This is a genomic window from Snodgrassella alvi wkB2, assembly GCF_000600005.1.
In the GTDB taxonomy this organism is placed as follows: domain Bacteria; phylum Pseudomonadota; class Gammaproteobacteria; order Burkholderiales; family Neisseriaceae; genus Snodgrassella; species Snodgrassella alvi.
This window is the reverse complement of sequence record NZ_CP007446.1, coordinates 1035653-1092514: the sequence shown is the minus strand read 5'-3', so window position 1 is coordinate 1092514 and position 56862 is coordinate 1035653. Positions and strand designations below refer to the sequence as shown.

The 56862-nt window shown below is 39.9% G+C and carries 64 protein-coding genes, 1 tRNA gene and 1 other RNA gene (1 of these 66 running past the window's edge); 21 read left to right on the top strand and 45 right to left on the bottom strand.

What is annotated here, in order from left to right; all coding sequences use genetic code 11:
• The 5 genes in view from SALWKB2_RS05015 to glyQ are tightly spaced (at most 51 nt apart) and all read right to left on the bottom strand, a layout consistent with a single transcriptional unit that may run on beyond the window.
• Nucleotides 1-528: the 5' portion of a lysophospholipid acyltransferase family protein gene (locus tag SALWKB2_RS05015; RefSeq protein ID WP_025330588.1), read on the bottom strand. Its footprint begins 234 nt before the window's first position; only the first 528 of its 762 coding nucleotides appear in the window; it begins with the start codon at nucleotides 526-528; its stop codon lies beyond the left edge, outside the window.
• Between the two features lie 6 nt (nucleotides 529-534).
• Nucleotides 535-1110 carry a D-glycero-beta-D-manno-heptose 1,7-bisphosphate 7-phosphatase gene (gene gmhB, locus SALWKB2_RS05010; RefSeq protein ID WP_025330587.1) on the bottom strand — a complete coding sequence of 192 codons (576 nt, stop codon included), beginning with the start codon at nucleotides 1108-1110 and terminating at the stop codon, nucleotides 535-537.
• 8 nt (nucleotides 1111-1118) lie between these two features.
• Entirely contained in the window at nucleotides 1119-1568 is a 450-nt protein-coding gene (locus SALWKB2_RS05005) for a DUF7832 domain-containing protein (protein ID WP_180214728.1), read from the bottom strand.
• A 51-nt stretch (nucleotides 1569-1619) separates the two neighbouring features.
• Nucleotides 1620-3683 carry a glycine--tRNA ligase subunit beta gene (gene glyS, locus SALWKB2_RS05000; protein WP_025330585.1) on the bottom strand — a complete coding sequence of 688 codons (2064 nt, stop codon included), beginning with the start codon at nucleotides 3681-3683 and terminating at the stop codon, nucleotides 1620-1622.
• A 23-nt stretch (nucleotides 3684-3706) separates the two neighbouring features.
• Complete coding sequence (glyQ, locus tag SALWKB2_RS04995; RefSeq protein ID WP_025330584.1) at nucleotides 3707-4624, bottom strand: glycine--tRNA ligase subunit alpha; 918 nt, start codon at nucleotides 4622-4624, stop codon at nucleotides 3707-3709.
• Between the two features lie 179 nt (nucleotides 4625-4803).
• On the opposite strand from glyQ, the gene trhA reads away from it, so the two are divergent.
• The 5 genes from trhA (at nucleotide 4804) to SALWKB2_RS04970 (ending at nucleotide 7788) form a co-directional block, all read left to right on the top strand.
• Entirely contained in the window at nucleotides 4804-5427 is a 624-nt protein-coding gene (trhA, locus tag SALWKB2_RS04990; RefSeq protein WP_025330583.1) for a PAQR family membrane homeostasis protein TrhA, read from the top strand.
• 74 nt (nucleotides 5428-5501) lie between these two features.
• Entirely contained in the window at nucleotides 5502-6374 is an 873-nt protein-coding gene (locus SALWKB2_RS04985) for a MetQ/NlpA family ABC transporter substrate-binding protein (RefSeq protein WP_051506550.1), read from the top strand.
• A gap of 34 nt (nucleotides 6375-6408) precedes the next feature.
• Complete coding sequence (locus SALWKB2_RS04980) at nucleotides 6409-6789, top strand: DUF2288 domain-containing protein (RefSeq protein ID WP_025330581.1); 381 nt, start codon at nucleotides 6409-6411, stop codon at nucleotides 6787-6789.
• 30 nt (nucleotides 6790-6819) lie between these two features.
• A complete protein-coding gene (locus SALWKB2_RS04975; protein WP_025330580.1) occupies nucleotides 6820-7254 on the top strand; it encodes a type IV pilin protein in 435 nt (144 codons plus the stop codon).
• Nucleotides 7255-7359: 105 nt separating this feature from the next.
• Nucleotides 7360-7788: a hypothetical protein gene (locus SALWKB2_RS04970; RefSeq protein WP_025330579.1), complete on the top strand. Its 429-nt coding sequence runs from the start codon at nucleotides 7360-7362 to the stop codon at nucleotides 7786-7788.
• Nucleotides 7789-7887: 99 nt separating this feature from the next.
• On the opposite strand, the gene SALWKB2_RS04965 is transcribed toward SALWKB2_RS04970, so the two are convergent.
• Nucleotides 7888-8706: an META and DUF4377 domain-containing protein gene (locus SALWKB2_RS04965; protein ID WP_025330578.1), complete on the bottom strand. Its 819-nt coding sequence runs from the start codon at nucleotides 8704-8706 to the stop codon at nucleotides 7888-7890.
• A gap of 134 nt (nucleotides 8707-8840) precedes the next feature.
• On the opposite strand from SALWKB2_RS04965, the gene SALWKB2_RS04960 reads away from it, so the two are divergent.
• Together SALWKB2_RS04960 and serC are read left to right on the top strand one after the other, a co-directional pair.
• Nucleotides 8841-9656, top strand: coding sequence for a competence/damage-inducible protein A (locus SALWKB2_RS04960; RefSeq protein WP_025330577.1), 816 nt, complete (start codon nucleotides 8841-8843; stop codon nucleotides 9654-9656).
• Nucleotides 9657-9971: 315 nt separating this feature from the next.
• Nucleotides 9972-11075 carry a 3-phosphoserine/phosphohydroxythreonine transaminase gene (serC, locus tag SALWKB2_RS04955; protein ID WP_025330576.1) on the top strand — a complete coding sequence of 368 codons (1104 nt, stop codon included), beginning with the start codon at nucleotides 9972-9974 and terminating at the stop codon, nucleotides 11073-11075.
• A gap of 108 nt (nucleotides 11076-11183) precedes the next feature.
• Here the strand turns inward: serC and SALWKB2_RS04950 are convergent, their stop codons facing one another.
• The 3 genes from SALWKB2_RS04950 to SALWKB2_RS04940 form a co-directional block, all read right to left on the bottom strand.
• Nucleotides 11184-12545, bottom strand: a complete 1362-nt coding sequence (locus SALWKB2_RS04950; protein WP_198431235.1) for an FAD-binding oxidoreductase — start codon at nucleotides 12543-12545, stop codon at nucleotides 11184-11186.
• Between the two features lie 128 nt (nucleotides 12546-12673).
• Nucleotides 12674-13546, bottom strand: a complete 873-nt coding sequence (gene nadC, locus SALWKB2_RS04945) for a carboxylating nicotinate-nucleotide diphosphorylase (RefSeq protein WP_025330575.1) — start codon at nucleotides 13544-13546, stop codon at nucleotides 12674-12676.
• Between the two features lie 215 nt (nucleotides 13547-13761).
• Nucleotides 13762-14721 carry an NUDIX hydrolase gene (locus tag SALWKB2_RS04940; RefSeq protein WP_051506430.1) on the bottom strand — a complete coding sequence of 320 codons (960 nt, stop codon included), beginning with the start codon at nucleotides 14719-14721 and terminating at the stop codon, nucleotides 13762-13764.
• Between the two features lie 217 nt (nucleotides 14722-14938).
• Here SALWKB2_RS04940 and nadA point away from each other — a divergent pair, with 217 nt between their 5' ends.
• Nucleotides 14939-16162, top strand: coding sequence for a quinolinate synthase NadA (gene nadA / locus SALWKB2_RS04935; protein ID WP_080690446.1), 1224 nt, complete (start codon nucleotides 14939-14941; stop codon nucleotides 16160-16162).
• Complete coding sequence (gene nadB, locus SALWKB2_RS04930; RefSeq protein WP_025330572.1) at nucleotides 16134-17672, top strand: L-aspartate oxidase; 1539 nt, start codon at nucleotides 16134-16136, stop codon at nucleotides 17670-17672. The genes nadA and nadB overlap by 29 nt, the downstream gene beginning before the upstream one ends.
• Here the strand turns inward: nadB and SALWKB2_RS04925 are convergent.
• Nucleotides 17667-18185 carry a TlpA disulfide reductase family protein gene (locus SALWKB2_RS04925; protein WP_051506428.1) on the bottom strand — a complete coding sequence of 173 codons (519 nt, stop codon included), beginning with the start codon at nucleotides 18183-18185 and terminating at the stop codon, nucleotides 17667-17669. The genes nadB and SALWKB2_RS04925 overlap by 6 nt on opposite strands.
• Before the next feature lie 268 nt (nucleotides 18186-18453).
• Between SALWKB2_RS04925 and arsC the strand changes: the two genes are divergently transcribed.
• The 6 genes from arsC (at nucleotide 18454) to SALWKB2_RS04895 (ending at nucleotide 24013) form a co-directional block, all read left to right on the top strand.
• On the top strand, nucleotides 18454-18810 hold the full coding sequence (arsC, locus tag SALWKB2_RS12130) for an arsenate reductase (glutaredoxin) (RefSeq protein WP_025330570.1): 357 nt from the start codon (nucleotides 18454-18456) through the stop codon (nucleotides 18808-18810).
• A complete protein-coding gene (locus SALWKB2_RS12125; protein WP_025330569.1) occupies nucleotides 18811-19470 on the top strand; it encodes a YdcF family protein in 660 nt (219 codons plus the stop codon). It abuts the gene before it with no gap.
• A 400-nt stretch (nucleotides 19471-19870) separates the two neighbouring features.
• Nucleotides 19871-21160: a glutamate-1-semialdehyde 2,1-aminomutase gene (gene hemL / locus SALWKB2_RS04910; protein WP_025330568.1), complete on the top strand. Its 1290-nt coding sequence runs from the start codon at nucleotides 19871-19873 to the stop codon at nucleotides 21158-21160.
• A gap of 434 nt (nucleotides 21161-21594) precedes the next feature.
• Nucleotides 21595-21852, top strand: a complete 258-nt coding sequence (locus SALWKB2_RS11650; RefSeq protein WP_025330567.1) for a hypothetical protein — start codon at nucleotides 21595-21597, stop codon at nucleotides 21850-21852.
• 128 nt (nucleotides 21853-21980) lie between these two features.
• Nucleotides 21981-22643, top strand: coding sequence for a response regulator (locus SALWKB2_RS04900; RefSeq protein WP_025330566.1), 663 nt, complete (start codon nucleotides 21981-21983; stop codon nucleotides 22641-22643).
• Nucleotides 22619-24013, top strand: a complete 1395-nt coding sequence (locus SALWKB2_RS04895; RefSeq protein ID WP_025330565.1) for an ATP-binding protein — start codon at nucleotides 22619-22621, stop codon at nucleotides 24011-24013. Before SALWKB2_RS04900 ends, SALWKB2_RS04895 begins: the two co-directional genes overlap by 25 nt.
• Before the next feature lie 281 nt (nucleotides 24014-24294).
• On the opposite strand, the gene upp is transcribed toward SALWKB2_RS04895, so the two are convergent.
• The 6 genes from upp to murI form a co-directional block, all read right to left on the bottom strand.
• Nucleotides 24295-24927, bottom strand: coding sequence for a uracil phosphoribosyltransferase (gene upp / locus SALWKB2_RS04890; RefSeq protein ID WP_025330564.1), 633 nt, complete (start codon nucleotides 24925-24927; stop codon nucleotides 24295-24297).
• A gap of 75 nt (nucleotides 24928-25002) precedes the next feature.
• Nucleotides 25003-25314, bottom strand: a complete 312-nt coding sequence (gene grxD, locus SALWKB2_RS04885; RefSeq protein WP_025330563.1) for a Grx4 family monothiol glutaredoxin — start codon at nucleotides 25312-25314, stop codon at nucleotides 25003-25005.
• Nucleotides 25315-25336: 22 nt separating this feature from the next.
• Nucleotides 25337-26599 (bottom strand): RsmB/NOP family class I SAM-dependent RNA methyltransferase, encoded by a 1263-nt coding sequence (locus SALWKB2_RS04880; protein WP_025330562.1) that lies wholly within the window; start codon nucleotides 26597-26599, stop codon nucleotides 25337-25339.
• Nucleotides 26600-26608: 9 nt separating this feature from the next.
• Nucleotides 26609-27283 carry a hypothetical protein gene (locus tag SALWKB2_RS04875; protein WP_025330561.1) on the bottom strand — a complete coding sequence of 225 codons (675 nt, stop codon included), beginning with the start codon at nucleotides 27281-27283 and terminating at the stop codon, nucleotides 26609-26611.
• 17 nt (nucleotides 27284-27300) lie between these two features.
• The gene (purN, locus tag SALWKB2_RS04870; RefSeq protein ID WP_025330560.1) at nucleotides 27301-27942 is read right to left on the bottom strand and encodes a phosphoribosylglycinamide formyltransferase; all 642 of its coding nucleotides are present in this window, start codon (nucleotides 27940-27942) and stop codon (nucleotides 27301-27303) included.
• A gap of 23 nt (nucleotides 27943-27965) precedes the next feature.
• Entirely contained in the window at nucleotides 27966-28772 is an 807-nt protein-coding gene (murI, locus tag SALWKB2_RS04865; protein WP_038648809.1) for a glutamate racemase, read from the bottom strand.
• Between the two features lie 235 nt (nucleotides 28773-29007).
• On the opposite strand from murI, the gene tsaE reads away from it, so the two are divergent.
• Nucleotides 29008-29478 carry a tRNA (adenosine(37)-N6)-threonylcarbamoyltransferase complex ATPase subunit type 1 TsaE gene (gene tsaE, locus SALWKB2_RS04860; protein ID WP_025330558.1) on the top strand — a complete coding sequence of 157 codons (471 nt, stop codon included), beginning with the start codon at nucleotides 29008-29010 and terminating at the stop codon, nucleotides 29476-29478.
• A 3-nt stretch (nucleotides 29479-29481) separates the two neighbouring features.
• The gene (locus SALWKB2_RS04855; RefSeq protein WP_025330557.1) at nucleotides 29482-30804 is read left to right on the top strand and encodes an N-acetylmuramoyl-L-alanine amidase; all 1323 of its coding nucleotides are present in this window, start codon (nucleotides 29482-29484) and stop codon (nucleotides 30802-30804) included.
• A gap of 428 nt (nucleotides 30805-31232) precedes the next feature.
• On the opposite strand, the gene SALWKB2_RS12635 is transcribed toward SALWKB2_RS04855, so the two are convergent.
• The 24 genes from SALWKB2_RS12635 to SALWKB2_RS04750 all read right to left on the bottom strand — a co-directional run bounded on the left by SALWKB2_RS12635 (nucleotide 31233) and on the right by SALWKB2_RS04750 (nucleotide 48622).
• The gene (locus SALWKB2_RS12635; protein ID WP_255517923.1) at nucleotides 31233-31358 is read right to left on the bottom strand and encodes a hypothetical protein; all 126 of its coding nucleotides are present in this window, start codon (nucleotides 31356-31358) and stop codon (nucleotides 31233-31235) included.
• A gap of 381 nt (nucleotides 31359-31739) precedes the next feature.
• The gene (locus SALWKB2_RS04850) at nucleotides 31740-32183 is read right to left on the bottom strand and encodes a hypothetical protein (protein ID WP_025330556.1); all 444 of its coding nucleotides are present in this window, start codon (nucleotides 32181-32183) and stop codon (nucleotides 31740-31742) included.
• Nucleotide 32184: 1 nt separating this feature from the next.
• Complete coding sequence (locus SALWKB2_RS12120) at nucleotides 32185-33390, bottom strand: hypothetical protein (RefSeq protein ID WP_025330555.1); 1206 nt, start codon at nucleotides 33388-33390, stop codon at nucleotides 32185-32187.
• Nucleotides 33390-33968: a phage tail protein gene (locus SALWKB2_RS04840; RefSeq protein ID WP_025330554.1), complete on the bottom strand. Its 579-nt coding sequence runs from the start codon at nucleotides 33966-33968 to the stop codon at nucleotides 33390-33392. Before SALWKB2_RS04840 ends, SALWKB2_RS12120 begins: the two co-directional genes overlap by 1 nt.
• Nucleotides 33961-35106, bottom strand: coding sequence for a baseplate assembly protein (locus SALWKB2_RS04835; RefSeq protein WP_025330553.1), 1146 nt, complete (start codon nucleotides 35104-35106; stop codon nucleotides 33961-33963). The genes SALWKB2_RS04840 and SALWKB2_RS04835 overlap by 8 nt, the downstream gene beginning before the upstream one ends.
• Nucleotides 35103-35474, bottom strand: coding sequence for a GPW/gp25 family protein (locus SALWKB2_RS04830; RefSeq protein ID WP_025330552.1), 372 nt, complete (start codon nucleotides 35472-35474; stop codon nucleotides 35103-35105). The genes SALWKB2_RS04835 and SALWKB2_RS04830 overlap by 4 nt, the downstream gene beginning before the upstream one ends.
• A gap of 83 nt (nucleotides 35475-35557) precedes the next feature.
• On the bottom strand, nucleotides 35558-36187 hold the full coding sequence (locus SALWKB2_RS04825; RefSeq protein ID WP_025330551.1) for a phage baseplate assembly protein V: 630 nt from the start codon (nucleotides 36185-36187) through the stop codon (nucleotides 35558-35560).
• Nucleotides 36171-37268 (bottom strand): phage late control D family protein, encoded by a 1098-nt coding sequence (locus SALWKB2_RS04820; protein ID WP_025330550.1) that lies wholly within the window; start codon nucleotides 37266-37268, stop codon nucleotides 36171-36173. The genes SALWKB2_RS04825 and SALWKB2_RS04820 overlap by 17 nt, the downstream gene beginning before the upstream one ends.
• Nucleotides 37256-37477, bottom strand: coding sequence for a tail protein X (locus SALWKB2_RS04815; RefSeq protein WP_025330549.1), 222 nt, complete (start codon nucleotides 37475-37477; stop codon nucleotides 37256-37258). The genes SALWKB2_RS04820 and SALWKB2_RS04815 overlap by 13 nt, the downstream gene beginning before the upstream one ends.
• A 2-nt stretch (nucleotides 37478-37479) precedes the next feature.
• Nucleotides 37480-38376 carry a phage tail protein gene (locus tag SALWKB2_RS04810; RefSeq protein WP_025330548.1) on the bottom strand — a complete coding sequence of 299 codons (897 nt, stop codon included), beginning with the start codon at nucleotides 38374-38376 and terminating at the stop codon, nucleotides 37480-37482.
• A complete protein-coding gene (locus SALWKB2_RS04805) occupies nucleotides 38376-40901 on the bottom strand; it encodes a phage tail tape measure protein (protein WP_025330547.1) in 2526 nt (841 codons plus the stop codon). The genes SALWKB2_RS04810 and SALWKB2_RS04805 overlap by 1 nt, the downstream gene beginning before the upstream one ends.
• 166 nt (nucleotides 40902-41067) lie before the next feature.
• On the bottom strand, nucleotides 41068-41274 hold the full coding sequence (locus SALWKB2_RS12630) for a GpE family phage tail protein (protein WP_080690445.1): 207 nt from the start codon (nucleotides 41272-41274) through the stop codon (nucleotides 41068-41070).
• Complete coding sequence (locus SALWKB2_RS04800) at nucleotides 41216-41500, bottom strand: phage tail assembly protein (RefSeq protein WP_025330546.1); 285 nt, start codon at nucleotides 41498-41500, stop codon at nucleotides 41216-41218. The genes SALWKB2_RS12630 and SALWKB2_RS04800 overlap by 59 nt, the downstream gene beginning before the upstream one ends.
• Before the next feature lie 121 nt (nucleotides 41501-41621).
• On the bottom strand, nucleotides 41622-42137 hold the full coding sequence (locus SALWKB2_RS04795; RefSeq protein ID WP_025330545.1) for a phage major tail tube protein: 516 nt from the start codon (nucleotides 42135-42137) through the stop codon (nucleotides 41622-41624).
• Between the two features lie 9 nt (nucleotides 42138-42146).
• Nucleotides 42147-43550 (bottom strand): phage tail sheath family protein, encoded by a 1404-nt coding sequence (locus tag SALWKB2_RS04790; protein ID WP_025330544.1) that lies wholly within the window; start codon nucleotides 43548-43550, stop codon nucleotides 42147-42149.
• A gap of 8 nt (nucleotides 43551-43558) precedes the next feature.
• Nucleotides 43559-44065, bottom strand: a complete 507-nt coding sequence (locus tag SALWKB2_RS04785) for a Gp37 family protein (RefSeq protein ID WP_025330543.1) — start codon at nucleotides 44063-44065, stop codon at nucleotides 43559-43561.
• Between the two features lie 262 nt (nucleotides 44066-44327).
• Nucleotides 44328-44418: transfer RNA gene (locus SALWKB2_RS04780), tRNA-Ser, on the bottom strand.
• A gap of 68 nt (nucleotides 44419-44486) precedes the next feature.
• The gene (locus SALWKB2_RS04775; protein WP_025330542.1) at nucleotides 44487-44942 is read right to left on the bottom strand and encodes a DUF441 domain-containing protein; all 456 of its coding nucleotides are present in this window, start codon (nucleotides 44940-44942) and stop codon (nucleotides 44487-44489) included.
• Between the two features lie 111 nt (nucleotides 44943-45053).
• Entirely contained in the window at nucleotides 45054-45551 is a 498-nt protein-coding gene (locus tag SALWKB2_RS04770) for a DUF1841 family protein (RefSeq protein WP_025330541.1), read from the bottom strand.
• A 944-nt stretch (nucleotides 45552-46495) separates the two neighbouring features.
• The gene (locus SALWKB2_RS04765) at nucleotides 46496-46870 is read right to left on the bottom strand and encodes an STY0301 family protein (RefSeq protein WP_038648803.1); all 375 of its coding nucleotides are present in this window, start codon (nucleotides 46868-46870) and stop codon (nucleotides 46496-46498) included.
• A gap of 38 nt (nucleotides 46871-46908) precedes the next feature.
• On the bottom strand, nucleotides 46909-47283 hold the full coding sequence (locus tag SALWKB2_RS11640; RefSeq protein WP_051506422.1) for an STY0301 family protein: 375 nt from the start codon (nucleotides 47281-47283) through the stop codon (nucleotides 46909-46911).
• Between the two features lie 36 nt (nucleotides 47284-47319).
• The gene (locus SALWKB2_RS04760) at nucleotides 47320-47676 is read right to left on the bottom strand and encodes an STY0301 family protein (protein ID WP_025330538.1); all 357 of its coding nucleotides are present in this window, start codon (nucleotides 47674-47676) and stop codon (nucleotides 47320-47322) included.
• Nucleotides 47677-47883: 207 nt separating this feature from the next.
• Nucleotides 47884-48237: an STY0301 family protein gene (locus SALWKB2_RS04755; RefSeq protein ID WP_144353286.1), complete on the bottom strand. Its 354-nt coding sequence runs from the start codon at nucleotides 48235-48237 to the stop codon at nucleotides 47884-47886.
• Nucleotides 48224-48622, bottom strand: a complete 399-nt coding sequence (locus SALWKB2_RS04750; protein ID WP_025330536.1) for a BPSL0067 family protein — start codon at nucleotides 48620-48622, stop codon at nucleotides 48224-48226. Before SALWKB2_RS04750 ends, SALWKB2_RS04755 begins: the two co-directional genes overlap by 14 nt.
• 269 nt (nucleotides 48623-48891) lie before the next feature.
• On the opposite strand from SALWKB2_RS04750, the gene ssrA reads away from it, so the two are divergent.
• Nucleotides 48892-49252, top strand: a transfer-messenger RNA (tmRNA) gene (gene ssrA / locus SALWKB2_RS11855).
• 470 nt (nucleotides 49253-49722) lie between these two features.
• Here ssrA and SALWKB2_RS04745 read toward each other — a convergent pair.
• The 4 genes from SALWKB2_RS04745 to SALWKB2_RS04730 all read right to left on the bottom strand — a co-directional run bounded on the left by SALWKB2_RS04745 (nucleotide 49723) and on the right by SALWKB2_RS04730 (nucleotide 52258).
• A complete protein-coding gene (locus tag SALWKB2_RS04745; RefSeq protein WP_025330535.1) occupies nucleotides 49723-50157 on the bottom strand; it encodes a M15 family metallopeptidase in 435 nt (144 codons plus the stop codon).
• Between the two features lie 59 nt (nucleotides 50158-50216).
• Nucleotides 50217-50558 (bottom strand): hypothetical protein, encoded by a 342-nt coding sequence (locus SALWKB2_RS04740; protein ID WP_025330534.1) that lies wholly within the window; start codon nucleotides 50556-50558, stop codon nucleotides 50217-50219.
• A gap of 3 nt (nucleotides 50559-50561) precedes the next feature.
• A complete protein-coding gene (locus SALWKB2_RS04735) occupies nucleotides 50562-51050 on the bottom strand; it encodes a hypothetical protein (RefSeq protein ID WP_025330533.1) in 489 nt (162 codons plus the stop codon).
• Nucleotides 51051-51355: 305 nt separating this feature from the next.
• Entirely contained in the window at nucleotides 51356-52258 is a 903-nt protein-coding gene (locus tag SALWKB2_RS04730; protein WP_025330532.1) for a phage antirepressor N-terminal domain-containing protein, read from the bottom strand.
• A 362-nt stretch (nucleotides 52259-52620) separates the two neighbouring features.
• Here SALWKB2_RS04730 and SALWKB2_RS11635 point away from each other — a divergent pair, with 362 nt between their 5' ends.
• On the top strand, nucleotides 52621-53211 hold the full coding sequence (locus SALWKB2_RS11635) for a helix-turn-helix domain-containing protein (protein WP_051506419.1): 591 nt from the start codon (nucleotides 52621-52623) through the stop codon (nucleotides 53209-53211).
• 491 nt (nucleotides 53212-53702) lie between these two features.
• Here SALWKB2_RS11635 and SALWKB2_RS04715 read toward each other — a convergent pair whose 3' ends face one another.
• Nucleotides 53703-54131, bottom strand: coding sequence for a hypothetical protein (locus SALWKB2_RS04715; RefSeq protein WP_025330531.1), 429 nt, complete (start codon nucleotides 54129-54131; stop codon nucleotides 53703-53705).
• Nucleotides 54132-54508: 377 nt separating this feature from the next.
• Here SALWKB2_RS04715 and SALWKB2_RS11630 point away from each other — a divergent pair, with 377 nt between their 5' ends.
• Nucleotides 54509-55126, top strand: a complete 618-nt coding sequence (locus SALWKB2_RS11630) for a LexA family protein (protein WP_025330530.1) — start codon at nucleotides 54509-54511, stop codon at nucleotides 55124-55126.
• 645 nt (nucleotides 55127-55771) lie between these two features.
• Nucleotides 55772-56449 carry an XRE family transcriptional regulator gene (locus SALWKB2_RS11625; RefSeq protein ID WP_025330529.1) on the top strand — a complete coding sequence of 226 codons (678 nt, stop codon included), beginning with the start codon at nucleotides 55772-55774 and terminating at the stop codon, nucleotides 56447-56449.
• The last annotated feature ends 413 nt before the right edge of the window (nucleotides 56450-56862 follow it).

Below are 56862 nucleotides of genomic sequence, written 5' to 3'. Positions count from 1 at the left end.
CAGATTCATATGTAGTTCCTGTGCCATTCGGGCAGCACCTTTTTTATAATGGCCACGGAAACCTGGCTTAATTCGTGTACCTTCCGGAAAAATACAAATCCACATCCCCTTTTGCTTGCATATTTTCCCCTGACTGATAATCTGGGCATTTGCCGCTTTAGGGTTTTTACGATCAATACCGATTGTGCCGCGCCATTTCAGTGCCCAGCCAAAAACCGGTATACGAAAAAGTTCGCGTTTAGCCACAAAGGCCAGATCAGGGAAAAATACCAGCATGGCCAGCGTTTCCCAGCCGGATTGGTGTTTACAGCACACAATTCCGGGTTCGCGCGGAATATTTTCCCGGCCGGTTACTTCGTATGTTAATCCGATAATGTGCTCCAGCATCCAGAAAAGAGTTTTTCCCCATACAGTGGTTGTCCATGTAACCCCTTTTGGTACCAGCATGGAAACAATTACTACCACCAGCCAGATTAATGAAAATACACACAAACAAAACCAGTAAATCAAATTACGCAACAACAGCATGTTATATTATTCCTCGGCTGCCTGTTCAGCCAGAGTACGACAATATTTGGCAAAATCCAGCAAATCATCGTACACCTGAGTATCTTCCGGCAATTCTTCCATTTTTAATGTTTCCTTGCCTTTACCGGTTAAAACCAGTACAGGATGACCGCCAATTGCGGCAATTGCCTGCATATCGCGAATACCATCTCCGACAAGCCAGGTATTTTCTGCTTTCATATGCAGACGATCCAGAATATCCAGCAGCAAACCTGGTTCAGGTTTACGACATTTACATTTAGCATTACCGGTATGCGGACAAAACCAAACCCCGCTTAAGCGGCCGCCAGCTTTCTGTATATGAGTATGCATTTTGCTATGTACTTCATTCAACTGCTGCATACTGACCTGATTACGCCCGATACCAGACATATTTTCCGCCACAACAACGGTATAACCACTTTGAGTCAGAAAGGCAACAGCATCCATACTACCCGGTAAGGGAAGCCACTGATCAGGATCGCTGATGGGCTGTGGTTGCATAACATTCAACACACCATCGCGATCCAGTATGATTAATTTGCCTTTTCCATTCAATGCCATAATTAACCTTATTGCACCGGCTTCAAACTTTGCCGCCACTGAATCAAAGCACTATCAAATACGCCATCAAGTAAAGACTGATTTTCATCATTAATTTCTACATGATAAAAACTTTGCAAGGCCGGCGTATTTAATGTTTGTACATAATCTTCCATAAAACGACCATAGCCCTCATCTTCATCTTCATAGTAATAAAGTGAAAACCGTCGTCCTTCATCATTAAAATCACTGTCTTCCAGACAACCGGCCATATTATTCAGAACAAATTCAGCTCCGCTCATAACCTGAGCTTTCAGTGCTGCCATATCTTCTTCTGCAGCTTCATCCCATTGCGGATTATATAAACCCCGGCGTACAGCCCATGACCAGTAATAACCCATATGTGTAGCAGCATTAGCCAGTGACAATGCAGGCGGATAATCTTCTTCTGTATGGAATACTATATTATCAAATATCATAATTTAGCTTTCATCCACTATTTAAGAATGAGCAGAAATGTCTGCTATTATTTACTCACTTAATAAGGCAATATCGGCCACAGCATTCATCTGCTGAGATAAACACAGTAATAAAGCCAGACGGTTATTCTTAATAGCTTCATTTTCATCCATTACCATCACATTAGTAAAGAATGCATCCACTTTTTCTTTAATTCCGGCCAGCTCGGTTAATGCCTGAGCAAAATCCTGCCGTTTCAGCACAGCTTGAATTTTTTCTGCAACCTGCTCAGTTGCCTGATAAAGCTGTTTTTCATCCTGCTGCTGCAAAAGATCCGGATTAACAGCGGATAAAGCAGAAATATCGGCCTTTTTCAGTAAATTATGAACACGTTTATTAGCTGCAATCAGTGCAGTAGCTTCATCCAGCTGTTTAAAGCAGGTTACTGCGGCAAGTCTGGCTTCCAGCTCACCCAGATTTTCTACCTTACCGGCCAGTACTGCAGCCACTACATCCTGCGCAAAGGAATTCTGTAACAGAATTGCCAGTCTGGCCTGCATAAACCCGGCCACTTCACTGACAGTATTTTCAGCCAGTCTGCCTGAAGCAAATGTATCAAATGCTGCCTGTAATAATGGCATCAGTGCCAGATTATGCTGCATCAGCATTCGTAAAATACCCAGTGCACTGCGGCGCAATGCATACGGATCTTTATCCCCGGTCGGAATAAGCCCGATACCCCAGATACCGAGCAAAGTTTCCAGTTTATCTGCCAGAGCAACCACTGTACCAGTTAAATTGTCCGGTAAAGCATCATTAGCAAAACGCGGCCAGTAATGTTGCTCAATTGCTACAGCAACATCAGCATTTTCACCATCATGCAAAGCATAGTATTTACCCATCGTTCCCTGTAGCTCAGGGAACTCCCCTACCATGTCGGTCAGTAAATCAGCTTTAGCCAGCTCAGCAGCACGTACAGCCTTTTCTACATCAGCATTAAGTAACGGTGCAATAGCTTTTGCCAGCTGAGTAATACGCTGAACTCTTTCTGCAACACTACCCAGCTTATTGTGATAAACCACGTTTTGCAGACGAGGCAGACGACTTTCAAGAGTCGTTTTCTGATCCTGACGGTAGAAAAACTCGGCATCTGCCAGACGGGCTCGTAATACACGCTCATTCCCATGAATAATATGTACCGGATTTTCTGTTTGCAGATTAGATACCAGCAGGAAACGATTAATTAGTTTGCCATCATTGTTTAATAGCGGAAAATATTTCTGATTTTGCTGCATGGTTAAAATCAGACATTCCTGCGGCACTTGTAAAAAGCGCTCATCAAAACCTGCCTGTAAAACTACCGGCCATTCAACCAAAGCTGTAACCTCATCCAGCAAGCCTTCTGCATAGGCTACCTGAGCATGAAGTGCATCAGCCGCTACAGTTAAACCCTGCTCAATACGGGCTCGGCGCTCGGCAAAGCTGGCTACTACTTTACCCTGCTCTAATAATACTTTTTCATAATCTGAAGCATGGTTAAAAATAATTCTGTCTTTACTCAGAAAACGGTGACCTAAAGTCCAGTTCTGGCTGTTTAATCCCAAGACACTGCCAGTAACCGTTTCAGTACCATGCATCATCACCAGTCCATGTACAGGCCGGACAAAAGTAAAGGTACTGCTACCCCAGTGCATCACTTTCGGAATAGGCAGTTTTTTGATGGATTGATTCAATATATCGCTTAACAAGGCATTCAGTGGTAAACCGGCCTGAGTATATTCATAGGCAAATACCATTTGTTTGCCATCATTAATCTGGCTAAGCTGACTGATTTCTACCTGATTACTGCGGGCAAATCCCTGCAAAGCCCTGGTAGGCTCACCATCTTTCATACCCGCTGTTACACTGGGACCTTTTTTCACAATTTGCTGGTCTGCCTGCACCGCTTTAACATTTTGCACCAGAACACCCAGCCGTCTGGGTGCAGCAAATACCTGATAATCAGCAACACCGCTAATCAGCTGTGCCTTTTCCAGACCCTCAACTACTCCGGCGGCCAGACTTTCACCCAGATTATTCAGTGCCTTTGGCGGCAATTCTTCAGTACGCAGTTCAATTAATAAAGGAGCATTCATGCAAGTATTACTTTCATTCAGTTTCAGGCAGTCTGATTAGTAGTATTTTTATTCAGTAACGGAAAACCAAGTTTTTCACGGCTTTCTACATATTTTTGTGCAACTGCACGGCTTAAAGCACGAACACGGCCGATATAAGCAGCTCGCTCGGTTACAGAAATAGCACCACGTGCATCAAGCAAATTAAACGTATGTCCTGCCTTAAGTACTAATTCATAGGCTGGTAATGCAAGACTGATATCCTCTACAGCCAGCAGACGTTTAGCTTCGGTTTCATAATAATTAAACTGTGCCAGTAACCATTCTGCATTACTGAATTCAAAATTATAAGTAGACTGCTCGACTTCATTCTGATGATATACATCACCATAGGTGACAATCCGGCCGTCATGAGTTTTAGCCCAAACCAGATCATAGACATTTTCAACACCCTGCAGATACATTGCCAGCCGCTCAATACCATAGGTAATTTCACCCAATACAGGCGAACAGTCCATACCGCCTACCTGCTGGAAATAAGTAAACTGAGTCACTTCCATACCATTGAGCCAGACTTCCCAGCCAAGTCCCCAGGCACCCAGAGTCGGATTTTCCCAGTCATCTTCAACAAAACGGATATCATGCTGACAGGGATCTATACCCAGTTCCTGTAAAGATGCCAGATATAACTCCTGAATATTATCAGGAGCAGGCTTCAGAGCGACCTGAAACTGATAATAATGTTGCAGACGATTTGGATTTTCACCATAACGCCCGTCCTTAGGACGGCGTGACGGCTGCACATAGGCTGCAAACCATGGTTCCGGCCCCAGTGCACGCAAACAGGTTGCCGGATGGCTGGTACCCGCTCCTACCTCCATATCCAATGGCTGTAACACCACGCAGCCCTGTTTAGCCCAATAGTTTTGTAATGTAAAAATAATTTCCTGAAAAGTCAGCATGACGAGAAATTTCTGATAGTCTGCAAAATTATCTATTTTACTGTGCTTGTAAGCAGTTGAACAGCCATAGACCTGCACGCGGATAAATACCGGCACAATAATAAAAATAAAAAACACTTGCACCTTTAGGGCGCTAGTGAAACGATAGTCATCTCACAAATTACCTTAGCAAGCAAAATATGTATCGCGGTGAACGCTTTAATGCGTACTCTCATTTTATCGGTTTTATTCTCGCCATCACAGGCACCGTATTTTTATTAATTAAATCCGCCATGTACGGAGATGCTTACCGTATTGTCAGCTCGGCTATTTATGGTGCCAGTCTGATATTCTTATATGGTATATCTACACTTTATCATTCTATTTATTCTCATCGAGCCAAAGCGGTATTACAAAAATTTGATCATTGTGCGATTTATCTGTTAATTGCAGGCAGTTATACACCATTTACCCTTACCACATTACACGGAGGCTGGGGCTGGTCAATTTTTGGCATATCATGGGGACTGGCAATATTTGGTATTATTCAGGAAGTGACTATCGGACGTAAAAGTGAAACCCGCATTCTGTCATTAGTCCTGTATCTGATTATGGGCTGGCTGATTATTGTTGCTATTTATCCGTTGATTCACCGGATGTCTACACCAGGGTTATTCTGGCTGACTGCCGGCGGGCTGGCATACAGCATCGGCATATACTGGTTTGTCAATGATGAAAAAATCCGTCATGGACATGGTATCTGGCATTTATTTGTTTTGTTAGGCAGCCTGGCCCAGTATATATGTGTTTACGCCTATATCTGACTGTAATAGTAAAGAGAAAACAGTATCAATATAGTCAATATCCGTTTCAATTTTTAAAACATAAAAAAGAAAGAATCATAGTGAAAAGTTATCTGAAATTCCTGTTATTAAGTCTGTGTATCCTTACTCTGGCGTCCTGTAGCGGCGAAAAAACCACTCAATCTGCAGCTTCCACTGAACAAAATAAAAAAGAAATTATTATCGGCACTACTGTAGGCGATTTTGCCGATATGGTCAGAGATCAGGTAAAACCAGAACTGGAAAAGCAGGGATATCGGGTACAATTACTCGAATTTACTGATTATGTGCGCCCTAATCTGGCATTAGCAGATAAATCTATTGACATCAATATTTTCCAGCATAAACCCTATCTGGATGATTTTGCCCAATCACGCCACTTAGATATTATGCCGGCATTTCAGGTTCCTACTGGTCCGCTTGGAATATATGCCGGCCGGATGCATGAACTGAGTGCAGTAAAAGAAGGTTCCAGTGTTTCTGTACCCAATGATCCGTCCAATCTGGCACGTGCTCTCGTTATGCTGGACAAGCTAGGCTGGATTACCCTGAAAACTGATATTAATCCTCTTAAAGCTTCACTTGCCGACATAGCCGGTAATAATAAAAACATCAAACTGGTACCATTGGAAGCTGCTCAATTACCTCGTTCGCGTCATGATGTTGATTTTGCAGTAATCAATGGTAATTTTGCGACCAGTTCTGGCTTAAAATTTACATCTGCCCTGTATCTGGAACCCGGCTATACTTATGTTAACTGGTCAGCAATCCGCACTGCTGATAAAGGCAGCCAATGGGTAAAAGACATAACAGCCGCATATAATTCAGCTGCATTTAAACAATATGCATTCAAGCGCTTTGCCGGCTATAAGTACCCTGAATCATGGGGTATTCAAGCTACTCAACCCGCATCCGCACCGGCAAAATAATTAAATTAATTAATCATGAGCAGGCATTCCGTATATGAATTTAAAACGGAATGCTTTTACAAATAATGTTTATCTACCCATGCATTCGAATAATCTTACTTCAAGCCATCCTCTGCCATTAGAACAGAAACTCAATCTGGAAACTGCCCGTATCAACTGGCATGAACTGCAAACTCACTTTGCACGGGGTGTTTGCATATATGTTGCACCAGAACTGGATTTGGTCAATATAGCCCACATGATAGCTACTGATAACTCCGCTGCCATTGCACTTTTGATTCAAGAAGGTAAAATTGGTAAAGTAAGCGATATAATGGCGCAACAATATTATGATTGTAACCAGCCAATGTGGGCAGTAGTTGTTATGCCATATGTGCTGGTACAGCCTGACAATACTATTGTTGAAAACAATTAATCATAAGCATTTTAAAAGAAAGAGAACGTGATGCGACGCCACACTTATGGTTTTACTATTATTGATTTATTGATTACTTTGGCTATTATTGGCATACTCGCTGCAATTGCCTATCCCACATATCAGAATTATGTGATTAAGGCACGAGAAGAAAATGTCAGAGCCGACATGTCAGAAAATATTAGCTTATTAGAACGTTATTACTCCTTGAATAAAACATTCAATACCTATACTGATGCTCAGCTGACCAAAAAAAGAAGCGAAAAATTCTTTACTATTACGGGAGATTATAAAGAAAGTAGTTATACTTTGACAGCCACACCAACTGCGGCAAATTCAGGAGAAACCAAAAATGTTGTCTATAATTCTGTAGAAGGGTGGTCACTTTGTAAAAAAGATACAAGTAAAGATAAAGATGATACAAGTGAAAGTAAAGATGATAAATATATTTGCGAACCCTTTTAAAATTTCTGTGAAATCGATTATATATTTCCCATTTATTTTCAAAATTAATGAGATATACAAAGATATTAATATTAAATTTTTAAAAATTTAATCAAGGGTGAGTATATGAATATACTGAAATTATTTCTGTTAACTGTAACAATCGGTTTACAGTTTAACCCTGCTCTGGCAGCCAGCCATAAAAACTTCGCTGATAATAATGAATTTGATGATGCAGATAAAATTTTAGCTCAAATGTATCATCAGCAACAGCAAATTGAAAAAGAAATCGACAGATTATCCGCATCAGTTATTCAGGATGATAATCAGGTTAAGCTTTTTAAAAACTGCAAACAGCCAGAGTGCCATCAATATAGTGAAACGACATCTTTCCGCATTGATCCGAATCAGAATTTTACTTATCAGAATCAGATTAGCAAAGATGGAAAAAGCAAATCAGTTACCCGTAAAGGTAAAATTACTCAGCATAATGGCAGAAAAACATTAATACTGAATAATGCCAACAGTCAGCCGGATGTTTATTTACAACAGTAAATTCTCAACTTTTTAGGCTGTATTGAATACAAAATATCCGTTAAATAAAAAGGCAATGATTTTTTTCATTGCCTTTTTAGTTATCTATTATAGAAAACTTTATTTATGTTTATGCTTCGGAGACTTCACTACTGAGCGTTCGATTATCTGATCCAGCTTATAAACATACTGGATATCTGCAGCAGTACCCGTTACATCAGCCGGTTTAACCTCATATACATTTAGACGTAATACCTGATTTTCCTGCGGATTAAACTGCCAGCCATCAATCTTGCCGGCAAAATTACGCCATACACCAGTTTTAACTTTAACTCCCTGATCATTGTAGCTAATTTCTCTGACTTTCAAACACTGAGCTGCCCCCTGTGCAGTTTGGCAGGTTTGCGTTTGCGGGCTTATTTCCCAAAATACCACAGTAGGCTGACCATATTGAGCAACGGCAGCAGGGACACCGCGCCAGAGCAAATGTTCGCCGCGCCGGTTTTCAATCCATAATTCTGGCTGCGCATTCTGGTCATTCTCAGCATTAAGCAGCCCTGCATGTAATTTCTGACCATTCATAAAAGCCACAACTGCAGAGTCCTGCGCCATAATATCAGGCGCACAGGCTTTCATAGTGCTTACCGGAGCCTGAATTTGCATATCCTGATCATTTAACTGATAGTTAGAACTGATATTATTACAGCCACCGGTAACATTTAGCCGCTGACCGGAAAAATTCATTGTCATAGATGAGCCGGCTGCAAAACCGGGTAACGGCCGACCATGCCGGTCAGTAGCTTCAGCCAGCTGCCAGTCATAGGCGCTTAACTGCGGAACAGTGACGGCACGCATACTTACCTTACGGTCAGATGTATGTGCACAGGCCGCAAGACTGCCGGCAATCAGAGCGGAAACTGCTAATTTTTTGATATTCATAAGTACATCCTTGCTAAAATAACACTACACTTGCACATTAAAATAATTCAGCACATAAAACAACATTCATGTTTTATTCGGCAGACAGGTTATAGCTATCATGCAACAACTGCCGCAAATACAGGAGTATTCGTATGCAATTCGGTATCATTATAATTGGTGATGAAATTCTGAATGGTTCGCGTCAGGACAGCCATTTTGTTTTTTTCAAACAATTATTACAACAACACGGTTTATATATGGCCTGGGCGCAATATTTACCAGATGATCAGGCAGTTATTACCAGGCAGCTTATTGAATCATTTAAAGAAAAAATACCTGTTTTTGTTACCGGCGGCATAGGTGCCACACCAGACGACCATACTCGTCAGGCCTGTGCAAAGGCGTTGAACCTGCCGTTAACACCTCATCCGGAAGCACTGAAAGCAATTGAAACCATTTCACTGAAACAGGGAGATACACTTGACAGCCCTGCACATTTGCAACGGACAAAAATGGCTGAGTTTCCACTGGGCTCAGCACTGATTCCTAATCCTTTCAATAACATTGCCGGTTTTTCAATCAATGAGCATTATTTTTTCCCGGGCTTTCCCCAAATGGCACACCCTATGGCCCAGTGGGTACTGAGTCAATATTACCAGCAGAATTTTTTCCGGCAGAAACTGGTGACTAAAGCAGCTCTGGTTGATGGTGTGCCTGAGTCCAAAATTACGCCTTTAATGGAAGCAATTGAACAAAACTGGTCTGGGATTAAAACTTTTAGTTTACCCACCATTCGTGATGATTTACCGGCAGAAGAACAAATACATTATTACCGTCTGGAATTCGGTCTGAAAACACATAGTGAAAATTCTGTTTTTTTGCCAGAAGCCTGGGAATATGTATTACAGGAACTACAAAAACTGGGGGCAACCAATATTATCCCACTGGATAAAAGCAGTGAGGGCTGAATATAAAGTTAAGACTGATGGCTTATCTCAGAATAAATCCGATTATTTATAGAAAAATTACCTGTTCAAACGTAAAAAAAAAGTGGTTTAAACTAAATCCATTATACTAACAGGCAGAAATAACCATACTTTTGCTACTTTACATGCAAAACGGTTTTGTATTTGCTTTTCCATTATCAAGCAACTAGAATTTCACCAGTTCACTGACAGATTGCAACATTAATCTGTAAACAGACTGCCGGTGTATACACAACCATCAAACGCACTGAAATTAATCAACAACAGTACATTTCTGTAACAGGTTTAAATTTATTCATGACAACACTGAACACATATAATTTTTCTGCTGGTCCTGCAATACTGCCAGAGGCCGTATTAGAAACAGCACAGGCTGAAATGCTGGATTATAACGGTACTGGTTGCTCAGTCATGACCATGAGCCATCGATCAGATGCTTTTATCAGTATTCTGCACCATGCCGAGCAGGATCTACGCCAGCTCATGCATATTCCGGACAACTATAAAGTTTTGTTCATGCAGGGCGGTGCCAGTGCCCAGTTCAATATGGTCGTAATGAATCTGGCCAATGGTTTTAAGCAGGTTGATTCAGTAGTCTCCGGTAACTGGAGCCGTATCGCACACAGCCAGATGGGTAAACTTTCCGATGCAGAAATACATCTGGCAGCACATGGTGGTGATTTATATAACTACACAGATGTACCGCCGGTTGAAAGCTGGGATGTGGATCCAAATTCTGCTTTTGTTCATTACTGCATTAATGAAACAGTACATGGCCTGCAATATCGCAATATTCCCAAACCAGATGGTTTGCCCCCTGTCATCTGCGATATGTCGAGCGAAATTTTATCACGACCGGTAAATGTGACAGATTTTGGTGTTATTTATGCCGGTGCACAAAAAAATATCGGACCATCAGGTGCTACTATTGTGATTATTCGGGAAGATCTGCTTGATCGTTGTTCTGAACGAATACCTGATGTGTGGAATTATCAAAGTCATATCAGCCGGCAGGGAATGTACAACACTCCGGCAACTTACCCGATTTATATTTCAGGTCTGGTATTTCGCTGGCTGCAAACTCACGGTGGTGTGGAACAGATGGAAGCCATTAATACCCTTAAAGCTGAAACTTTGTATTCTGCCATTGATAACAGCAATGGATTTTATATCAATAATGTGAAACAGCATGCACGCTCACAGATGAATGTTATTTTCCATACACCTACAAAAGAGCTGGATAAAATATTTGTAATGCAAGCCGGTGCTCATGGTTTAAGCGGATTACAAGGCTATAAATCAATGGGTGGAATGCGGGCGAGTATTTATAATGCCATGCCCATACAGGGGGTTGAAGCTTTAGTGGAGTTCATGCAGGAATTTCAACGCCGCTACGGATAATCAACTGATTTTTTCTGATTACTGGTGTGGCGATAATATACCACACCAGTTTTTCATCTCTATTCTGGAAATATTCAATTCGCTCAAAGCTAAGTTCAAACCCTATGTCTAGTGAGCCGTTGCCGGACGGTACCGCTCCAGAAATAGATTACTGAATTTATTCTCCGGATCTAAGCGCTCTTTAAGCTTAAAAAATTCTGCTGTCCGTGGATATGCGCGCTGAAATTGCTCCTCAGTTGCATGTAATTGATAAGGTAAATAATAAGTACCTCTGTTTGCCAATGCCGCATCTATTAATTCCCGTGTCCATATTCCTACCTGCTTTTTACTCTGTTCATCAGTTCCTTGCTGATAGTAAATCACAAAAGCAAATACCTCAGTTTGAGCCCATGCCAGCAAAGAACCACTATCAGGAATAGCATGACGAATAGAGATATTGATAATATTTGCCTGATGCTTTTTCAGGATGTCTATCATCTGCGGATAAAAATCATCAAACTTTTCTACCGGTATGAAATATTCTTCCAAAGCAAAACTTTTATCTTGCATGGAAATAGGCTCTAAAAGCGCTACTGCTAAGCTGGCTTCATAATTACGCATCATTACTGGCTGTTTTACAAAATAGGCATCATCATATAATTTGCGCAATTTTTTACCAAAATCCGATGCAGCAACAATTTTCAATTGTCTTTGGCGTTTGCGTGTAGGTGCAGAAAGTGGTCTTAAACGGGCAGAAATAGTTAATGGTTCATCAGTCTGCTTAAAAGTCACAGCCCTAACTTTTTTGAAATCAGGAGGATAAATAATGGCATTATGAAATATGGCCGTTCTGTCAGAACGAATCTGCTCAGAGAAATAAGAGGAATACTGACTAATCGGCATCACATCATTAATTCGTTTTACTTTTACATTTTCAGTAAGGCGTAATGTCACTTCTGTGATAACACCCAATGCACCATAGCCACCAATAGCACCATAAAAAATATCCGAATTTTCTTGCGGGCTGGCTAAAACTATTGAACCATCTGCCAGTACTATTTTAATTTGCTCAACAGACAGGATAATAGGACCTGCCCCCATATATCGACCATGTACATTAACACTTAAAGAACCACCAATACTAAAATCAGCCAGACTTTGCATGATTTTCACAGATAATCCATATGGATCAATCAGCTCCTGTACCTGACGCCAGTTTGCACCTGCTTCTATAGTTAAAAGTTTTTGTTCAGGATTAAAAGCAATTACATGATTGAGTTTTTGAGTATCTATTTGTACGCCATTCTGAACTGCAGTTTGCCCGCCCATACTGTATTTACCACCAGCTATACTAATGGGACCGGTTGTGTGCTTAACCAGCTCTGCAACCTCTTCGGTTGATTCCGGCTGTATCACAGCGACCATCTGTACCGGCGTCATACCGGTAACATCATTAACTACCACCGCATACGCAGTTAATGGCAACAACAAACAAAAACAGCTATACCAAATAATTAGTTTTTTCATTATTAAATAATATTTATTCTTATAAAAGATATATTATTGTACTAATTAATGATAATATAATATTTGTTTTAAAACAAAATTTTTGATTATTTTCATTTTTTCAGAATATTCTGATTATCTGCATAATCCAGACCAATATCCAGATAGCGTGCGCTGTGGGTCAGATAGCCCATCGCCAGAAAATCTACGCCTGTTTCTGCAGCAGCTACCACAGTATCAGGCCGCAAATTACCTGAAGCCTCAGTCTGACAACGTCCCTTACACCAGCTCACAGCTGTTCGCATTTCTTCTATTGACATATTATCCAGCAATACCAAACTGACGCCTTCATCCAGAACCTGACGCAATTGCTCCAATGTGTCAACTTCTACTTCCACTGCAATCAAATGGCCAGCATAAGATTTAGCTTGCTTAACAGCAGTAATAATATCTCCCCCGCTAAGCGCTATGTGATTGTCCTTAATCAGTATGGCATCATCCAGACCCATGCGATGATTACGTCCCCCGCCCATTCTTACTGCATATTTCTGGACTATACGCAAATTAGGTATGGTTTTACGTGTACACGTCAGCTGAACTCCGGTATAGGCTATTGATTTCTGAATTTCATGAGTTGTAGTGGCTATTCCGCTAAGATGCGTCAGAAAATTTAACGCTGTGCGTTCGGCAGCGAGAATAGAACGCGCATTACCGGCAACCCGGGCCAGCAATGTACCGGCGGCGATAACATCACCATCATTTTTGTATGCAGTAAATTCCAGATTTTCATTCATCAGAGCGAAGCTCTGACGGGCCAGCTCTAAACCGCATACCACACCGGGCACTCTGGTTACAATACTGAATGCGGCCATCCTGTCTGCCGGTATCACTGCCTGTGAGGTAACATCTCCGCGTCTGCCTAAATCTTCTGACAGTGCAGCCTGTACCAGTGGTCGAGTAATTATTTCTGGTAAATCGCTAATCATATTGTTAAACCCTGATATATACTCTTTTAGAGTATATATTAGTAGTCAAAGTCTGAAAATACGTTAACAAATAATAAGCAGATAAATTTGAAAAGCGGTAGTTTTTAAATTCAGCAAATTAATCAGATTTATTTGTTTAAAACCAAGAATCAAAAATTTTTAATCAGAAAATTTCTATTTTATCAACGGAATTGATGACAATTACGCTATTCGAATTACTGAATATGGTTATTAATTAATGGTAATCTGTAACCGGAGAGCAGACTTTCCTGTAAAACATTTTCATTAAAACGGTACAGCTGTGCCGGACGTCCGCGCTCAGCTACTACTGTGGTTCCGGTTGGTACAACCAGCTGCTGATTGTTGATTAATCTGCGAAAATTCTGTTTATGCAAATCTACGCCATTCAGCGCCTCTATGCTTCTCTGCAACTGATATAGAGTAAATTGAGGCGGCATTAAATCAAAAATCACCAGACGATACTGTAATTTCGCTCGTAAACGAGATACAGCAGTAGCAAGAATACGGCGATGATTAAACTGCATGGAGCGACCGGTCAGCATAGCCGGCAGACGACCGTCGAAATAGGGAGATTCAGTGATCATGCCAACTTCATACATCAATTCATAACGCAACAGAGCATTTTCTGCCAGCCATTGCTGCCCGTTTATCCCCCAGCATAAATTCAGGCGCTGCTGACGCTGATTGCGGATTTCCTGATTCGGAGCAGCATCTACCCAGTTCTGCATCGGCAGGATTAATTGATCGAGTATCTGCTTATGCTGAGGCAGTCTGCTGTCTTCCCAAGGAAAAAATTCATACCAGTCATGCCATTTGGCTTCCAGCTTTAAACCACTCTCAGCAGCTTCTTTTACCAGTCCGAGATAGCTGATATTAATTACAGCATGGCCGCAATGATGGCTACGTTTGACATCAACAAATGTATATAACTGTTCCATATAGCCTAATGGCTGACCTGTCTGCTGATGTACCCAGGTTCTGGCACCAGCCTGTAAAGAATGATGTACAGGTCTCAGCGGACCATATGGCAATAATTTTCCATCGTTTATGGTAAGTACCCGCGCACTGAAATCGGTAACAGCAAACAATACCGCCACGAGTTCAGCTGCACTGTCATTATAACTTGAAGATGAATATTCAGCTGAAGAGTGCATGCGGATAAACTCCTTTATTAAAGCTGGCTAATTGTAAAGAATTTGTCGCAAAAAAACAAAATTCACTGATTGAGTACATTACCGCAGAAGCACCGTTGTATCTAACTGAATTCAACTGATTATCACATTCTGTCGAGTTTATTCGAGTTTTTGTTTTTTTCGTATTGCCTTATATACTCATTATGAGCATAATTAATTATTCCTTTCAGGAGCGATTATGCAAAGTACCAATCAATGGCGTGCATTCGATTACGAAAAACCACAATTGTCATCAGTTGCAGCTACTGAAAATGCTGCACAAACTACTAGAGATGAATCTGCTGTGCTGCAATGTGCCTGGGCTAAAATTCCACAGCAATTGGACCGGAGACAAAAGCAAAAATATATTGAACAGGTAAAAGCTCTATTACAGCAACAGCAGGCTGTGATGCTGGCACATTACTATGTTGAACCGGAATTGCAGGATCTGGCTCTGGCTACTAGCGGCATGGTTGGTGATTCATTGGAAATGGCACGTTTCGGAGCACAGCATCCGGCAAAGACTTTATTGGTAGCCGGAGTGAAATTTATGGGCGAAACTGCACGAATACTCAGTCCGGAAAAAACTATTCTTATGCCCGATACTAAAGCCACCTGCTCTCTTGATCTGGGTTGTCCGGCAGAAGAATTTACTGCTTTCTGCAACCAGTACCCGGATCGGACAGTTGTGGTTTACGCCAATACCAGTGCCGAAGTTAAGGCCAGGGCTGACTGGGTCGTTACTTCGTCAATTGCTCTGGAAATTGTTTCTTTTTTACATGCCCAAGGAAAAAAAATTATCTGGGGCCCGGACAGACATCTTGGAGAATATATTCAGAATCAGACGGGTGCAGATATGGTGCTCTGGCAGGGTTCCTGTCTGGTACATAATGAATTTAAAGGTCAGGAGCTGGCTTTAATGAAAGCACGCTATCCGCATGCCAAAATACTGGTTCATCCTGAATCACCGGCTGCTGTAGTCGCTTTAGCTGATGTAGTAGGTTCTACCAGCCGTCTATTGCAGGCAGCAATTCACGATTCGGCAGATACATTTATTGTAGCGACAGATCAGGGCATATTACATGAAATGCATAAACATGCTCCGGAAAAAACCTTTCTGGCCGCACCTACTGCAGGCAATGGTGCCACCTGCAAGTCTTGTGCTTTCTGTCCCTGGATGGCTATGAACGGATTACAAGCCTGTATAGATGCTTTAAGCAAACCAGAACAGCATAAAATTGATCTACCTTCTGCTTTAGGTAAACAGGCTGGTATTTCCATACAGCGTATGCTTGATTTTTCAACTGCATGGCGGGAATTTCATACTGATAAGACCAATCTTCACCATACAGAAAACCATTCCCCCGATATTTTTGCTCACTGGATTAGCCAACATGACCAATATCACACCCTGCTCTGTTAATAATACCGATGTTTTGATTATCGGTGCCGGTTTGGCCGGGCTGACGGTAGCCTTATCTTTACCGGAAAATTTTCACATTACTTTGCTGGCAAAAGAAGATTTATCAACCTGTGCCAGTAATCTGGCACAAGGCGGTGTAGCAGCCGTTATTGATCAGGCAGACAGTGTAGCCGAACATATTAAGGATACGCTTATAGCTGGTGCCGGCTGCTGTAATGAAAAACAGACTGCCGAAATTCTGGCTGAAGGCAACAGTGCTATTGAATGGTTATGCGCCCATGGCGTGGAATTTACCCGTGAGAATGGTCGCCTGCATCTGACACGTGAAGGCGGACATGGCCGGCGGCGTATCGTACATGCGGCAGATCATACTGGTCACAGTATTACTCGTACACTCCAGCAACAGCTATCAGCACGACCAAATATTCATATTTTGCCGCATAGCTGTGTTATCGATTTAGTGCATGAAAATTCAGTTTGTACCGGAGCAGTCGTACAGATGGCACAAACTGATGAGACTGTAACTATTCAGGCTAAGCATACAGTACTGGCAACCGGAGGATTGGGACAATTATTCACTCTGACCACTAATCCGGTAACAGCAAATGGGCAAGGAGTTGCTTTAGCGGCTCTGGCTGGTTGCAGAACGCAAAATCTGGCTTTTGTACAGTTCCATCCCACAGCACTTGCCTTACCTGAAAATCCGTGTTTTCTGATTTCTGAGGCTGTACGCGGTGAAGGAGGTATTTTACGTAATCAGCAAGGCCGGCGCTTTATGCCTGAATACGATAACCGTGCCGAACTGGCTCCGCGTGATATTGTTGCACGCGCCATTGCCAGCGAAATAGCCAAAACCGGCCATCACTGTGTGTATCTGGATATCACTCATTTACCTGAAAGCTTTATCCGCACACATTTTCCACAAATTCACCAGCATTGTCTGCAACAGGGTCTGGATATCACTCGTGAATTAATTCCGGTAGCACCAGCAGCACATTATGCCTGTGGCGGCATTGTTACAGACACCAATGGGCGTACCGATATGGCTCAGTTGTATGCTATAGGTGAAACTGCCTGTACCGGGCTACATGGTGCCAATCGTCTGGCCAGTAATTCTTTACTTGAATGTGTCGTAACCGGACGCAATGCCGCGGCATCGATAATTGCTTCTAAAGAATATCCGCAAACATGGCCAATCAATCAGCAGAAGAATTCATCAGAATTAACCTGGCAGGAAATTATTTTTCCGGAACATCCTCATCCGATTCAGGATATCCCTTCTTTCAGCATGCAAGCACTGCAACACTCCATGAGCCGTTATTTTGGAATTTGCCGGCGAACTGATGAAATGCTCACACTGCATGAAATCTTACAATACTGGTATCAGCAAACCATTAATCAGCAACATAAACTGTCACTGGTAACTGCACTATTAATGGTACAGGACGGGCTAAATCAGCAAATGAACCGTGGCACCCACTTTAATCTTGACCTACAGGAAAATCTATAAACGAACGTTGTGCTGTTTACACTGCCGTCTGGCTTCAGTAATCACTTGATTCAGCTTTATTTCACTCAGTGTACCTATCAATGCCTGCTGAAAACCGCATTTAGGTGCCTGAACCAGAGTAAAAGGTACTCCGCCAATATTATTGCCTAATCGTTGCATCCATGCACGGCTATCCGAACCTGTATAACGGTATAACGGATACGGTACAGACACCTGCTGAGTAAAGCGTTGTAAATTTGCATCATTATCTAAAGATACACCAACGACAGCAACTGTTTTCTTCCCTGAAGTTCGTTGTTGCTGATACCAGCGCGAAAGCATAGCTATTTCACTACGACAAGGTTTACACCATGTTGCCCAGACATTAACTACCATTATCGGGGAATCAGTTGGTAAAGTCGCCGGTGTACGCTGAGGCCAGTTTTGTAATTCTGCAGCATGCACACGAATACAGCTCAGAAACAGTGCGCTAATTAAAAATATTTTTTTCAATACTTGGGCAGACGGAAACATATCATTACCTTAATATTACCTTTAATAGCAATTATTATAGAATAATTCATATACAATTTTGCCGCAAAAACATTAGCAGGTAAGGGGTTTATTTATTTTTATTTTGTATAAATCAATTGAAATGCATATTCAAAAGCAGATAATTTATTTACATCCAACACATTAATTCAGCTTTAGCTTTAGAATAATTAATAATACTTGTCAAAATTTGAAGTTTCGTCCACACTTCCAATTCAGATTTTTTATTTTTAGAAGTTCAGGGATAATCATGACACACACCGTCATACTATACCATAATCCAAATTGCTCTAAGTCGCGCGCTGCCCTGTCTTTACTCCGAGTACGCAATATTAATACCAAAGTCATTCCCTACCTGACCGAGCCTTTATCCGAAGCACAAATTCGTTCACTGAAACAAAAACTGGCCATCAATTCAGCACGGGAAATGATGCGCAGTAAAGATGATCTGTTCACACAACTGAATCTGCTTGAAGCAGATGAAGATACTCTGATTGCCGCAATGGCAGCACATCCGATTTTAATTGAACGACCGATAGCTGTATACGGCGAACATGCCGCTATAGGTCGCCCGTTAACGAATATTGAAGCTTTACTAGAACAATAAATGAGCTCCGGCACACGTTTAGGTTTTTGGTATTGTCTGCGCACTGTAATTGCCGGATGCAGCCTATTTGTTGGGGCCAACTATGCTTTTAGTGTTGCTACAGTCTACCAGCTCAGCCATCCGCAGCAAGTACCGACAGAAGCCGATGCCGCTATCGTGCTTGGCGCGGCCGCATGGGATAAGCGCCCTTCACCAGTTTTCCGTGAACGTATCAATCATGCCATTAATCTGTATCGTGCCGGCATAGTAAAAAAAATTCTCTTTACTGGAGGCAGCCCCAGAGCCGGTTTCATGACGGAAGCAGCCGTCGGACGTCGCTATGCTATTCGTAACGGTGTTGATGCCAATGATATTATTTATGAAAATCATTCGCGTGACACCTGGCAGAATCTGGTTAATGCAAAAGCCATAGCTGATGATAATGATCTAAACAGCTTTATTATTGTCAGCGATCCATATCATCTGGCACGAGCTTGCTTTATGGCACGTGATCTGGGTTTAAATGTACAGCTTTCGCCTACTCCGACTACCCGCTACACCGCAACCCAGTCGAAATTACGCTTTATTGCGCAGGAAAGCTACACTTTAATGGTTTATCAGTGGGTGCAGCATTTATCAAAATTTCCGCGTTTTATTCGTATGCTACGTACGCTAGTTTAGTAATTTTCTTTTAGTTGTCTCAGAATCTGAGAATTCAGTCCATTAATTTAGCTAAAAAACATAAATTTCATACAGCTATAAGATTTTAAATCTGAAATCTTAGCTTTGTCTTTATGTATGTGAGACTTACGATTTTACAATCAGCTATAGATAATTTTATTTCTCTGAAAATAGATAAGTTTTACTTAATCAATTATTAATAGTAAGAAATTACATATTAATATTTAATAAATCAATTATTTCACCATTAAAATTACTTACTGCTACCCTGATATTTTATTTTATCTTCCGGATTCCTGCTCGAAAAGCTAAAGACAATTAACCTTTAGGGGTAATCGATAGTATGATTAATCCCTGAATGCAAGTTATCTGATATTCCAATAAAGCAGAGGTCATAATCATGGATAGAAACCAGCAGCTCTTTGAAGAGGCAAAAACCATTATTCCCGGTGGAGTAAATTCTCCTGTACGGGCTTTTGGCAGTGTCGGCGGCATACCCCGCTTTATTAACAAAGCTCAGGGAGCTTATGTATGGGATGAAAACCAAACCAGTTATATTGATTATGTCGGTTCATGGGGACCGGCCATTGTCGGTCATGCACATCCTGAAGTTGTTCAGGCAGTCTGTCAGGCGGCCGAAAATGGCTTATCTTTTGGCGCACCGACAGAAAATGAAATCCGAATTGCTGAAGAAATACGCCATATCATGCCCAGCATGGAACAGATTCGACTGGTCAGTTCAGGTACAGAAGCAACCATGAGTGCAATCCGTCTGGCCAGAGGTTTTACCGGCAGGGACAATATCATTAAATTTGAAGGCTGTTATCATGGTCATTCAGATAGTCTGTTGGTTAAAGCCGGATCTGGTCTGCTAACCTTTGGTAATCCCAGCTCTGCCGGCGTACCTGAAGATTTCAGCCGCCATACCCTGGTATTACCTTATAACGACGTTGAGGCTTTACAACAAACGTTTGCCAGCAAGGGCGACAGTATTGCTTGTGTTATTGTCGAACCAATTGCCGGTAATATGAACATGATACCCGCCACAACTGAGTTTGTTCAGGCACTGCGTGAACTTACAGAACAGTATGGAAGTGTTCTTATTTACGATGAAGTAATGACTGGTTTTCGTGTTGCTCTGGGCGGGGCACAATCTATCCATGGTATTAAGCCTGATTTAACGACAATTGGCAAAGTAATTGGCGGAGGCATGCCAGTAGCAGCTTTCGGTGGCCGTGCAGACATTATGGCCTGTATATCGCCTTTAGGTGCTGTTTATCAGGCAGGTACCCTTTCCGGTAATCCGGTATGTGTAGCAGCCGGACTAAAAACACTGGAAATCATACAACGACCGGATTTTTACACTACACTCAGCAAACATACCCGACAGCTGAGTGATGGTCTGACGGCAATCGCACGTGAAGCCAATATTCCATTCAGCAGCCGCAGTGAAGGCGGAATGTTTGGTTTTTACTTTACTGATAATCTGCCATCTTGTTTTGCAGATATGCAAAATACCAATCAGATATTATTTAAAGAGTTTTTCCATGCCATGCTATCACGCGGTGTTGCATTTGCACCATCAGCATATGAAGCGGGTTTTGTTTCAGCTGCTCATAGCAGTGAAATCATTGCAGATACACTGGGTTTAGCTGCCGAAGCGTTTACGGAAATTGCGCGTACTGTCTGAGACATTTATTCTTACCAGTGTATGTCAAAAGTAAAACATACACTGGTATTCTAGATAATAATCAACTCTGAACTAATAATCACGTAATTTAAATATCTTTATATTTATACTTTTAGCAGTCACATATTAAGACAAGATTAAGTTCCATTTTCTATAAAAATCTCATTTATTTTTTATTAGCAAATAGATTTCAATAGCATATAAATAATTGTCTTTATTCAATGCATCAAACATAAACCATTATAAAAGCATATTATTTTAAATTTTAAACTAATAAGCGAATCTATACTTACCCCAAATAATAACATTTAATTACATTAAATTAACAATAAACAACATTTAGCTAAGTCTTGCCTAAGTATTTAAAGCCATACTGTGCATCAACAAGAACCGAGATGGTTATTGTCTTTAATTACTTTTAATGGAGATCTGTCATGAAAAAAATCACTGCTGCTGTTGTAAGTGCTATCTTTGGTTTAACTGCTGCTGCTGCCTTTGCTACCCCTCCTAAACCAGCTACAGCCACCACTACTACAACTACTACAGCTGAAAACACCAGTGCTAAAACTGTAAAACCAGCTGTTAAAAAAACACCAGTAAAAAAAGTACATACTAAAAAAGCACATGCAAGAAAAGCAGCTGCTAGTACTACTACAACCAAACAAACTACTACCACTACTGAAACTAACTAATCAGTCGCTGGTTAACGTTTGAATAAAACCGTTTCAGGAATCCTGAAACGGTTTTTGTTATCATAGATATCTCACAGTCTGAAACAATACAGACTGGTTTACAAGTCTATGCGGAAAAATGTTAACTCATGCGAATTCTACTTCTTGAAGACGACAAAATGATTGCAGAGGCATTAAGCGATATGCTGCATGCTGCCGGTTTTGCCGTTGATTGTGTTGCTGACGGTATTGCAGCTGAAAATGCATTGCAACCAGAAATTTATGATATTGCCCTACTGGATATTGGTGTACCCAGACAGGATGGTCTAAGTGTTTTACGCCACTTGCGTGCAAAAAACTGTGATTTACCCGTTATTCTGATTACTGCTCGAGACACAGTGGAAGAACGCATTAATGGTCTGGACAGCGGTGCCGATGACTATGTAATTAAACCTTTTGCGCCCTCCGAATTACTGGCGCGTATCCGGGCTTTATTACGCCGCCGTAGCGGACATGCAACTCCTATACTAAGCAATGGCACCATTACCCTGAATCCTGCTACTCGTGAAGTCAGTGCCAACGGACAGGTTACCCGGCTGTCAGCACGAGAATATGCTTTGATGTACAGTTTATTGCTCCAACCCGGCACGATACTGTCACGCCAGGAACTGGAAGAAAAGCTCTACGGCTGGAATGAAGAAGTAGAAAGCAATGCCGTAGAAGTAGTCATTCACGGAATTAGAAAAAAACTGGGCAGTAATGTGATTAAAAATGTACGAGGACTAGGATGGCTGGTAGACCGACGCGGATAGTCTCATCACTACAGTGGCGCTTATTACTGGTTTTAACAATAGTAGTAACTTCAATCGCTATTATTGGTGACATTCTTGCCTATCAGACTGCTTTTCGGGAAACACAGGATTTACAAGATGCTCAGCTGGAGCAGATAGCCCATTTACTTGATCCGCGCAGTTCCATACTGCGCAGAGATACACAGGAAGATCTCAATTTTCCTGAAAGCGCCAGAACGCTGCCCAAACCGCGCGTGCTGGCACAGACACTAGATTCACCCTATCTCAATATTCTGATGGGAGATGATAATGCTGTGCAGAACCTTCAGCAATTACCTGATGGTTTTCATAACTTTACTACGGTAGCCCGTCATTGGCGGGTTTACCTGCTCACCCGTGAACGTGAGCGAATTATTGTTGCTCAGCGTACAGCATACCGAAATCATATAGCCAAAGACAGTGCATTAAGTGTAGTCTGGCCATTTCTTATTCTAATGCCTATTCTATGGCTGTTTACAGCTATCTGGATTCGCCGCCTGTTTCGGGCAACGCAGGAAATGAGTAGCGAATTAACCGCACGCAACGCCAATGATTTATCACCTTTGGATACCAGGCACGTACCGACAGAAATCCGCCCTTTCATTACCGCACTTAACCGCCTGTTCAGTCAGCTACAGGCTGCGATGGAGCATGATAAAAAATTTATCAGTCATGCAGCACATGAATTACGTACACCAATTACCGCACTTACCTTGCAAATAGCACGTTTTGATGAACCGGAATTAACTATTCAGGAACAACACAAACTTATTGAACAAATCAAAGCAGGTATTGCAAGAACCGAACAGCTGCTTATCCAATTATTATCTATGGCCAGAGCACAGCATCAGCAGCAGCAACATCTGATAGCGAACAATGCTCAGAAAACTGCACTAATGCCCTTACTGCGTGATTTAATTGCCGAATTATTGCCGCTGGCCGAACAAAAAAAACAGAATTTAAGTTTCGACATTAGCGAAGATGTTTTTCTGCCAGTCAGCAATAATGATTTATATACTATTTTGAAAAATATACTGAGTAATGCTATCAAATACACTCCTGTTGATGGGCAAATATGCATTGGCATTAGACCAACCACAGATAACAAAACGATTTTACTTATAGAAGACAATGGTCAGGGAATCTCTGAAACTGAACGCCAGCTAGTATTTGAACCGTTTTATCGTATTTTGGGCAACAATGAAAGCGGAAGCGGTCTCGGGCTGGCAATCGTCAAGACCCTGTGTGATCAATGGCACATCAGTATCAGTCTGGCAGACTCTGGCCTGCGAAATTCAGAACAGAAAGCAGGACTGGCTGTAAGCCTGATATTCAACTCAGATAAGCTGTAAACATAAAACAAATAACATTTAAATCTTACAAAATGGTTGCATCAGATTATAATTAACCGGTAAATATTCGATTTATCATTTTATAAACAAAAATTTATTTCTTATCCGACCAGCCAATTCTATTTAGAGTATTTATCTGATACCCATATCCATTTTTAAAAACAAATCTGGATTTAATTCGGCATAATAAAAAACACAGAATCTTCCATACAGAAAATTCTGTGTTTTTTATTAACAGATTCTTTCAGCAATCAAACTGCATGAAATAATCTGAATTTAAATTACCAGTGCTTGGTACCAAAAATCTTGTCACCAGCATCGCCCAGACCAGGAATAATATAGCCATTATCATCCAGATGATCATCCAGAGCCGCTGCATAAATAGTCACATCAGGATGAGCTTCATTGACAGCTTTTACCCCCTCTGGAGCTGCTACAAGAACCAATGCCTTAATATCCTTGCAACCTTTTTTCTTAAGTAACTCAATAGTTGCATTCATGGATCCACCTGTTGCCAGCATTGGATCAATGATCAATGCCGGGCGTTTATCCATCTGACTGACAAATTTTTCAAAATAAGGTACCGGTTCCAGCGTTTCTTCATCGCGCTGTAAACCTACTACACTGATTTTAGCTGTAGGAATTAAGTCCAGTACGCCATCCAGCATACCCAGCCCTGCCCGCAGAATCGGTACAATAGTAACCGTTTTGCCTTTAATCTGGTAAGCATCAATCTCACCACACCAGCCCTGCATTTTGACAATTTCTATATCAAAATCACGGCTGGCTTCATAAGCCATTAAGCGTGCCAGTTCTTTAGTCAGCGTACGAAAACGATAAGTACTGCAATCTTCTTCTCGCATTAATGACAGCTTGTGCTTCACCAGAGGATGGTCAATCACATTTATATTCATAGCCAGTTCCAAAAAATAATTGCTATAAAACCTGAATAAAACAGCTACCGGAAAATATTTCCGAACAAAACTCTGTCAGACAGACGCCAGCAAAGTCTGCAATTCACCTGCTTCGTACATCTCCAGCATGATGTCAGAACCACCGACAAATTCACCTTTTACATACAATTGCGGAATTGTCGGCCAGTCTGCATATTCCTTGATACCCTGACGGATATCTTCATCTTCGAGCACATTAACAGTATAGAACTCTTTTAAACCGGCAGCTTGCAATATTTGTACAGCACGGGATGAAAAACCACACTGTGGAAACTGCTTAGTGCCTTTCATGAACAACACAACCGGATGTTCAGTAACAAGCGTTTTAATTCTTTCCTGAGTACTCATGTACATTCCTTCTTATATCACTTTATTTAATGCGTGTAAGTACAGCGGCAAAAAAACCGTCTGTATGATGTTCACCGGTGTTCAATTGCAGATAGTCACCCTGCATATCGGGTAAGACATTACTTTTAAGCAAAGTCTGCACCGGTTCTATATGCCAGCCTGTATTGGCTGCCAGAAAATTATTTAACTGTTGCTGATTTTCCGTTTCCAGAATACTGCAAGTTGCATACACAAGCCTTCCGCCCGGACGTACCAGTGCAGAAGCTGCCTGTAAAATTGATTGTTGCTGCTCAAGCAACGTCCGGATATTGTCATTACTCTGACGATATTTTAAATCAGGATTACGACGCAAGGTGCCCATTCCGGAACAGGGCGCATCCACGAGCACACAATCTGCCTTATTCTTTAATCTGGCAATACGGGCATCATGCTCATTATCAATCCGCTGCGGATGAATATTAGTCAGACCTGCCCGAACCATCCTCGGCTTCATATTAGCCAAACGTTTTTCAGCCACATCAAAAGCATACAGCCGGCCGCTGCCAGCCATCATTGCCCCCATTGCCAGTGTTTTACCACCGGCTCCGGCACAGAAATCGACAGCAATCTGACCGCGTTTAACGCCTGTTATCAACGCCAGCAGCTGACTGCCTTCATCCTGAACTTCCAGCACGCCGTCTAAAAACAGCGGATGCTTGTTTAAAGCCGGTTTATCAAATAGCCGGATTCCCCATGGCGAAAAAGGCGTAGCTTCAGCACGCAATCCTTCTGCCTGTAACGCAGATAAAATCTTATCACGTTTGCCTTTCTGAGTATTTACCCGTACATCCAGCGGCGCCGGCTGCATAACGCTGCGACCGTAAATAGCAATCTGATTATCATCCCAGCCCTGCTGTTGCAGACACTCAATTAACCATTGAGGCAGCTCAGCAGCTGTAGTCAGATCGGAGGCAAAAGCAGACTTTTGCTCTTTAACATCAATCAGCCACTGTTTTTCTTCTGAGTCACAAAGTGATTCTGCACCGTGTACGCTTATTCCCCGCCCTAAAACCAATGCAGCCAAAGCTGCCCGACGTGGTTTTTGATGCGGTTTTGGCAGCATCTTCTGAATTTTCTGCAAATGGCGGATAGTAGCAAACACAGTTTCAGCTATTTCCTGCCGGTCACGCATACCCAGCTTGCGCTCACGCCGGAAAAAAGCTGAGAGCACAACATCTGCAGGCTGTCTGAATGTTAATACCTGTGCCAGCACAGAAGTAGTTAAATCAAGTTGTTGTGCATTTATCATAATTTCTTAAAAAACCTTCCCGTTAATCCGGCCGCCTTTCAGTTGCAATGTATATACTTTACCATTGTCCACATAGCTAATCCGTACCGGAATATTTTCAAGCTGGGGAGCGAATGCATACTCCACTACATCATCGCCACGACTGATACTGTACTGTCTGATCTCAATTTGCCGTCCGTTTAACATCAGCTGATCACTACCACGGCTGTTAACTGCATCCAGTTGGTACACTTTTTTACCATTAGTCAGATAAGTATTTGCGGACAATTTACCTTGATTAAAGCCCAGCTGCCAGCCAAGAGCAAACATATCATATACCGGTCCGTTCACCAACATATGTTTAACTGCTTCGGAAACCTTACCGTAATCAACCCCATGCTCAGAAAAACGTGCCTGAGCATATGGTTTGCCAAAGCGGCTGTCAGTGTAGGAAAGCGGATTTAAAACTGAGTCTTTTACGGTTCCGGACGAAACAAACTGCATCTGGTAAAAAATCAAATTAATTTGCGTATTAATCTGATACTGACCATCCTTTTGCACAAAATCCATATTTACCGGCAAACCATAACTGTCGACAAACTGCAATTGTGCCTGCTGAGGCAGTTCTGCTGCCTGTGCCATAGGTATGAACAGCAAATTTATCCAGACAAATATCAAACCTGAATATACTTTCAACTTCATATTTTTCTCATAACATCTCAGTTTTTCAGGCAGGCCACATTATCCGTAACAGCATCAGCAAGATTTTTTACCCTGTTCCCTTCAACTACCAGATTTCCGGCAACAAAATCAGCTACTGCTTTTGGTAAAAGCTGATGTTCAATCTTTAATACCCGCTGTGCCAGAGTATCGGCAGTATCCCCGTTCAGAACAGGTACTACACCCTGCGCTATAATCGGACCGCAATCCAGCTCGGCAGTGACAAAATGAATCGTACAGCCTGCAACCCGGCAGCCACTATCCAGTGCACGCTGATGAGTGTGCAGTCCGGTAAAAGCCGGTAATAATGACGGATGAATATTAATTAACCTGTCCGTATAATGCCTACAAAACTCAGGCGTTAAAATGCGCATGAAGCCAGCCAGTACCACCAAATCAGGCTGATAAGCATCAATATGCTTGATCAATGCCGCATCAAATGCTTCACGGCCTGGATAATCATGATGGCTGATTGCCTCAGTTGTCAGCCCGTGTTGCGCAGCCCACAGTAAACCGGCAGCATCAGCCCGATTACTGATTACTGCCACAATTTCTGCCTGCGCAATATCAGCTTCTGCAAGAGCCTGCATATTGCTGCCACGACCGGAAATCAGAATCACAATTCTTTTTTTAGCGCTCATCTCTCACCTGTCAACCAAAATACCTAGCCCAAAGAAACCATTTCCAGCTGCTCCAGACTTCGCCCCAGAAATCGCTCACCAATTGTCTGGAAACGTAGCGGAATATCACTGACATAAAACCGGTATTGCGCACCTGAATGATCAGGATTAATCAGATTATGTTGTTCCAGTGCCAATGCAGTGGCTTCAGCAGTCGTAATCGCTGAATCAACTAATTTCAGATCAGGAGCCTCCTGACGGATTAAGGGCTTCAATAACGGATAATGAGTACATCCCAAAACCAGCGTATCCACTTCTTCTGCCAGAATCGGCTTCAGATACTCCCGTGCTGTCAAGCGGGTAACCTCATGATCCAGCCAGCCTTCTTCCACCAGCGGCACCAGCAACGGACAGGCCTGTGAAAAAACACGCGTTTGTGCATTCTGATTGTGAATCGCCCGGGCATAAGCATTACTATTAACAGTAGTACTGGTGGCTATTACACCAATGTGATTATTCTGAGTGGTTTCCAAAGCAGCCTGTGCACCTGCGGCAATTACATCCAGAACCGGCATTGTGCCTGCAAGCTGCCTTACTTTTTCTCTTGCCACCGCAGCTATAGTATTACAGGCCACAACCAGTGCTTTAACATCATGCTCAAGCAGAAAAGATACAATCTGTTCAGTATAAACCTCAATTGTATGTCTGGATTTCATACCATACGGAACACGCGCCGTATCACCAAAATAAATAATATTTTCATTAGGGAGCCGTTCCATCAATGCGCGAACCACTGTCAGGCCACCCACCCCGGAATCAAATACACCTATAGGTTGTTGTATTGCAGTCATTTGTCTCTTCATTATTGACCATGACAACTCAGTTCAGCATAAACTGAATTAATCGAATATCAGTCATTATTGTGATTATAGCATTGACCCGGAAATATACTCATAGCTTAGTACACAACAAATGTACCTAAAAGAAGCCTGAATCCGGAAACAAGACAGACAGACTGAATTTTATTACTTTCGTTATTACAAACTTTATCGCATAATAACCCCGTTTTGATTAATTAAAAACACCATGTCTGCCACTGAAGTCCGTGAAATTTTTCTGGCTGATGAAAACGATACCCTGAAACTGGGCGAACGTTTTGCACAGCTTATCAGCCCTCCTCTGATTATCTGGCTGGAAGGTGATCTGGGTGCGGGCAAAACAACCTTTACCAGAGGCTTACTCAACGCTCTTGGTTACAACGGTGCAGTTAAAAGCCCTACCTACAATATAGTTGAAACTTATCCGTTTAAAGGCTTTAACCTGCATCATTTTGATTTATACCGTTTTCAAAATCCGGAAGAATGGCTGGATGCAGGACTGGATGAACTGATTACAGCAGACAGCATTATTTTGATTGAATGGCCACAGCTCGGCGGTGATTTGGCACCTCCGGCTGACATTATCCTGAACATCACCATCAATGGTAGTGGCCGTACAGTACAGATAAATGCCGTTACTACAAACGGAACAAAAACATTAAATAAAATTACAGAATAAACTATGTCCAACCACATCAGCCGCCGGAAATTATTAATTACATCTACCGGCACGCTTTTAATCAGCCTGACTCCACTTGCACGCGCAGCCCAGACAGGGGCTGATATTGTGGCCTCACGCATCTGGCCGGCCACAGCCTATACCAGGATGACATTAGAATCCACAACACCCATCCAGTTTAAATATTTTCAGCTAAAGAATCCTGACCGTCTGGTTATTGATATTCAGGGGTCAGCCACCAATCAGTATTTGCGTGAACTGAGCAATAAAGTTCTCCCAATGGATCCCTATATTGCCAGTGTCCGCGTCGGACAATTTAATCCTGAAACCATCCGTATCGTGATGGATTTGAAAACTACCGTTAATCCTCAGGTATTTTCGCTTGCTCCGGTTGCCAACTTTAAAAACAGACTGGTAGTGGATTTATACCCTACCGCCACCGTAGCCATGGAACAGGAAAAAAACGATCCGTTAATGGCTCTATTACAGGATTACAGTCACGGTAAAGTAAACAGTGACGGCACTACCCGTCCTCAGGCTACAGCCTCCACACCTCCGGTAAAAAAACTGCCTGAAAATAAACCTCCAGTAACACAGCAGCCTCCTCAACCATCACGTACACCAAATAAACTGAATCGTCAGCCTGTAATTATGATTGACCCCGGACATGGTGGTGAAGATCCCGGAGCCTTAGGTCCTTCCGGTCTGCGTGAAAAAGATGTGGTACTCGCTATAGGGCGTGAAGTAAAAAAAATATTGGATTCGTATGGTTACAAAACTTATATGACCCGAAACGAAGATATTTTTATCCCATTGGGTGTACGTGTAGCCAAAGCGCGTAAACTCAGAGCAGATGTTTTTGTTTCCATTCATGCAGATGCATTTACCAATCCGTCAGCAAAAGGTACTGGTGTGTATGCACTTAATCCTAAAGGCGCCACCAGTGCAGCAGCCAAATATCTGGCACAAACCCAGAATGCAGCTGATTCGATTGGCGGGGTAAATTATTCAACTGATAAAAATGTCAACAACACACTGTTTGATCTGACTCAGACAGCTACCATCAATGATAGTCTGAAACTCGGTAAAGACGTACTGAATCAACTGGCCAAAATCAACAACCTGCATAAAGGCAGTGTCGATCAGGCAAATTTTGCCGTCCTGAAAGCACCGGATATCCCATCAATTCTGGTTGAAACAGCTTTTATTTCCAATCCGACTGAAGAACGCTTACTATCTAACAGCGATTTCAGAAAAAAAGTTGCAAACTCAATTAGTAGCGGAATTAAGGATTATCTGTCTACAGCAGTGCTGGCGCGCCGCTGATGATAATATTCAACGACAATACAGTTATTATTTGAATTAATATGTTTTTCCCGTAAAGGATTAAAAAAATTATCTTATGACATATTTTTAAAAAAATCTGAAAAACAAAATAATACTTAAAAAGCATCGTTTCAGTCAGTTATTGCAAAACAATAGGTGTATCATCAATGGACGTGGCAAATCCAGAAATCATAACCATACACCATAGACCCGAATACCCCCTGATATTATTTGCTACTAGGTTGAATTGAATGCAAAGATACTCAGACCAATATTAATATCTGTAACTCCGACTATTCAGTTTAGATGTTAAATTTTCCGGATTACCTTCAAAAACCAGATGAACTTCATTCAAAAGTTAAACCGATAGACATTGCTAACCTCATCCAAATACGCTGTTGTTCATATAGCTGCCATCCCCTCATTAATCAATCAAATACCATTTTCCATAAGTCCTGCTGTCTAAGAGGATCTGCACCTGCTCTCGGCTCATCAGACAGCAATATCTTAGGCGAAGCCATCATCGCATAAGCATGACCTAATCTTTGTTTCATACCACCAAAAAGTTGACCGGCAAACAGGCCAGAAAAAAGCTACAGTTTGATAAAACTAATGATCACTGGAAAGTTTCCTGACGAACCTGTGATAAAAGACTGCATAACTAAGCATAAAGCTTCATATTTTCCATGTAGGAAGGTATATAACTAACGCTATAGGCGATTTTTTCCATGCGCTATCCGATCCGATTAATGCAGTCAGGTGACCGGAGGAATAATAATTTACAGCTGAATAGATGATTTAGATTTAAAAATAATCTAATAGTCAATTTAAAAAGCAAAGGCAGCCAATAACTATGCTATCAGCTGTCTTAGTGCTTCATTCATAATTCTGAATTACAACATTCTCATTATTTATAAATTTTTCAAATAATCTATTTAAAATTCCTGAGCTTCTTCCCATGAATTAAATAACTTATCAGGATCAATTTTTAAAATATTAGTTAAAAGATTCCATAACTCCTCAGAAACCAAACTGAAAGACTGGCTTTCCTGTAAGTAATTGCGCAGCTTAATTAATGATTTACCTTCAAAATTTTTTTCGGTTACTAAGATTAAAGCATCTTTATTTTTATCAAATGATAACTCAGCCATAGTCAAAAACTGATGACGAGCAAGACAAATGGCATCTTTACGCTTTCTCAATAATTTTTCACTTTTTGTCATGTATTTTTCTGGTTGAAGGTGTCTGGATATTTCTTTATCTGTCATTATCCTGAATGCCTCATTTCCTTCAAGCAATTGTTCGAACCATTTATTTGCTAATTCTTCTGAATCAAAGGCATAAACCATTTTATCATTACTATTTAAATAATATTTCATTTTAACCTCTTCTCAATTCTGCCCACACTCTGACTGGCAAATTACCATTAAGGCAATAACTATGTCCGGGCGGTACAATGCCAAATATTGGCTTACGTTGCGAATCTTCATTACTTGTATTTACTTCACCTAGTAATACACCATTGACAATTAGTTCAGCTGATCTATTGTTTATATGATAAAAACTAATGGCTACTGCAATTGGCGATGAAGTCTGATTTGTATAAGTTATAGAATATCCACGTGCCCCTGTAACATCCGACCAATTCTGATTAACACCCAGTGAATTAACCTGACGTGTTGAAATAATAGCGTTACCATCTCCATTAAACCAGCAACTACCTGAAACATCTCCATTTAAAATAATCTGACGCGAATTTTTTAAAACTGTCGCCGATGCAGCATTACCGCTTGTATTTTGATTTCCTGCTATGTTTACTCCCGGCAAATTTATATTAGTAGAACCATCAAAGTTAATACCACCAATTTTAATGGCATTAAGTAATCTGGAAGCTGTATTAGCATTACCAGATGTATCTTGATTACCTTTAATATTGACACCCGGTAAATCTATATCTGTTTTGGCATTAAATATAACTCCACCAATTTTTCTGGCAGCTATCTGAGCTGCGTATGAGGCAGTAGCTGCGTTACCGGATGTATTCTGATTACCGGGTTTATTTACTCCGGGTAAATCAATATCCGCTGTACCATCAAATTGCACATCACCAATTTTACAGGCCGCTTGCAATTTAGTTGCAGTAGCTGCATTACCAGATGTATCCTGATTACCTTTAATATTGACACCCGGTAAATCTATATCTGTTTTGGCATTAAATATAACTCCACCAATTTTTCTGGCAGCTATCTGAGCTGCGTATGAGGCTGTGGCCGCATTTCCAGAAGTATTCTGATTTCCGGGCTTATTTACTCCGGGTAAATCAATATCCGCTGAACCATCAAATGCGACCCCACCCACATTTCTGGCTTTGCTAAGTTTGTCAGCTAACTGTGCTTTTTTAGCCAAATCTGCGCTGGCAGCGGTAGCTGATTTATCCAGTTTATTGTCTTTGAGCCATTTGGTTCGGTTGGCCAATTGTCGTGTCGGTACATTATCGATACCATTTTCCCCGCCCAATACCGGATCGGATGTTTCCCATTGATAAATACCTTCTTCCCAGAACGAAGATTCTTTTAAATTTGCCATTAAGCAGTTCCTTTGTTAAATGAGCCATCCCGCTGTGCCTGTCCGTTATGCTGTAGTGGTACAGCAGTATAGTCGAGACTGGAAAGCACACAGCGTGCCGGAGCAAAAGCAGCCAGAGTTTGACGTAATAAAGCTGCCTGTTGATTAGTAATCGGGTTATTCAGTAAGATACGGTAATGCGCCCAGTAACTATTATGTCCGCGTACATACATACCATCGCGCTGAATATTACCGTTGTGCCGCTGGTGATTAAGCCCTTCAATAATCGTTATTTCACCAAAGCCGAGGCGGCGGACAATCTCTCGTAACGACCAGGGTGTTCCTTTATTGCGATGAAGTTCGTATGCACCTTTAATCAATTGCCGTTTGGCCTGATCGCTTTCGGCTAGCCAGTATCCGTTTACTCCGAGAATACAATGGCTTTCAGCCAGAAGTTCAAGATGATCGGCCAATACCAGTTCTACTAGCCGGGGCATAAGCTGTGGTGTAGACACCAAATCAAGACGTAATCCCAGAGCAGCCAGTGCCCGCATCCGCTGATCACGCTCAATTACTGCTGCATAGGTCAGCTTAGCCATCCACTGCCTCCTCAGCTATGCTCAGGATCAGATTAGTACAGTGTGCCCATGTATCAGCAGCAACCTTAGTCAGCACTAAATCCGGTGTAGCAACGTTATAAACACCATCAACTTTTAATAATGACTGTATAACTAACGGGACTACATCTACTCCGAGTCGTTGCTCCTGACTAATCTGATATTGCTGCCAGGCAGCTCGAACTGCTGCAAGTACAGCTCTTGCGTCAGTGCCTATATACAAAGTTAATATTGCATTTACCTGATAAGTAAACGTTTTCGGAGCCCGTACAATCACCTGATCACATAGTGGGCGTACCCGCTCATCAGACAAAGCTGACTGAACCTGATTAACTAGTTCTGCTGAAGGCAAGCCGGTTTTTGTAAGCAAATTCACTGCAACAACACCTCCCAAGGGTTTACCTTGTTTATCAGTATCATTGGTTACAAAAACATCAATGATGTCCTGACTAACTTGTCTGGCAAAATATTCATAGGCTCCTACAGGTCCGGCAACTGAAAATGATTCAGGAGCAAGCAGAATACGTACCCGATAAGCATCATCGCTTTCAACATCTACTCCACCACTTGATGTCGTGACATTGCTGACCTTAATTTCAGCAATATCGGTCAAATGATCAGCTAAAGTGTTTATCTGGCCTGGTGACCAGCCATTTCCTATGATTCCCGTTGCCTGACAGACAGCATTGAGCTCTAGGCTGGGAGTGGTTGCGGTAAGCATACCTGCTGCTGTAGTAGTAAATATCAGCGAGTCCACTGTAACTCTGGTTTCTTTCGGAATCACAATCTGCTCTTTACCTTTTAGTACAGCCTGAAAGCGAAGTGTTGTTTGTGCCGGCTGAGCCTGTAATCGCGGAGTATTAACATCATCACCACATAAATCCAGCATCAGGCCGGTAGCAAAACGAACATGCTGCTGCCTGTAGGCTTCATTTATCTGTTGACGGGTTAATGCCTCACGATAGGCGTAAGTATTAATCAGTAAGCGTTCAATATGCGCCGGCTGTAGTGTTTTGCCCGTACGATTCTGATAATCATTTATGGTATCGGCCAGAATCGTTGCCAGATCGTCTTCAACTATTTTTACATCTGTTCGTGAAAGCTTAGTTAAATCTGTCATTTTTGTACCAACCCAATATTTGTTTGATAAATTTCACCGGCTACCTCTTCTGCGATCCGCCAATGAACAGTTATCGTCAGTTCAGGTGCGTGACCCGTAAAAGTGACCTGTTCCACTACCACACGCTTTTCCCAGGTTTGAATAGCGAGAATCACCTCACGCGTTACTCCCGGAATAAAGACATCTTCTGGTGTATCCAGATAGTCCAGATGGTCTGAACCAAAAGTCGGCCGGGTTACATCTGTCCCTTTACGGGTTATTAAAATATTTAAAATACATTGATTAATATCATCAATACCGGTAACAATATCGCAGCCACTATCCAGTGGCGCTAGCTGCCAGTGGCGGGTACGCGGTGTTATAGTCATAGCGGTTTTCCAAAAATAAAAAATCCCTGTCAGAATGAACAGGGATATAAAAAATAAGAATTAGCAGAGCGTTTCGCTGATTATCAGTTTGGTTTGCCCGTATTTCCACCTGAAGTCAGATCAGGATGAGTATGACTCTTAAGACTTTTACCATCGGCTACCACATCTCCGTTTTCAACCTTAATTGTGCCGGTTATTGAGGCTGCCGTACCACCACCGCCGGAACCGGCCATTCCGCCCTGATAGGTCAGTTGCCCCTGTACCAGTAAGCTGCCGGTAGCAGTAGTAGTAGGTGAATCAAGAGTAATATCACCTGCTTTAACCAGTACCGTATCTGCTTCTACTATTACTGCTCCACCAGTCTGAACACATACTTCACCACTATTGCGATTATGGCTGATCACCGTACCATTACTGAATTTTTTCATCCAGACATTATTATTATTTACCGGTGTGCTATCAGCCTGATTGTATAAGGCTCCCAAAACCACACCATTTTCTCCCCGTGCATCCAGAATACAGGCGACTAGCTCCCCTCTGTCAGGCAGTGAATAAAAACTGTTTCCGCCTGCAGCAGCAGTCAGCATTGGCAGCCAGTCAGTGTGAATATTTTCTAATGCCGGTAAACTGACTTTAAGCATATGCCGTCCGGCATCTATGGATTCAACAATACCAAACTGTAAAGTCGCACCAAATTCATACAGTTTCTGCATGCGTATCACCATCTGCGTCATCAGCAATATATTCAATCATATTTATTTCCAAAGACGTTACATAACCTGAACTGCGGCTCAAATTATGGCTTGCCTGCTTAATCTGGTAATTTCCCGACATTTTGCCATAACCGCTCAGACGAATAATCTGACCGGCTACCAGCTTGACATTGCCAAAAAGATCCAGACTACCGGTTACCTGACACTTGCGTGCATCGGCCAATGCAGCATCTGCACGTGCAGCTAATTGCTGCTGTGATTCCCCTTTATTAGCCACAATTTTTAACCTGTCACCGCTTGCACCCTGTTTACTTTGCGGGCGTAACGGCTGTCCTTTACGCTTAACCGTACGTACTTGTTTAGCCTTAGGGTCGTAGCCGGAAGCAACAACTTCATTAGGAACACCTTTGATCTGATCGCGAAAACTGGCTGACTCAATATCTTCTGGCAGCAACACCAGTACCGGTTTCTGTGCAGTTAATTCCGTATTAGCAATAAAAGCCAGAGTCTTATCAACAATTTTAAAAGTATAGCCAAACTGTTTTGCTAGTCGCGCCAGAAATTCAACATCACTTTCCTGATACTGTGTGATACGTTCAATTTCCAGCCTGGCAATCGGATTTTTAACCACCAGTTGTAATCGTGCGGCTACTGTCTGTACAATTTTTTCCAGAGTGGTTTTTTCATACGCCTTAGGCTGTAAAGTCCGGCTGGCCGAAGTAATTCCAGTAGAAAGCGCTTTCAGAGTAATCACATTTGGTTTAAATGCATAATCGATATCCGCAATCTCAAAATTACCAAGATTCACCAGACTGGTAAACTGATCACCTAGTGAAAACGACAGCAAATCACCCTGTTCAGGATACCAGTTACGCAACCATCTGCCATCTGTATCTTCAAACGACACAGACAGCTCATCTGATTGCTCGCCCAGATAATCCGTATAACTAATGCTGATAAGATAAGGCTTAATTGCTAATGTAATGTCTTTTTTTTCGTATTCGATAGTGAAATCCGGCATAGTAACCGGATGTGTTTTGCTTAAGCCGGATAATCCTTTTAACATATTTACCGCATCCATGGTGGCATATCCTCCTGAGCAGCATGAGTATCAGACCGGATAACCGGAATCAGTACAGTCAGATTTGCCGTAAATTGTTCAGCCAGCGCTAAATGCGGGTTGGCCGCAATCAGCCTGTCAATCATCGTGGCATCACCATAGTATTTATGTGCAATCAAATCCCAGCGATCCCCTTCACTGGTTTGATATTGCAAGACTGAATCAACCATAATCAGACCTCATCTTTTCTTGCTGCCAGCCACGCCGTCAATGACTGGGTACCTGCAGTTGCATTTCCAATACTGTCTTCTACCGTTGCTAATACTTGTTCACTGGTATTCAGCCAGTCGCCCCACTCTCCGCTATCGTAACCGGTTTGTATTAAATTAATACATGTTTGCAGCTGACAGGCTGCCTGACCCATGTAAGACAGAAAATCTGCTGCTCCGGCCAGATTTCCGAACCATGCACCAATCTCAGGTAAAGTATTCAGTTTATCCAGAGTCTGACCACCTATAGACAATACATCTGCAATCAACCCCATCCAGCCGGCAGTATTATGCTGAACAGTACGCGCGCGCGTAATCAGGTTCTGAATATCAGTAATATTCTGTTCAACAGAATGATAAATACGCACACCAGTCTGAACCGCTGCGGAAACTTTATTAACCGCGCCTTTAACCGACTCCGGTAAAAGAGCAAGCAGCGGATTCTGTCCGGTCATGATTCCCGGTGTTGGTAACGGATTATTAGGATCACCAACAAATTCAAGCAATTCAACGCTAATTTCGCGCGCCGCCGTACGTCCTTTAGCATCCTGGATCAGAGTTGTACTGCTTAATTGCTGTATCACAAACCAGCCCGCAAACCGCCCGGAACCGAACACCAGCGCCAGCGCCTGCTGTGCTTCTTTAGCACTGATCAGCGCATTATAGGCATTATCCGGATTAGCCAGTTTCCAATGCAGCAGCATACCAAAACGTATCGTAGTCAAATCATTACCGGTAGCCTGCAGCCGCGGTCGCCCGGCCAGTACATCATGTTTGGCAAAAACAGCACTGTGCGTTTCTTCATAACTGGTGAAACTATCCAGCAGTTCAAAGCGAATATCCCCTAGCATTGCATACATCAGTAACTCCTCAACTCTTTTGCCTGCATCATGCGCCGGTACATCTGTTCAAATTCACGCTGGCTCAGTGCAAGCGCCTGCTGAATGACTGAACGGTCAGCATTACCATTAACCTGAATTGTTGGATTAAAATTAATGGTTACAGCACTTGAATCATGTCCGGCCGGATAACGGTTCTGTGCAAACTCTGCTGCATTTAGCTGCATTTTTTCATTTAACTGTGCAGTCAGCTTTCCGGAACCGGCTTTAAATTTCTGCTGTAAACGCTCAGCTACCTGACCTATCGCCGAAACAGGTTTATCCGCCCCGAGATCAACTCCCAGATGCATTCCCTCCATCAGCGAGCTGCCGATACTTTTAAATACCCGGCTGGGGGAGTTAATACCCAATACTGATTTAGCCTTATTAATAATTTTACTGGCAAACTCACCTACAGCATTAACAGCTTTACTGATACCTTCAGTAAAGCTTCGGACCAGACTATCAATAATATTGCGCCCGAATTCACTGAATTTAGCAGGTAATTCTCTGAAAAAATTCATACCGGCTTCAAATTTGGTCTTAACCGTATCCCATAAACCAATAAAGAATTTCTTGATTGGCTGCCAATATTTATAAATCAATAAGGCGGCCATACCAATGGCCAGCGCAACCCAGCCTATCGGTGACATCAAGAAAGCCCGGCCTACTGCCATAATTCCCTGACGCAGCAAATTAAGTACAAACCTGCCTTTACCTAAAACACTAAACCCCTTCCCCAAATTCGAAAAAACCGAAAACAGAGGTTTCACCGCCTTAGAAATCAGACCAAAAGACTGCACAATTTTTTTGATGGGAGCCATTGCTGCACGACCAATTGCACCAAATGCTTTTTTCAATAAACCTAATGCAGCACGACCTTTACTAAAAACAGTAAACTTTTTTTCAATGCCGGACAGCTTACTGCCAAAAGACATCAGTTTCTGACGCAATGAACCTGCAGATTTTCCTACTGAGGAAATTGCAGTTCGAAGACGCTTAAATACAGAACCACTTTGCTTAAGCTCACGTGCCACCTGAAAACGGGCAAAAATAGTACGCAGAACAGCCAGCGGACCGGTAACCATAGTAATCGCATAACGAACAGTCAGTAATACCATCCGTAAGCCTGCCATTCCAATACCAAAAGCCACTACAGATTTAATCAGCGTTGGATGTTTCTGAATAAAAGGCAATACAGTATTAAGCAGCACATCTTTAGCCACCTGAGCGAAAGTATTAATCTCCGGTGCCAGAATAGCACCAAAAGCATTCCCGACTTCAGCAACCGAATCTTGCAGATTTTCCATACTGACAGCCAGCGTATTTGTCTGCAGTTCTGCTCGCTGATCAAGAGAAGGCTGCTGATTTATTTTAGTTTGCATGGTCTGATAACCGGTATGACCACCTTTAGCAGCGGCTGAAGCAACTTGTCCGCCCTTCCCGCCAAACACAGCATCCATCATATTCAGTGCAGCGCGTTCACCATACTTAGTTTTAACAGCTTTAAAATTCGTTTCCAGCTCACTAATAACCATACGCATGTCTTTAAGTGAACCGTCTTTATTAAATAAATCAAACTTTACACCGGATTTCTGCATCATCTGGCGCATTTCCGCATTCATAGCTGACGTAGCCAGATGCATAGCTTTAGGTCCCTGCGCCAGCTTATTCAGAAATTCTTCCATCCCATCTGCGGCCGCAGCTTTACTGATACCGCCTTGTATTGCCATACCTTCTAAAGCATATATTTTTTGCTGATTCTGTAAACCGGTCAGATGAAGTCTTTGCAGAGGAAAAGCCATAGCACTTTGAAATTTTTCTATATCTTCCAAACTCATTCCGGTCGAATAAGCCATTTTCTGTACAGCGTCCAGACCGGCTGATAATTCAGTATCTTTCAGCTTATAAGTTTGCATCAGCCCTTTGGCAACAGAAATATCCTCAATTTTTTTACCGAATAATGCATTAAAACTGGCTATTGACTTCATACCTCCCTGAAGTAGTGAATCATCAGACATATTAGCCATCTTCATATTAGTGGCAAGACTGGTAAAATCATTTTTATTTCCCCGCTGCTCAAGGCTTAGCTGTGCTGTTCGGGCATTAATCTGATCAAATCCGCCTAATCTGCCATCATTTTGCATCATAGCCTGCTTCAGCCCGGTTTCAGATGTTTCACGCTCCATATAAATTTTTACAGACTTTTCAGCTGGTTTCATCAAAGCTTGCAGCGTGCTCTTAGTTTTGCTTAATTCACTACCGATTTTAGTGCGCTGCTCCAGAACCTTATTTTGTCTTTCAATTGCCTGAGTTAATTTATCCTGAGCATTACCCGCTTTAGCCGTCGCTACTGAAAAACTATCAATAGAGCGAATTTGTCCATGTAAACCTTGTAAAGCTTTCCCCATCTCCTCAACATGCCGTGTCGCTGTACTGATAGCAAAGCCAAAAGCCTTTACAGAACGGTGCACCTCACCAAAATCAGAAACGAATCCATTATCCATAACGGCACCAATATATTTTTCTCCAATTACCTAAACTGTATTGGAATCTACTTATTTATATTATTTGTTGTTTCGATTACTGTGACTGTCAACTTATTATCGCTTCATAACCACGCTTATAAGCTTACAACAAGTTAACAGCACAGTTACTTCAGACAGCAACCAGTTATAGTTTGCTGTATTTGGCTTTAATCTGCCGGTTAGCCTGTTGCTGCCATTGCAAAATTTCCTCCAGAGACATTTCATCAATATCTGCCGGAGAAAAACCAAACCACCACGCTAAATCCGCAGCTGCCTGATAAAAACTATCCCAATCAGTGAGTACCCAGACAAAACTGACGCACCTGCGTGTAGTCCTCCCATGACAACTCATCAAAATCTTCACTTTGCAGACCAGATGCCATAGCCAGACACTGAGCTTCCTGTAATACTGCATTATCAGGATACTGTTCTGCAGCACGTTTAAAATCTTTAACCCGTACCCGGCGCAATGTCAGCTCCGTTATCGCACCACTTGGTGTTTGCAGTGGTTCAGCCAGTTTAATTACTTTGCCTGTACCCAATTGTTCTTGCAGATTTTGCGCTTCAGTTTGTGCCATATTTATTCCTCGACTAATCAATAATTACTGAATCAATTCAGCATATAAAAATACTTCAACCATAAAAAAGCTCACTCCGGTAATCAGAGTGAGCATTCAAATACATCAATACAAATAAAAATTACATACCAATATTTGCACGCATCTGCGCCAGCATATCCACACCATTTACCCGGTACTGATTGGTAAATGCGTTGTAATACAACACTTCACGACCAGCTACTGTCTGATGAATTTCGGTAGCCTGAAAAGTGCTGGCGAATTCAGCTTTTTCTTTCGGTTTATAAGTTCCCAACGGATTTTTGCTGAAAGTTGCCATTACCGTCACAACCATCGGAACCTCAGCTGCAAGTCCGGAAGCATTAAATGCCTGTACATTGGCCCGAACCATTAGCTGACAAGCTTTGAAAGGGTTATATACTTTTGTAAACACATCCGGATAAAAGCTATTCCAGGTGATTTCCCCTTCCAGTGCCTCAATCCCGCTAGGCAGTTTTACTGAACCTACCAGACCCAGACCTTTAGTTTCTGTCTGACCAACAGAAATATCCGGTAATTTAAACTGACTGGCACGGCCTAACTGACTATTACCATTAACATAAACATTGGCATTATAAATTGCATTAAATTCTGTCATAACTGTTTCCTAAGCGGCAGACTGGTTACTAATCAAATTAGCCAGATAAGTACGGGTCATCACACTGGTATTAGTGATACGTTCTGCAGGCAGTTTAGGCGTATAGTCATACTTAATTGGTACCTGCCCTTTACTGAAAGCATCAGCCAGATCATAGTCATAATCCAGGCTGACACTAAAACCAACAATACTCTTCAGCGTACCCAGATAGGTGCGCACCGTACCCAGAAGGCTGTCAATCAGCGCATCATCAATCGGCAAATCAATATACTGTAACTGAGCACGGCGAATTGATTCATTAATCAAATCGCCGGTACGCTGTGCAGTTTCAAAGTTTTTAATATGTGTTACTGTCGGGAAACAGGCCAGACGGTTACCCCATAAGCGGAAACCAGTACCATAACTGTTAAATACCGTCGTAATACCCTTTTCATTCAGACGATTGGTTTCTGCCTGCGGATCATCAATACGTGCAGTCAGCGAAACCTCCATACCCGTTACTCCGGACAGTTCACGATTGGAAATACTGAACCAATAACCCTGTTCAACATCAGTTCGCATCCGTAAACCGGCTGCATGAGTAGCCAGACTTTCCAACTCACCACTGGTACCGGTAACATAGGGATAAAATAATTGCGCCCGATCCGAAGACGTCTGGAAATTAATATTACCGAGCGAACCGCGCCCCTGAACAGCCTGGGTAAGCGTTGTTCCTTTCGGTGCAGCAATATAGGCAATAGCTTCAAGCTTATCAGCCAGAGTAACCATAGCTGCCGCCACAGTCGCTTCCGCATCAAACTGAGGCACAATAATAATTTTTGCATCTGCTCCCAGCCGGGTAAAACCTTCCGTAAGCAGCTCCATCCCTTTGCGTTTACCGGTAGCTGCCTCGTAACCGCCGATAATATCCTTTGAAGTTACCTTACTTGGATCAAGATAAGTATAACTAATAGATACATCTGAACGCATTTGAACAAAAGTCAGCTCACCTGTTTCATTATTCAAAGCATAGTCAGTACCCTCTGATAATGTCTGATTACCAGCCAGAACTGTATAACCTGCCTGTACAGCCGGATGTGCTGTTTTCGCAGTCAGCGTATCACCGTCAATAACCAGTAACTCAGAATCAACGACCGTTTTATGTTTATCCGGATCCAGTACATTCACTACATAAGCAACACCAGACTGATAACGAGTCCAGATATTGGCCGCATCAGGTAAAGTGAAACCTGCACCAGTCAGCAAACCGAACTGACTGAAATCTTTAACAGTCTGACATACAGTTAACTCATTAACCGGGCCAGACATACCGGTACCGACAATTGCAGTAATTGCCCCGTCTACGGTATAGACAGGACTGCTGCCACCATCAATACGAATTGTTTCAACACCATGCAAATAGGCTGCTGCCATGATGATTTTTACTCCTTCGAAATTACAGAATGTGAAATAGCTCTGGCCTTAATCTCACCACGAGTTGGTATAGACTTGACCAAATTTTGCTGATTAATCACCGGACGCTGCTCCACCTGAAGTGTCTCGGTGCGAGCGCGTAACCGGTATTGCCAGACTCCGTCGGCCTCACCCAGAAAGCGCTCACTCAACAATCGGATTTGCTGGCAATGTTCAGGCTGGAATCCCACTAATGCCAGACGTAAAGAATCGAGTAAATCCAGAACACCGTTTTCACCATCCAAAGCACGTGCAAAAACAGTAAAACGCAATTGCAAATGCCTCTCCTGTACAATCAGATCCGTACTGCGCGGCTTTTTAAATTTACTGCGCTGATAACCGATTAAGACCGTACCCAGCGAATGAACAAACTGATAATTCTTTAAACTATTAGGCATCAGTTGTACTGAATATTTTGGCAATGCATGCTGAAGATGTGTCTGCACATCATTTAAAACAGAACAGGTTAAATTCATCCAGTACTCTCCATACATTCCGGCAGGCACAAAAAAAACCTCACAATCAAAATTGTGAGGGAAATAAATATTGCGACTAAACAGTTTACAGCTTAAACCTGCCAGCAAAAAATCAATAAAATATTACAAAATCAAATTGTCATCTTTAACAAAGATGACATTCAGAATATGAATATACAAAAAAGTATAAACATTAAAATGACAAAAGCATTTTAAATAACAGCTATAAAAAAAGCTGCATTCGCAGCTTTTAATCATAATTTGGCGGAGAGGAAGGGATTCGAACCCTCGATACGCTATTCACGTATACACGCTTTCCAGGCGTGCGACTTCAACCACTCATCCACCTCTCCGTGAGAATGGAATTGCGCGCATTATAACGAGAGCGTATCTTTCTGGCAAGAACTTCGCAATCCGGCTACTATAAAATCAGTGATAACAATCCTGCCGCAATCAGAGGTCCGACCGGTATTCCGCGCAAAAAAGCCACACCAATAATGGTGCCAATCATTAAACCAGTGACAATGGTCGGATTAACCTGCATCAGATGAACACCGCGTCCACCCAACCATGCCACCACTATACCTACCACTACTGCAGCCATGGTTTTCCAACTGGTTACCAGAGCTGCAATTTGTGCAGGCTGAACCTTACCAGTAATTAAAGGAGCCAGTACCCCTATCATAAGTAACATAATACCCAGTTGCACACCGTATTTTTCCAGTACAGGTGCATATTTAAGCAAAGGCGTTTGCTGCACCAGCAAAATAATCAGTGCAGAAATGGTTACAGAAGGGTTATGTCCGATAATACCCAAAGCCACAAACAATAATAGCAGCAAAGCATTTGCATTACTTGCCCAGAAAGACATATTCATCCCCTGATTTAAGATTATTGAAAATAAATACCCGTATCAATCCCATTGCAACAACATGAGTGACAGATATAAATGTACAAAACAATAAACCATAATCAAAGCCTGAGCAATTCATGTTTGTATATCAGAAATTTTTCCTACTTCATGAGGGTTTAAACGAGCCTCATCTTCCTGCCCCAATCCGACCAGACTGCGTAAACCTGTCATATAATCATTAACATCCAACCCCTGACCATAACGTTGCGCCTGCCATAAAGTTTCAGCCAGAACTTCTATCATATCGTGTTCCGCTTTCACCCAGTCGCCTGCATATTGCTGACACAAACGCTGATGAATAGTAGCAATCCCGAAAGGCTGATCTATCGCTACCTGCTCCTGTACAGACAAATGTAAAGATAAATGCAGAAATGGATTAGTTTCACCTTCTTCAGGACGCCATACCCGGGTTAAATACTGCTCGATATTTTCCAGATAAGGTGCATATTCAGAGTGCGCAGCAATAATTCTTAACGCTTTTTGTTGCAGTGCATCCAGCAACTGCGGCTGCTGACGTTTACGCCATACATCCGCAAAAAAATGACGTACATCATTAGTATTGACATCATACATAACAGCACTCATTGCAGGCAAAATAATGCAAATTATAAAACAATGACCTTATTACTGATAATTTATTACTTCTATCGCAACCAGTTTCTTCTTAATAATTCTTATTTCTGTAACAGCTCATATTTTCAAAATGGATTAATAATCGGAAATCAATAACTATTCATTAAATTGTATATCAATCAAAATAAAGAAAAATTAGCTGATGTATACAGTAATTACTGCTAGCTTTACCGTAGCTGAAATAATAAACAAATCATAGATTTTTTATTTTCTTATAAGCCAGACTCATCCTATCAATTGGCATTATCAGATTGCCAGTACCGTAACTTCATAAAAAGCTGGCAAATAACTTACGATATGAGTTAACTGTTTGCACTAAATGTGCTATGGCATACATTTTACCTGTACTGGTGCCGTTGTTCTTTCACAGTAAGCTGCCCCCTTCGCATTAAGAACAATGTAATGAGGGATTTTCTCATACGCACAAACTACTGATGGATCCATTAATGTATCCAGAACCCATACTTCTTTGTTTTTTTATACTCAGGTACTAATGATGCTTTCATACATACTGGACCATCATATACCATGACTTCAGTAAGTTTATGAATACCATGTCCGTCAGAAAATGTTGGTGGACAACTCACAATAGGAGTCTGAGCATAGCAATTAATTGATACTACGCCAAGTAACAGACTAATAAATAATGCTAATATTTCCTTACTATTTGATAACATATAAATTAATATCTTTCATTTTGAGTACAAACATTAATTTTTCAAACTCAAAATCGCACCACTTTCATAATCTACTATTTCATTATTCATAGAATCGATACTCCTTTTTGGTTTAAATAATCTGCCATGATTGGTTATATTCCAAATCAAAAAAGATGCAGCTAAGTTATTTCTATCCGGTAAACTAATCAGGATTATATTAAATGATTAAGGCATACATCTTGCCTGTAAAGGTTTATCGGTAACTTCGCAAAAGCTCGCGCCCTTTGCATCAAAAACAATATAATGATTAGCTTTAGCGTATGTGCAGATTAAAAAAGGATCATACTTCGTTCCAAACACCTTCCAATATTGTTTATCTTTTTTAAATTCTGGCTTTAGTTCAGCATTTAATTCAACCGGTCCATCGAATACTCTGGCATTCTTAAACCGGTAAACATTATGCCCGTCAGAAAATGTTGACGGGCAACTCACAACAGGAGTCTGGGCCAGACAATAAATTGATACAATATTAAAAAATAAAGCCAATAAATACTGAGGCAATTTTCGAGTATTCAATAGTATAAAATTCATGCTAATCATAAGTAAATCTTAAAGACTTCTTTGATGATTTATAAAAATTATCTAGGCATACATTTTACTTCTACAGGTGCATTTGTTTTTTCACAATAAGCTGCCCCCTTCGCATTAATAACAACGTAATGTTCAGTATTTTCATACGTACAAACTAACGAAGGATCCCTTAATGCATCTAAATCCCATACTTGTTTGTTTTTTTTATACTCAGGTACTAATGATACCTTCATACATACTGGACCATCATATGCATAAACATCATCAAGCTTATGAACACCATGTGCGTCAGAAAAAGATGACGGACAACTCACAACAGGAGTCTGAGCCAGACAATTAATTGATACAATATTAAAAAATAAAGCCAATAAATACTGAGGCAATTTTCGATTATTCAATAGTATAAAATTCATGCTAATCATAAGTGAATCTTTAAGACCCTTGATGATTTATAAAAATTATTTAGGCATACATTTTACCTGTACTGGTGATTTTGTTTTTTCACAATAAGCTGCTTCCTTCGCATTAAGAACAATGTAATGACGGGTATTCTCATACGTACAAACTAATGAAGGTTCCCTTAATGTATCTAAATCCCATACTTCTTTATTTTTTTTATACTCAGGTACTAATGATACATCCATACATACTGGACCATCATATACATAAACATCATCAAGCTTATGAACACCATGTGCGTCAGAAAAAGATGACGGACAACTCACAACAGGAGTCTGAGCATAGCAATTAATTGATACTACGCCAAGTAACAGGCTAATAAATAATGCTACTATTTCTGTACTATTTGATAACATATAAATTAATATCTGTCATTTTGAGTATAAGCATTAATTTTTCAAACTCAAAATCGCATCACTTTCATAATTTAGTATTTCATTATTCATAGAATCGATACTCCTTTTGGGTTTGAATAATCTGCCATGATTGGTTATATTCCAAATCCAAAAAGATGCAGCTGAGTTATTTCTATCCGATAAACTAATCAGGATTATATTAAATGATTAAGGCATACATCTTGCCTGTAAAGGTTTATTGGTAACTTCGCAAAAGCTCGCACCCTTTGCATCAAAAACAATATAATGATTAGCATTGGCGTATGTGCAGATTAAAAAAGGATCATACTTCGTTCCAAACACCTTCCAATATTGTTTATCTTTTTTAAATTCTGGCTTTAATTCAGCATTTAATTCAATTGGTCCATCGAATACACTAGCATTCTTAAACTGGTAAACATTATGTCCATCAGAAAATGTCGCTGGACAACTCACAATAGGAGTTTTTGCCTGACAATTAATTGATATCATTACAGTTAAGGCACTTGATAACAATGTGGCTATTTTATTATTCAACAACATAAAATTTATCTCCATCATTTGAAATACCATTTTCGGGCCGATTGAAACGAATTAATCGCATTGAAATTGCCTTAGTTTTCCATTGATCATAAACAATAATACCATTGGAATTTTGTTCTACATATATTGCAGCGTGACCTTTATACTGACTCTCACTTTTAAATGTCGCTATTACTGTGCCTTTTTTTATACTAAAATTATTTTTAACAAGAGCCCCTCTTCTCCAAAAAGAAGTATGCGGTGCATTTGCTAAACTCTTAACAGCGGCAACACATTCACGAGATTCTCCAAACCATGTCCTTTCGTCCTTATTTTGTATCGTTTTATTATTTTCAACTGTAGAAATAAGTTTTTTCCAATTTGCATCAGAAACAATAAACGGCATACAATTTCCTTAATTAAGATAAAAACAAAAAAAGTAAATATATTGTAAATTATATTTATCATAATAACAGGATTTACATAAAATATTAAATATTTTTAAAATAAATTAAATTATTAATCCAATTTACCATATGTACAGCATATTAAAAATAATTAATATAAACTATTCTACAGTTTTTCAATCTTTTTTAATCTAACTTAAATCAATCTCGTGACTAATAGCTATGCATATACATCAAAATTTAGTATAATTAACAAAATAAACCATCTGGGGGCGACCTTGGTTTCGACGGGGGTTGCAAAGCAGATGCGTGCATACCGGGGTCTCAGATTCCCGTTAAACACTGAATTTATATAGTCGCAAACGACGAAACTTACGCTTTAGCCGCTTAAGGCTAGACGTTGCAGCGGTTCGCCAATGGGCCGTGTGAGGAAACTCACCGCAACGACATTCACATTGGCTGGTTTAATGTCGTGTTGCCTGACATTAAATAAGATTTATGGCAACTGGTTTACAAACAGCCTGTCTGTCGGCGGTTTGTGAATAAGATTCGAAGTTGGCAAGACTAAGTATGTAGATCGCTCTGTAGAGGACTTTCGGACGGGGGTTCGATTCCCCCCGCCTCCACCAGTCTTTCTATTTTTATTTCAAATTCTTTCTCATTTCTAAATATCTGTATATTACAATCTGTCCAAAATTATACACATAAAATTTTATTTCTTTAAAATGCAAAAAGCTCCCTTGCGGGAACTTGTGCAATCAGCTGTTTAAGGTTAAGCATACCTGTTAATTTTTGATAATTATAACATATTTTATGATTTAGTCAATAATAATTTTTAATTAATTAAAAATTATTATTGGTAATATTAACAAAATAAATTATATAATTAATTTTGTTAGACTTTTATCCAATAAACTAATAAGCAAAATTATATTATTAAACAAAAATAGACTTACTGTTACCAGAAAAATATATTGTTTTATAATTATTTTTATATACAAAAGACTTTAATCAACTGATTTAATCTGATCTTTTTAGATTTAAAAAAGCAAAAAAATAAATTAAATCAGATAAGTTTTCGCTATAATTATAAAAATATTTATAAAATTTCAAAATGAGGATAATCCTTACTAGTTTTCCAGTCTCCGCCCCAGATTATCTTCACTCCAAGTTCAGCAGCCGCTTGCTTCATTGCCAGCGCAATAGTCCGGAATTTGTTCAAATCAGTCCAATCAACAGGATATGGAACCAGATCCACAGCCTTGCCTGTAACATGCTTACTGGCATAAGGATTATTTAACCAGGTCACCTTACTTAAATTTGGCTGAGCATATTTTACCGGTATTCCTTTCTGGCTGCATTGTTGTGCCGTTCGCCCCTTACCATAATTAATACAGCATTGCTCACGGGAACGCACCCCTTCAGTTATCATAAAATCCTGATTTGTTATCTGTATAGCCCGCTTTACCACGTTGGTCAGGCCGCAATCAACTCCATACAAACGCTGTAAGGATCGGTTACTTAATTTATACATATTTATCACCCAAAAAAAAAGCAGCTCGAAGGCTGCTTGATTTATATTTATATTTATATTTATTCTTTTGTCGATTTATCATTACCAATAAACTCTTCTGCTTTTTTACTAACAATATTCATTATGCGTTGTGCCAGTTTCGGTGCAGCTGCTTTAAATGCATCAAGAAACGATGTAGTTGACATTCCTGCAAATACACCAACTCCGGCAAAAAGCCATGGATGATTCTGTGGGAAAAAATAATCAGTTATTGCCGCAGCAAAAATCATTCCCAACAAGACAAATAAAATTGTCATAAACCAACCATAGCGTTTGTAATCTGTAACCAGTAAAGAACCAGCCAGCCCACCTACCAGCGCAAATAAAATACAGACGGAAAAAGCATCTTTTAAAAACTCCATACTTTATCGTCCTTTATATTTAGAATCTTCAATCCGTTTAGCGTAGTTAATCAAATTTCTCCCGGCCAGAGCACATACCACAGCCAGCACAGGATAAGTTGTCATTCCTGTTGTTAATGGTGGATAAGAGGCCCAGAAAGTAGCTGAAATTACAGCCCATATTAGTGCTGAAAAAATCAGCAAATATCCAGACAATACACTGCATCGATTAGACTTAAATATTGCAATAACCAGCTGTGTTAAAGCCACACCTATCAGTAACACAGACAGAGTTAAAGGATGCAATAGCAAAAAACCTTTATACAGTTTCAGATGAAAAACTTCGCTGCCACCTAAAATAAATATGCCAGAAAAACCAATCATAACCAGCGCACTGGTAACAGTAATCACTCTTGTACCAGTATCAAACAACCATCTTTGCAATTTATCTGGTAAAAATCTTAAATCCAGCAGTGAATAAAGTAATTGAAATACCAATTCCACATTTTTCATAAATCTTCCATCAAATCCTCAAAAACAAAAAACCGGCTTAAAGCCGGTTCTAATACCAATAGTTTATAAATAAATATCTATTTATAATCATAAATATAAACAAATATCTTCCAATATATTTTTAATCTTTTATGAAATTTAAAATACAATTAAATAATATAAAACTATATTTTATATTCATAATTCTGATTTAAATCGTTTGTAACTTTGCGAAATATCTTTAACAACAAAATAGCCATACATTTAATTTTATAAAGTATGGCTAAAACTCAGTGAAAATTAAAATACTTCTTCAGCCTGAATGTTTACATCAGTTTAGCCAGGTATTCCCGTGCTGATTCCTTGGCAGGAGAATCCGGTATTTTTTCAAATAAAGGTAAGAAAGCTTTATGACATTTATTAAAAATGCTATCCATACCATAGCTAAATTCATGAATTTGAGATTCATATTTACTACCCAGGATACGGAAAGCAGGTAATAAATGTTCATACATCAAACGCATTTTCTGAGAACAAACAAATGATTCATATAAATTTATCAGACTTTGCACCGAAACATGAATTTCGTCTGAACAGTTTTTAGTAACTTCCTTACTGTTAAAATTAACTTTTTTAACAGCGACCCGACTTAAAAGGCAAATTACATCAATAAATTTAGATGACGGGACTTTTTCATAGCTGACACCATAACGTGTGCGTACAGCCTGCCATAATGTCATAGCCAGTTCAGTCTGTTTTTCAGGTTCAACAGACATTACCAGCTGTTTGTGCAAAGTCTTGATCATGGTAATCTGTGCCGGCAACAATCCAGAAGTGCCATTTTCTTTAACTAATCCAGGTCGGCCACGCTTTTTAGCTACTCTTGATTTACGCCAATGTGAATGAATGGCTTGAGAACACTCATTCTGATACACCCCAACCAATTCCTTCAAACTGTCTTTTACTTTTTTCGGATTAATGCTTTGCAACCAGTTTGTCAGTTTTTTTAACGGAATAACCAGAATTTTTTTTGTGCCGCTTTTGACTGGTATAGATAAAAATCCACAACCATATTTTTGGTAGCAGCCTTTTAATTTACGATGCTGGGTAGACCAGTCCAGTCCAATCCCCTGCACTACAGATTTCATGCAAACATAAATAGTATTTTTGACCTTGACAGTGGCCAAACTACTCCCATGAAAAGAAACAAATGTGATATTATTATCCATTCAAAACTCCTTAAATTAGTCTTGGGTTTTGTTTATCTAATACCTCATAGGTGGCAGCCTTTGAGGTATTTTCCTTTTTAAAAATAAATTCTATGTATCTAAATTTAATTTATTCAATTTTAACCTTATACAAATTAACCAATACTTAATAAAATATATTTACAAAAACTATATAATAAGTTGAATAGCTGTTTTAACTCTATGTTAGTTTAAGGTAATATAACCTTAATTGGTTATCAAAATAACCATATATGGCTATATTAAAATTTATAAAAGATAATTACAAGCACTTTATGGTCTTTTAGAGCCATATTTTATCATTCATTATCATTTTTCCACTATTAATCAATTATGCTTATATTATGAAATTTGCTAATCAACTAAAAAATGCCAGACTGGCTGCGGGACTTTCCCAAAAAGAACTGGCTCAAAAAGCCTGTATTACCCCGTCTTTGATATCCAGATATGAGCTGGGCAAAGTTATACCTAGGCTAGATACAATGAATAAAATTATGAAAATACTTGATTTTCACAATATTGAATCATTAGCGCCTTCTAAAGATAATCAAAATAGTTATTTAACTATACCACCTTTATTTCAACAAACTGCAAATTCAGAAAATACTCATATTACTATTTTAAAAACTGATATAACTGCCCATAAATTTCATATGGATAATCTGTTCTATGTCATCATGAGTGGTAATTCAATGCAAAATCTTTTAAATGATGGAGATAAACTCATAGTTGATACTTCGCAGAAAAAATTAATAGATGGAAAAATCTATGCTTTTAATCAAGGTAATTTATTCAGAATCAAAATTCTGCAAAACCTACCTGAACAGCAAATACGTATTAAAAGCTATAATTCCTATGAATATCCAGATGAAACTGTAACATTAAAAGATATCGAATTAATCGGCCAAATCATTTACAGAGGAGGCTTTTTATAAACTCTTTAATTACAACCTCAATATCAATAATAAATGCTTTCATCAGATATTAAGTCGAGTGCCAGAAATGTGCATTTGACTTAATATATAAATATAAGATTCTAAAAATATTAATAAGTAAATTTTTATAATTTACTAATAAATTGAAAATTTTAACATTTATATACCATATACTCTAAAATACAGGAATTTAATCTATTTTAAAAATATTTAATTTCAATTTATTAATATATAAATGTAAAATTAAAATTGAATCCAAAAATGATTAATTAAATAATACTTTAAAAATAAAATATAAACTGAACTATATACCTGCTTTAATTTTACTCATTCAATAATGAAATATAAAATTTATCTTAATAATAAAAGGAAGTGAAAAACACTATCTCAAGGCGCAAAAAAGCTCCCTTTCGGGAACTTTAATCATCAGCTGTTTAAGGTTAAGCATACCTATAAAATATAAATGTATTATAATCTTTGTAATTTAATTGTCAAGAAGAAAACCGAAAATATTTTTCAAAATCTGATTGTGTTTTCATTTCTTGCCAAAAAAGCCACAAACTTTGTTCAATTGACTCATTCCAGTCCTTACTGGAATAACGTCTACGCTGATTACGTTTGATTGTATTTTGATTCTGGCGTTTATATAAGGGACTTAATTTACAGTACTTACTGGATAATAAAGCAAAAGCTTCACGATTCTTGTAAAACAGATTTCCCATAGATGCTTTTACCATATCATACACTTCTGGCTGATAAGTAGGATAAAGTGTCTGCTGAACATTTTTTTTAGATGTCTGTGCCTGATATTTCCACTCTATACTTCGGCAATGTCCTTTTTTGATTGTATCTCTCATGCAATATTCATAAGCACGCAATACATTTTCCGCCAGATCTACTTCAAATTTATAGTCTTTCATAGATATACCTTAATTTAATAAATATGCTAATTAATTTAATTTTATAATAAATATTTTAATTTATTATATATTTTAATTAGGCATTAATATTTAAAATATATTCTCAGATTAAATATTGGTTAAAAATTTTTTTGCAAAATCATTTGATTCCTCTTTTATATTATAAATATTCCTTATTGATTAGATTATGCATTTATATTTTCATATAATTTAATAAATATCTTTGCTTATGCCTTACATAAAATTGATTATGATTAATAAAAACCGTAATTATCTATCAAAATTGTCATAATAATAAGCCAATAACTAATAAAATGCAAATCATTGCCTAATTATGCAACCACTAAATAAGATTAGGTAAAAACTAAGGGTTAATTATGTATACTGGTAAAAAATTAGGTGAGGCTATTAAATCGGCGATTGAACTCAAAGGTGTCCGCAAAGCGGATGTAGCTCGTGCATTTGGAATCAAGCCGCCTTCAGTAACTAGTTGGATCCAGACTGGTCGTGTAGATAAAACACATATTGACAAGCTGGTTTCATATTTTGCCGATGTTGTTCAACCTGAGCATTTTGGTATTGGTTCATTTGAAACTAACGAAATTTTGTTTAATGGTTATAAAGTGCCTTTACTATCATGGATAGATGCTACCAAACAGCTGGACAAAAATGCTTTAACAGAAAGCAATATTATCTGGGTACCGACACTACGCAAACCCGGCAATCATGCATTTGCACTTGAAATTAAAGGTGACAGCATGGAACCTGAATTTACCGCAGGCGACAGAATTATTGTTGATCCAGAGCATTCTGTAAAAGATGGCTGTTTTGTTATTGTGCGTGAAAATGACAACGAAGCCATGTTTAAGCAGTATATCAGTGAGGGTAGCTATCATTATTTGAAACCACTTAATAATCGCTACCCGATTATTAAAATGTCTGATAACTTTTATATTTGCGGGGTTGTCATAGAAAAATTTAAAATATATGTCTAAGAATTTGACTTGTTTATTGCTAGTTTATGAAGACTTATAGCATTAAATAAACATAAAAAATATTTATTACTTGCTTAGATATTTTGGAATCAGGGGAATTATCCCCTATCATTCTGAAAAAATCAAGATTAGTTAAAATGAATTTTATTTATATCAATTCATATTTTCTACAAATTAGTTTAATATAATTCAGCATAATGCATAAAATTAATTCCGTTTTATTATGTGTTAATAAATTTTAATCTTATAATAAATAATTAAAATCAAAATATTATTTTTATAACAAAATAGATGAACCATTATCATTTAAGAATTGAATTATTTATAGCAAATTAGTGCAGCGCTTTTTATTGGTAACTATGACCATACTAGCTCTGATTAACTCTTACTACTCTACTGATTAATATATCGCTCTAAATATTAATAGTAGCATATAGCATAGTTGTTACTGTTTTTAATAAAAATTTTATAAAATTATAATAAAACCAATATCTTATAACAATGTAAGACATAGTTCAACCGTTTATTTTTGATTAATTGTAAACAAATCTTTATATACAATTATATTAAATAAATAATAAAATTAAGCTATTGAAGCATTATCACAAATGTGATAAATTTTGACTTTTATTCAGAAAGTGATCCATGACCACATTCGGCGAACGTCTGACTAAGCTTCGTGAGGGTAAAAATCTTTCACAGGCTAAATTAGCAAAAATGGCAGGCGTTCCACAAAGTACAATAGCTCAAATTGAAACAGGCAGAAATAAAAGCACCAAAAAAATCATAGAGCTTGCAGAGGTTCTTGATACCACACCGAATTACTTATTAAACGGTGTAAAGGACTTAAGCGTTGTTCCGTCATCCTCTGAAATTGGTAGCTATTCTGACAAAAATATTAGTAACAGTATTGGGGCATATGTGAAGATTCCATATTATGATATTAGTTTATCTGCAGGTATGGGTAACGCAACCTGGATAGTTCGTGATACTCATGACAAATTGCTTTTCAGAGAAAGCTGGTTACAAAGAAAGGGGCTTGATGAGTCATCTCTTAAAGCAATGTATGTCCGTGGCGAATCTATGGAGCCATTACTCTATGACATGGATACAATTTTGTTAAACATAAATGATCTGGAAATTGTAGATGGCGGTGTATATGCAATAATCTATAAAAACAGATTATATATAAAAGAATTACGCAATACAGAAAATGGTATAGATATTATTAGCTATCATCGTGACTATGAAACTATGCATGTTACACAAGAAACATATGATCAATTTAAAGTGCTTGGTAAGATGGTCTGGCGAGGAGGTTAAAAGTCTAAATGCATACCGCTATCCAATAGCGGTTTTTTTTACGTCATTCAATCACAAAAGTAATTTTTAATACATATAATAATCAAATAATTATAATATTTACACTTAAATTATCACAAAAATGATTGCAAATATTTAATTACAATTGTAATATATACACATGGAAAAGTTAAGGAACCAATGGCTTTAACATTAAACAAAACTTCAAAAAGGAAGAAATTTATGACCAAACTAATTATTTTTTTTCATAAACTTAGGTTAAATAACTTTCGTATATTTTTTATTTGTTAATTAATTTTCTAAATAAACTTTAGTCAAAACAGAATTAAAGCGAGTTTAAAAACTACAGCATATTTGTCACATATAAGTATGTTTCAGTTTTTAGAACTTGGTAATAGCAAATTTTTATTACT

Bases quoted from the DNA above. Each gene is read 5' to 3' on its own strand.
- SALWKB2_RS04740 (WP_025330534.1), bottom strand. From the start codon at position 50,558: ATGGAGTTTTTAAAAGATGCTTTTTCCGTCTGTATTTTATTTGCGCTG.
- SALWKB2_RS04755 (WP_144353286.1), bottom strand. From the start codon at position 48,237: ATGTTGTTGAATAATAAAATAGCCACATTGTTATCAAGTGCCTTAACT.
- SALWKB2_RS11625 (WP_025330529.1), top strand. From the start codon at position 55,772: ATGACCACATTCGGCGAACGTCTGACTAAGCTTCGTGAGGGTAAAAAT.
- SALWKB2_RS04765 (WP_038648803.1), bottom strand. From the start codon at position 46,870: ATGATTAGCATGAATTTTATACTATTGAATACTCGAAAATTGCCTCAG.
- nadC (WP_025330575.1), bottom strand. From the start codon at position 13,546: ATGATTAGCGATTTACCAGAAATAATTACTCGACCACTGGTACAGGCT.
- SALWKB2_RS05005 (WP_180214728.1), bottom strand. From the start codon at position 1,568: ATGATATTTGATAATATAGTATTCCATACAGAAGAAGATTATCCGCCT.
- glyQ (WP_025330584.1), bottom strand. From the start codon at position 4,624: ATGCTGACTTTTCAGGAAATTATTTTTACATTACAAAACTATTGGGCT.
- SALWKB2_RS04800 (WP_025330546.1), bottom strand. From the start codon at position 41,500: ATGGCACAAACTGAAGCGCAAAATCTGCAAGAACAATTGGGTACAGGC.
- SALWKB2_RS11635 (WP_051506419.1), top strand. From the start codon at position 52,621: ATGAAATTTGCTAATCAACTAAAAAATGCCAGACTGGCTGCGGGACTT.
- SALWKB2_RS12630 (WP_080690445.1), bottom strand. From the start codon at position 41,274: ATGAGTTGTCATGGGAGGACTACACGCAGGTGCGTCAGTTTTGTCTGG.
- SALWKB2_RS11630 (WP_025330530.1), top strand. From the start codon at position 54,509: ATGTATACTGGTAAAAAATTAGGTGAGGCTATTAAATCGGCGATTGAA.
- SALWKB2_RS04965 (WP_025330578.1), bottom strand. From the start codon at position 8,706: ATGAATATCAAAAAATTAGCAGTTTCCGCTCTGATTGCCGGCAGTCTT.
- SALWKB2_RS04750 (WP_025330536.1), bottom strand. From the start codon at position 48,622: ATGCCGTTTATTGTTTCTGATGCAAATTGGAAAAAACTTATTTCTACA.
- SALWKB2_RS12635 (WP_255517923.1), bottom strand. From the start codon at position 31,358: ATGAAACAAAGATTAGGTCATGCTTATGCGATGATGGCTTCGCCTAAG.
- SALWKB2_RS04825 (WP_025330551.1), bottom strand. From the start codon at position 36,187: ATGCAGAAACTGTATGAATTTGGTGCGACTTTACAGTTTGGTATTGTT.
- SALWKB2_RS04925 (WP_051506428.1), bottom strand. From the start codon at position 18,185: ATGTTTCCGTCTGCCCAAGTATTGAAAAAAATATTTTTAATTAGCGCA.
- SALWKB2_RS04980 (WP_025330581.1), top strand. From the start codon at position 6,409: ATGAATTTAAAACGGAATGCTTTTACAAATAATGTTTATCTACCCATG.
- serC (WP_025330576.1), top strand. From the start codon at position 9,972: ATGACAACACTGAACACATATAATTTTTCTGCTGGTCCTGCAATACTG.
- SALWKB2_RS04850 (WP_025330556.1), bottom strand. From the start codon at position 32,183: ATGAAATATTATTTAAATAGTAATGATAAAATGGTTTATGCCTTTGAT.
- SALWKB2_RS04775 (WP_025330542.1), bottom strand. From the start codon at position 44,942: ATGAATATGTCTTTCTGGGCAAGTAATGCAAATGCTTTGCTGCTATTA.
- SALWKB2_RS04875 (WP_025330561.1), bottom strand. From the start codon at position 27,283: ATGAAGTTGAAAGTATATTCAGGTTTGATATTTGTCTGGATAAATTTG.
- SALWKB2_RS04735 (WP_025330533.1), bottom strand. From the start codon at position 51,050: ATGAAAAATGTGGAATTGGTATTTCAATTACTTTATTCACTGCTGGAT.
- nadB (WP_025330572.1), top strand. From the start codon at position 16,134: ATGACCAATATCACACCCTGCTCTGTTAATAATACCGATGTTTTGATT.
- SALWKB2_RS04820 (WP_025330550.1), bottom strand. From the start codon at position 37,268: ATGGATGCGGTAAATATGTTAAAAGGATTATCCGGCTTAAGCAAAACA.
- SALWKB2_RS04760 (WP_025330538.1), bottom strand. From the start codon at position 47,676: ATGTTATCAAATAGTACAGAAATAGTAGCATTATTTATTAGCCTGTTA.
- SALWKB2_RS04835 (WP_025330553.1), bottom strand. From the start codon at position 35,106: ATGACAGATTTAACTAAGCTTTCACGAACAGATGTAAAAATAGTTGAA.
- SALWKB2_RS04770 (WP_025330541.1), bottom strand. From the start codon at position 45,551: ATGTATGATGTCAATACTAATGATGTACGTCATTTTTTTGCGGATGTA.
- SALWKB2_RS04970 (WP_025330579.1), top strand. From the start codon at position 7,360: ATGAATATACTGAAATTATTTCTGTTAACTGTAACAATCGGTTTACAG.
- tsaE (WP_025330558.1), top strand. From the start codon at position 29,008: ATGTCTGCCACTGAAGTCCGTGAAATTTTTCTGGCTGATGAAAACGAT.
- SALWKB2_RS04745 (WP_025330535.1), bottom strand. From the start codon at position 50,157: ATGTATAAATTAAGTAACCGATCCTTACAGCGTTTGTATGGAGTTGAT.
- SALWKB2_RS04810 (WP_025330548.1), bottom strand. From the start codon at position 38,376: ATGTATGCAATGCTAGGGGATATTCGCTTTGAACTGCTGGATAGTTTC.
- purN (WP_025330560.1), bottom strand. From the start codon at position 27,942: ATGAGCGCTAAAAAAAGAATTGTGATTCTGATTTCCGGTCGTGGCAGC.
- SALWKB2_RS04795 (WP_025330545.1), bottom strand. From the start codon at position 42,137: ATGACAGAATTTAATGCAATTTATAATGCCAATGTTTATGTTAATGGT.
- SALWKB2_RS04785 (WP_025330543.1), bottom strand. From the start codon at position 44,065: ATGAATTTAACCTGTTCTGTTTTAAATGATGTGCAGACACATCTTCAG.
- SALWKB2_RS04960 (WP_025330577.1), top strand. From the start codon at position 8,841: ATGCAATTCGGTATCATTATAATTGGTGATGAAATTCTGAATGGTTCG.
- SALWKB2_RS11650 (WP_025330567.1), top strand. From the start codon at position 21,595: ATGAAAAAAATCACTGCTGCTGTTGTAAGTGCTATCTTTGGTTTAACT.
- trhA (WP_025330583.1), top strand. From the start codon at position 4,804: ATGTATCGCGGTGAACGCTTTAATGCGTACTCTCATTTTATCGGTTTT.
- nadA (WP_080690446.1), top strand. From the start codon at position 14,939: ATGCAAAGTACCAATCAATGGCGTGCATTCGATTACGAAAAACCACAA.
- SALWKB2_RS11640 (WP_051506422.1), bottom strand. From the start codon at position 47,283: ATGATTAGCATGAATTTTATACTATTGAATAATCGAAAATTGCCTCAG.
- SALWKB2_RS04940 (WP_051506430.1), bottom strand. From the start codon at position 14,721: ATGCACTCTTCAGCTGAATATTCATCTTCAAGTTATAATGACAGTGCA.
- SALWKB2_RS04790 (WP_025330544.1), bottom strand. From the start codon at position 43,550: ATGGCAGCAGCCTATTTGCATGGTGTTGAAACAATTCGTATTGATGGT.
- SALWKB2_RS04830 (WP_025330552.1), bottom strand. From the start codon at position 35,474: ATGACTATAACACCGCGTACCCGCCACTGGCAGCTAGCGCCACTGGAT.
- glyS (WP_025330585.1), bottom strand. From the start codon at position 3,683: ATGAATGCTCCTTTATTAATTGAACTGCGTACTGAAGAATTGCCGCCA.
- SALWKB2_RS04855 (WP_025330557.1), top strand. From the start codon at position 29,482: ATGTCCAACCACATCAGCCGCCGGAAATTATTAATTACATCTACCGGC.
- SALWKB2_RS04730 (WP_025330532.1), bottom strand. From the start codon at position 52,258: ATGGATAATAATATCACATTTGTTTCTTTTCATGGGAGTAGTTTGGCC.
- gmhB (WP_025330587.1), bottom strand. From the start codon at position 1,110: ATGGCATTGAATGGAAAAGGCAAATTAATCATACTGGATCGCGATGGT.
- SALWKB2_RS12125 (WP_025330569.1), top strand. From the start codon at position 18,811: ATGAGCTCCGGCACACGTTTAGGTTTTTGGTATTGTCTGCGCACTGTA.
- SALWKB2_RS04895 (WP_025330565.1), top strand. From the start codon at position 22,619: ATGGCTGGTAGACCGACGCGGATAGTCTCATCACTACAGTGGCGCTTA.
- SALWKB2_RS12120 (WP_025330555.1), bottom strand. From the start codon at position 33,390: ATGGCAAATTTAAAAGAATCTTCGTTCTGGGAAGAAGGTATTTATCAA.
- grxD (WP_025330563.1), bottom strand. From the start codon at position 25,314: ATGAGTACTCAGGAAAGAATTAAAACGCTTGTTACTGAACATCCGGTT.
- SALWKB2_RS04840 (WP_025330554.1), bottom strand. From the start codon at position 33,968: ATGGCTAAGCTGACCTATGCAGCAGTAATTGAGCGTGATCAGCGGATG.
- upp (WP_025330564.1), bottom strand. From the start codon at position 24,927: ATGAATATAAATGTGATTGACCATCCTCTGGTGAAGCACAAGCTGTCA.
- arsC (WP_025330570.1), top strand. From the start codon at position 18,454: ATGACACACACCGTCATACTATACCATAATCCAAATTGCTCTAAGTCG.
- SALWKB2_RS04900 (WP_025330566.1), top strand. From the start codon at position 21,981: ATGCGAATTCTACTTCTTGAAGACGACAAAATGATTGCAGAGGCATTA.
- murI (WP_038648809.1), bottom strand. From the start codon at position 28,772: ATGACTGCAATACAACAACCTATAGGTGTATTTGATTCCGGGGTGGGT.
- SALWKB2_RS04815 (WP_025330549.1), bottom strand. From the start codon at position 37,477: ATGGTTGATTCAGTCTTGCAATATCAAACCAGTGAAGGGGATCGCTGG.
- SALWKB2_RS04805 (WP_025330547.1), bottom strand. From the start codon at position 40,901: ATGGATAATGGATTCGTTTCTGATTTTGGTGAGGTGCACCGTTCTGTA.
- SALWKB2_RS04975 (WP_025330580.1), top strand. From the start codon at position 6,820: ATGCGACGCCACACTTATGGTTTTACTATTATTGATTTATTGATTACT.
- SALWKB2_RS04715 (WP_025330531.1), bottom strand. From the start codon at position 54,131: ATGAAAGACTATAAATTTGAAGTAGATCTGGCGGAAAATGTATTGCGT.
- hemL (WP_025330568.1), top strand. From the start codon at position 19,871: ATGGATAGAAACCAGCAGCTCTTTGAAGAGGCAAAAACCATTATTCCC.